The organism is Castellaniella denitrificans, from assembly GCF_027214045.1.
Taxonomy (GTDB): domain Bacteria; phylum Pseudomonadota; class Gammaproteobacteria; order Burkholderiales; family Burkholderiaceae_B; genus Castellaniella; species Castellaniella denitrificans_A.
In genome coordinates, this window is record NZ_JAPWHE010000002.1 from 281,871 (window position 1) to 337,791 (window position 55,921).

General features: G+C 64.5%; 55 protein-coding genes, 1 tRNA gene and 1 other RNA gene (2 of these 57 only partly in view). 23 read left to right on the top strand and 34 right to left on the bottom strand.

The window, feature by feature from the left end:
- The 4 genes from glmM to O4H32_RS05465 form a co-directional block, all read right to left on the bottom strand.
- Positions 1 to 1,267, bottom strand: partial view of a phosphoglucosamine mutase gene (gene glmM, locus O4H32_RS05450; RefSeq protein WP_269357412.1) — the 5' portion only. Its footprint begins 74 nt before the window's first position; 1,267 of the gene's 1,341 nt are visible here — the first part of the coding sequence; the start codon lies at positions 1,265 to 1,267; its stop codon lies beyond the left edge, outside the window.
- Entirely contained in the window at positions 1,264 to 2,103 is an 840-nt protein-coding gene (gene folP, locus O4H32_RS05455) for a dihydropteroate synthase (RefSeq protein ID WP_269357414.1), read from the bottom strand. The genes glmM and folP overlap by 4 nt, the downstream gene beginning before the upstream one ends.
- 17 nt (positions 2,104 to 2,120) lie before the next feature.
- A complete protein-coding gene (gene ftsH, locus O4H32_RS05460) occupies positions 2,121 to 4,025 on the bottom strand; it encodes an ATP-dependent zinc metalloprotease FtsH (protein WP_269357416.1) in 1,905 nt (634 codons plus the stop codon).
- A gap of 96 nt (positions 4,026 to 4,121) precedes the next feature.
- A complete protein-coding gene (locus tag O4H32_RS05465) occupies positions 4,122 to 4,823 on the bottom strand; it encodes an RlmE family RNA methyltransferase (RefSeq protein ID WP_269357418.1) in 702 nt (233 codons plus the stop codon).
- A 17-nt stretch (positions 4,824 to 4,840) separates the two neighbouring features.
- On the opposite strand from O4H32_RS05465, the gene O4H32_RS05470 reads away from it, so the two are divergent.
- Entirely contained in the window at positions 4,841 to 5,416 is a 576-nt protein-coding gene (locus tag O4H32_RS05470) for a YhbY family RNA-binding protein (RefSeq protein WP_269357420.1), read from the top strand.
- Between the two features lie 123 nt (positions 5,417 to 5,539).
- Here O4H32_RS05470 and greA read toward each other — a convergent pair whose 3' ends face one another.
- Positions 5,540 to 6,016 carry a transcription elongation factor GreA gene (greA, locus tag O4H32_RS05475; RefSeq protein WP_269357422.1) on the bottom strand — a complete coding sequence of 159 codons (477 nt, stop codon included), beginning with the start codon at positions 6,014 to 6,016 and terminating at the stop codon, positions 5,540 to 5,542.
- A 366-nt stretch (positions 6,017 to 6,382) separates the two neighbouring features.
- Between greA and O4H32_RS05480 the strand changes: the two genes are divergently transcribed.
- On the top strand, positions 6,383 to 9,259 hold the full coding sequence (locus tag O4H32_RS05480) for an HD domain-containing phosphohydrolase (protein WP_269357424.1): 2,877 nt from the start codon (positions 6,383 to 6,385) through the stop codon (positions 9,257 to 9,259).
- 60 nt (positions 9,260 to 9,319) lie between these two features.
- Here the strand turns inward: O4H32_RS05480 and O4H32_RS05485 are convergent, their stop codons facing one another.
- Both O4H32_RS05485 and O4H32_RS05490 read right to left on the bottom strand, forming a co-directional pair.
- Positions 9,320 to 9,958 (bottom strand): hypothetical protein, encoded by a 639-nt coding sequence (locus O4H32_RS05485; RefSeq protein WP_269357426.1) that lies wholly within the window; start codon positions 9,956 to 9,958, stop codon positions 9,320 to 9,322.
- A gap of 178 nt (positions 9,959 to 10,136) precedes the next feature.
- Entirely contained in the window at positions 10,137 to 11,459 is a 1,323-nt protein-coding gene (locus O4H32_RS05490) for a solute carrier family 23 protein (RefSeq protein WP_269357428.1), read from the bottom strand.
- A 148-nt stretch (positions 11,460 to 11,607) separates the two neighbouring features.
- On the opposite strand from O4H32_RS05490, the gene ffs reads away from it, so the two are divergent.
- The 7 genes from ffs to O4H32_RS05525 all read left to right on the top strand — a co-directional run bounded on the left by ffs (position 11,608) and on the right by O4H32_RS05525 (position 17,585).
- Positions 11,608 to 11,705: signal recognition particle sRNA small type (ffs, locus tag O4H32_RS05495), an RNA gene on the top strand.
- Between the two features lie 24 nt (positions 11,706 to 11,729).
- The gene (gene dnaX, locus O4H32_RS05500; protein ID WP_269357430.1) at positions 11,730 to 13,769 is read left to right on the top strand and encodes a DNA polymerase III subunit gamma/tau; all 2,040 of its coding nucleotides are present in this window, start codon (positions 11,730 to 11,732) and stop codon (positions 13,767 to 13,769) included.
- A gap of 40 nt (positions 13,770 to 13,809) precedes the next feature.
- Positions 13,810 to 14,136: a YbaB/EbfC family nucleoid-associated protein gene (locus tag O4H32_RS05505; RefSeq protein WP_269357432.1), complete on the top strand. Its 327-nt coding sequence runs from the start codon at positions 13,810 to 13,812 to the stop codon at positions 14,134 to 14,136.
- 14 nt (positions 14,137 to 14,150) lie between these two features.
- Positions 14,151 to 14,759, top strand: coding sequence for a recombination mediator RecR (recR, locus tag O4H32_RS05510; RefSeq protein WP_269357434.1), 609 nt, complete (start codon positions 14,151 to 14,153; stop codon positions 14,757 to 14,759).
- A gap of 97 nt (positions 14,760 to 14,856) precedes the next feature.
- Entirely contained in the window at positions 14,857 to 15,909 is a 1,053-nt protein-coding gene (locus tag O4H32_RS05515) for an ABC transporter substrate-binding protein (protein ID WP_269357436.1), read from the top strand.
- Positions 15,902 to 16,738, top strand: a complete 837-nt coding sequence (locus O4H32_RS05520) for an ABC transporter ATP-binding protein (protein ID WP_269357438.1) — start codon at positions 15,902 to 15,904, stop codon at positions 16,736 to 16,738. The genes O4H32_RS05515 and O4H32_RS05520 overlap by 8 nt, the downstream gene beginning before the upstream one ends.
- 58 nt (positions 16,739 to 16,796) lie before the next feature.
- Positions 16,797 to 17,585, top strand: a complete 789-nt coding sequence (locus O4H32_RS05525) for an ABC transporter permease (RefSeq protein ID WP_269357440.1) — start codon at positions 16,797 to 16,799, stop codon at positions 17,583 to 17,585.
- An 18-nt stretch (positions 17,586 to 17,603) separates the two neighbouring features.
- Here O4H32_RS05525 and tal read toward each other — a convergent pair whose 3' ends face one another.
- Positions 17,604 to 18,548, bottom strand: a complete 945-nt coding sequence (gene tal / locus O4H32_RS05530) for a transaldolase (RefSeq protein ID WP_269357442.1) — start codon at positions 18,546 to 18,548, stop codon at positions 17,604 to 17,606.
- Between the two features lie 181 nt (positions 18,549 to 18,729).
- Between tal and carA the strand changes: the two genes are divergently transcribed.
- Positions 18,730 to 19,905 (top strand): glutamine-hydrolyzing carbamoyl-phosphate synthase small subunit, encoded by a 1,176-nt coding sequence (carA, locus tag O4H32_RS05535; protein WP_407932617.1) that lies wholly within the window; start codon positions 18,730 to 18,732, stop codon positions 19,903 to 19,905.
- Positions 19,906 to 19,921: 16 nt separating this feature from the next.
- The gene (gene carB / locus O4H32_RS05540) at positions 19,922 to 23,152 is read left to right on the top strand and encodes a carbamoyl-phosphate synthase large subunit (protein ID WP_269357446.1); all 3,231 of its coding nucleotides are present in this window, start codon (positions 19,922 to 19,924) and stop codon (positions 23,150 to 23,152) included.
- A gap of 45 nt (positions 23,153 to 23,197) precedes the next feature.
- Here the strand turns inward: carB and O4H32_RS05545 are convergent, their stop codons facing one another.
- Positions 23,198 to 24,619 (bottom strand): hypothetical protein, encoded by a 1,422-nt coding sequence (locus O4H32_RS05545; RefSeq protein ID WP_269357447.1) that lies wholly within the window; start codon positions 24,617 to 24,619, stop codon positions 23,198 to 23,200.
- Positions 24,620 to 24,994: 375 nt separating this feature from the next.
- Between O4H32_RS05545 and O4H32_RS05550 the strand changes: the two genes are divergently transcribed.
- The 3 genes from O4H32_RS05550 (at position 24,995) to O4H32_RS05560 (ending at position 27,163) form a co-directional block, all read left to right on the top strand.
- Positions 24,995 to 25,402 (top strand): hypothetical protein, encoded by a 408-nt coding sequence (locus O4H32_RS05550; RefSeq protein ID WP_269357449.1) that lies wholly within the window; start codon positions 24,995 to 24,997, stop codon positions 25,400 to 25,402.
- 536 nt (positions 25,403 to 25,938) lie between these two features.
- Positions 25,939 to 26,352 carry a hypothetical protein gene (locus O4H32_RS05555; protein WP_269357451.1) on the top strand — a complete coding sequence of 138 codons (414 nt, stop codon included), beginning with the start codon at positions 25,939 to 25,941 and terminating at the stop codon, positions 26,350 to 26,352.
- The gene (locus O4H32_RS05560; protein WP_269357453.1) at positions 26,336 to 27,163 is read left to right on the top strand and encodes an SDR family oxidoreductase; all 828 of its coding nucleotides are present in this window, start codon (positions 26,336 to 26,338) and stop codon (positions 27,161 to 27,163) included. Before O4H32_RS05555 ends, O4H32_RS05560 begins: the two co-directional genes overlap by 17 nt.
- Before the next feature lie 84 nt (positions 27,164 to 27,247).
- Here the strand turns inward: O4H32_RS05560 and O4H32_RS05565 are convergent, their stop codons facing one another.
- Together O4H32_RS05565 and O4H32_RS05570 are read right to left on the bottom strand one after the other, a co-directional pair.
- Positions 27,248 to 27,643, bottom strand: coding sequence for a DoxX family protein (locus O4H32_RS05565; RefSeq protein ID WP_269357454.1), 396 nt, complete (start codon positions 27,641 to 27,643; stop codon positions 27,248 to 27,250).
- Between the two features lie 71 nt (positions 27,644 to 27,714).
- Positions 27,715 to 28,416 (bottom strand): pirin family protein, encoded by a 702-nt coding sequence (locus O4H32_RS05570; protein ID WP_269357455.1) that lies wholly within the window; start codon positions 28,414 to 28,416, stop codon positions 27,715 to 27,717.
- Between the two features lie 111 nt (positions 28,417 to 28,527).
- Between O4H32_RS05570 and O4H32_RS05575 the strand changes: the two genes are divergently transcribed.
- From O4H32_RS05575 to O4H32_RS05600, 6 genes are all read left to right on the top strand, one after another.
- Complete coding sequence (locus tag O4H32_RS05575; protein WP_269357457.1) at positions 28,528 to 29,457, top strand: LysR family transcriptional regulator; 930 nt, start codon at positions 28,528 to 28,530, stop codon at positions 29,455 to 29,457.
- A gap of 161 nt (positions 29,458 to 29,618) precedes the next feature.
- Positions 29,619 to 30,032, top strand: coding sequence for a type III secretion system chaperone (locus O4H32_RS05580; RefSeq protein ID WP_269357459.1), 414 nt, complete (start codon positions 29,619 to 29,621; stop codon positions 30,030 to 30,032).
- A gap of 16 nt (positions 30,033 to 30,048) precedes the next feature.
- A complete protein-coding gene (locus tag O4H32_RS05585; protein ID WP_269357461.1) occupies positions 30,049 to 30,462 on the top strand; it encodes a CesT family type III secretion system chaperone in 414 nt (137 codons plus the stop codon).
- A gap of 47 nt (positions 30,463 to 30,509) precedes the next feature.
- Positions 30,510 to 30,935 (top strand): CesT family type III secretion system chaperone, encoded by a 426-nt coding sequence (locus O4H32_RS05590; RefSeq protein WP_269357462.1) that lies wholly within the window; start codon positions 30,510 to 30,512, stop codon positions 30,933 to 30,935.
- Positions 30,936 to 30,958: 23 nt separating this feature from the next.
- Positions 30,959 to 33,487 (top strand): hypothetical protein, encoded by a 2,529-nt coding sequence (locus O4H32_RS05595; RefSeq protein WP_269357464.1) that lies wholly within the window; start codon positions 30,959 to 30,961, stop codon positions 33,485 to 33,487.
- A gap of 112 nt (positions 33,488 to 33,599) precedes the next feature.
- Complete coding sequence (locus O4H32_RS05600; protein ID WP_269357466.1) at positions 33,600 to 34,988, top strand: HD-GYP domain-containing protein; 1,389 nt, start codon at positions 33,600 to 33,602, stop codon at positions 34,986 to 34,988.
- Positions 34,989 to 35,207: 219 nt separating this feature from the next.
- On the opposite strand, the gene O4H32_RS05605 is transcribed toward O4H32_RS05600, so the two are convergent.
- The 8 genes from O4H32_RS05605 to O4H32_RS05640 all read right to left on the bottom strand — a co-directional run bounded on the left by O4H32_RS05605 (position 35,208) and on the right by O4H32_RS05640 (position 41,228).
- The gene (locus O4H32_RS05605) at positions 35,208 to 35,981 is read right to left on the bottom strand and encodes a hypothetical protein (RefSeq protein ID WP_269357468.1); all 774 of its coding nucleotides are present in this window, start codon (positions 35,979 to 35,981) and stop codon (positions 35,208 to 35,210) included.
- Between the two features lie 105 nt (positions 35,982 to 36,086).
- On the bottom strand, positions 36,087 to 37,517 hold the full coding sequence (locus tag O4H32_RS05610; protein ID WP_269357470.1) for a hypothetical protein: 1,431 nt from the start codon (positions 37,515 to 37,517) through the stop codon (positions 36,087 to 36,089).
- A 219-nt stretch (positions 37,518 to 37,736) separates the two neighbouring features.
- Positions 37,737 to 37,961 (bottom strand): antitoxin VbhA family protein, encoded by a 225-nt coding sequence (locus O4H32_RS05615; protein ID WP_331284275.1) that lies wholly within the window; start codon positions 37,959 to 37,961, stop codon positions 37,737 to 37,739.
- 160 nt (positions 37,962 to 38,121) lie between these two features.
- A protein-coding gene (locus tag O4H32_RS05620) for an IS3 family transposase (protein WP_269357571.1) occupies positions 38,122 to 39,269 on the bottom strand; the annotation gives its coding sequence in 2 pieces (ribosomal slippage) (positions 38,122 to 39,026 and positions 39,026 to 39,269; 1,149 coding nt in all).
- Between the two features lie 35 nt (positions 39,270 to 39,304).
- A complete protein-coding gene (locus tag O4H32_RS05625; protein ID WP_269357573.1) occupies positions 39,305 to 39,565 on the bottom strand; it encodes an NADPH-dependent FMN reductase in 261 nt (86 codons plus the stop codon).
- Positions 39,517 to 39,777, bottom strand: coding sequence for an NADPH-dependent FMN reductase (locus O4H32_RS05630; protein WP_269357575.1), 261 nt, complete (start codon positions 39,775 to 39,777; stop codon positions 39,517 to 39,519). The genes O4H32_RS05625 and O4H32_RS05630 overlap by 49 nt, the downstream gene beginning before the upstream one ends.
- A gap of 334 nt (positions 39,778 to 40,111) precedes the next feature.
- Positions 40,112 to 40,196: transfer RNA gene (locus O4H32_RS05635), tRNA-Leu, on the bottom strand.
- A gap of 42 nt (positions 40,197 to 40,238) precedes the next feature.
- On the bottom strand, positions 40,239 to 41,228 hold the full coding sequence (locus tag O4H32_RS05640; RefSeq protein WP_269357472.1) for a GlxA family transcriptional regulator: 990 nt from the start codon (positions 41,226 to 41,228) through the stop codon (positions 40,239 to 40,241).
- A 184-nt stretch (positions 41,229 to 41,412) separates the two neighbouring features.
- Between O4H32_RS05640 and O4H32_RS05645 the strand changes: the two genes are divergently transcribed.
- Entirely contained in the window at positions 41,413 to 42,801 is a 1,389-nt protein-coding gene (locus O4H32_RS05645; protein ID WP_269357474.1) for an L-serine ammonia-lyase, read from the top strand.
- A gap of 57 nt (positions 42,802 to 42,858) precedes the next feature.
- On the opposite strand, the gene O4H32_RS05650 is transcribed toward O4H32_RS05645, so the two are convergent.
- On the bottom strand, positions 42,859 to 43,194 hold the full coding sequence (locus O4H32_RS05650) for an STAS domain-containing protein (RefSeq protein WP_269357476.1): 336 nt from the start codon (positions 43,192 to 43,194) through the stop codon (positions 42,859 to 42,861).
- 233 nt (positions 43,195 to 43,427) lie between these two features.
- On the opposite strand from O4H32_RS05650, the gene O4H32_RS05655 reads away from it, so the two are divergent.
- Both O4H32_RS05655 and O4H32_RS05660 read left to right on the top strand, forming a co-directional pair.
- Complete coding sequence (locus tag O4H32_RS05655) at positions 43,428 to 44,006, top strand: BspR family type III secretion system anti-sigma factor (RefSeq protein ID WP_269357478.1); 579 nt, start codon at positions 43,428 to 43,430, stop codon at positions 44,004 to 44,006.
- A gap of 202 nt (positions 44,007 to 44,208) precedes the next feature.
- Complete coding sequence (locus O4H32_RS05660) at positions 44,209 to 44,799, top strand: RNA polymerase sigma factor (protein WP_269357479.1); 591 nt, start codon at positions 44,209 to 44,211, stop codon at positions 44,797 to 44,799.
- Positions 44,800 to 44,865: 66 nt separating this feature from the next.
- Here O4H32_RS05660 and sctC read toward each other — a convergent pair whose 3' ends face one another.
- The 14 genes in view from sctC to sctI are tightly spaced (at most 22 nt apart) and all read right to left on the bottom strand, a layout consistent with a single transcriptional unit that may run on beyond the window.
- Positions 44,866 to 46,821, bottom strand: coding sequence for a type III secretion system outer membrane ring subunit SctC (sctC, locus tag O4H32_RS05665; protein ID WP_331284276.1), 1,956 nt, complete (start codon positions 46,819 to 46,821; stop codon positions 44,866 to 44,868).
- On the bottom strand, positions 46,818 to 47,216 hold the full coding sequence (locus O4H32_RS05670; RefSeq protein ID WP_269357483.1) for a CesT family type III secretion system chaperone: 399 nt from the start codon (positions 47,214 to 47,216) through the stop codon (positions 46,818 to 46,820). The genes sctC and O4H32_RS05670 overlap by 4 nt, the downstream gene beginning before the upstream one ends.
- 7 nt (positions 47,217 to 47,223) lie before the next feature.
- Entirely contained in the window at positions 47,224 to 48,276 is a 1,053-nt protein-coding gene (gene sctU / locus O4H32_RS05675; RefSeq protein ID WP_269357485.1) for a type III secretion system export apparatus subunit SctU, read from the bottom strand.
- Positions 48,273 to 49,073: a type III secretion system export apparatus subunit SctT gene (gene sctT, locus O4H32_RS05680; protein ID WP_269357487.1), complete on the bottom strand. Its 801-nt coding sequence runs from the start codon at positions 49,071 to 49,073 to the stop codon at positions 48,273 to 48,275. Before sctT ends, sctU begins: the two co-directional genes overlap by 4 nt.
- Before the next feature lie 13 nt (positions 49,074 to 49,086).
- Entirely contained in the window at positions 49,087 to 49,353 is a 267-nt protein-coding gene (gene sctS, locus O4H32_RS05685; RefSeq protein ID WP_269357489.1) for a type III secretion system export apparatus subunit SctS, read from the bottom strand.
- A 7-nt stretch (positions 49,354 to 49,360) separates the two neighbouring features.
- On the bottom strand, positions 49,361 to 50,041 hold the full coding sequence (gene sctR / locus O4H32_RS05690; protein WP_269357491.1) for a type III secretion system export apparatus subunit SctR: 681 nt from the start codon (positions 50,039 to 50,041) through the stop codon (positions 49,361 to 49,363).
- Positions 50,031 to 51,104 carry a type III secretion system cytoplasmic ring protein SctQ gene (sctQ, locus tag O4H32_RS05695; RefSeq protein ID WP_269357493.1) on the bottom strand — a complete coding sequence of 358 codons (1,074 nt, stop codon included), beginning with the start codon at positions 51,102 to 51,104 and terminating at the stop codon, positions 50,031 to 50,033. Before sctQ ends, sctR begins: the two co-directional genes overlap by 11 nt.
- Positions 51,105 to 51,126: 22 nt before the next feature.
- Complete coding sequence (locus O4H32_RS05700) at positions 51,127 to 51,696, bottom strand: type III secretion HpaP family protein (RefSeq protein ID WP_269357495.1); 570 nt, start codon at positions 51,694 to 51,696, stop codon at positions 51,127 to 51,129.
- A complete protein-coding gene (locus O4H32_RS05705; protein ID WP_269357497.1) occupies positions 51,693 to 52,199 on the bottom strand; it encodes a type III secretion protein in 507 nt (168 codons plus the stop codon). The genes O4H32_RS05700 and O4H32_RS05705 overlap by 4 nt, the downstream gene beginning before the upstream one ends.
- The gene (gene sctN, locus O4H32_RS05710) at positions 52,196 to 53,533 is read right to left on the bottom strand and encodes a type III secretion system ATPase SctN (protein WP_269357499.1); all 1,338 of its coding nucleotides are present in this window, start codon (positions 53,531 to 53,533) and stop codon (positions 52,196 to 52,198) included. Before sctN ends, O4H32_RS05705 begins: the two co-directional genes overlap by 4 nt.
- Positions 53,534 to 53,548: 15 nt before the next feature.
- Positions 53,549 to 54,187 carry an HrpE/YscL family type III secretion apparatus protein gene (locus tag O4H32_RS05715; RefSeq protein WP_269357500.1) on the bottom strand — a complete coding sequence of 213 codons (639 nt, stop codon included), beginning with the start codon at positions 54,185 to 54,187 and terminating at the stop codon, positions 53,549 to 53,551.
- On the bottom strand, positions 54,157 to 54,795 hold the full coding sequence (locus O4H32_RS05720; protein WP_269357502.1) for a SctK family type III secretion system sorting platform protein: 639 nt from the start codon (positions 54,793 to 54,795) through the stop codon (positions 54,157 to 54,159). Before O4H32_RS05720 ends, O4H32_RS05715 begins: the two co-directional genes overlap by 31 nt.
- Positions 54,792 to 55,643, bottom strand: coding sequence for a type III secretion system inner membrane ring lipoprotein SctJ (gene sctJ / locus O4H32_RS05725; protein ID WP_269357504.1), 852 nt, complete (start codon positions 55,641 to 55,643; stop codon positions 54,792 to 54,794). Before sctJ ends, O4H32_RS05720 begins: the two co-directional genes overlap by 4 nt.
- A protein-coding gene (gene sctI / locus O4H32_RS05730) for a type III secretion system inner rod subunit SctI (protein ID WP_269357505.1) crosses the window boundary here: on the bottom strand, positions 55,643 to 55,921 show its 3' portion. The gene runs 147 nt beyond the window's last position; the window shows 279 of its 426 coding nt (coding positions 148–426); its start codon lies off the right edge, out of view — the gene reads right to left on this strand; its stop codon occupies positions 55,643 to 55,645. The genes sctJ and sctI overlap by 1 nt, the downstream gene beginning before the upstream one ends.

The window sequence follows — 55,921 nt, forward strand, 5'->3', positions numbered from 1 at the left end:
GGCGCAGCTTCGGTTCGGTCCCCGAGGCCCGGATCAGCACCCTGCCCCGGTCGCCCAGCGAAGCGCGCACCGCGTCGGAAGCTTCTTTCAGGCCCGCATGCGTCTGCCAGTCCAGCCCGGGCGCGAGCGGAACGTTGACCATTTTCTGGGCGTACATGGACAAGTCGGCCACCAGCTCCGCCAGGGACGCGCCCGCGTGCCGCATGGCCGCCAGCACCTGCAGGGCGGCCACGATGCCGTCACCCGTCGTGTGACGGTCCAGACACAGCAAGTGGCCGGAACTTTCGCCACCATACAGCCAACCGCGCTGGCGCAGGACTTCCAGCACATAGCGATCGCCGACCTTGGCGCGTTCGAACGGGATGCCCAGCTCGCGCATGCGGCGCTCGAAGCCGAAATTCGTCATCAGCGTGCCGACCACCCCCTGGATGGGCTGCGCGCGGGCGCGGTCGCGCACGATAGCGTAGAGCAGTTCGTCGCCATTGAAGAGGCGCCCGGCGGCGTCCACCATCTGCAAGCGGTCGGCGTCGCCGTCCAGGGCGACGCCCAGGTCCGCCCCCTGGGCCGCCACGGCGGCGACCAGGGTCTCGGGGTGGGTGGCACCGACGTTTTCATTGATGTTGAAGCCATCGGGTTCGCAGCCGATCACGGAAACTTCGGCCCCCAGCTCGCGGAACACGTGCGGCGCGATGTGATAGGCGGCGCCGTTGGCCGCGTCCACCACGATCTTCAGGCCTTGCAGGTCCAGTTCATTGGGAAAAGTGCTCTTGCAGAATTCGATATAGCGGCCCGCAGCGTCACTGATGCGACGCGCGCGGCCCAGCCCGGCGGAATCGGCGCAACCCAGCGGTTCGTCCAGCATGGCTTCGATGGCGGCCTCGGTCTCGTCGGGCAGCTTGGTGCCGGCCCCGGAAAAGAACTTGATCCCGTTGTCGTAGTGCGGATTATGGGACGCGCTGATGACGATCCCGGCCGCCAGGCGCCAGGCCCGGGTCAGGTAGGCGACTGCGGGGGTCGGGATCGGACCGGCCAGCATCACGTCCACCCCGGCGGCCGACAGGCCGGCCTCGAGGGCGGATTCCAGCATGTAGCCGGAAATGCGGGTGTCCTTGCCGATGACCACGGTCGGCCGCCCGGCCGATACGGCGCCGCGCGCCAGCACGCGGCCCGCCGCGTAGCCCAGCCGCAAGGCGAATTCCGCGTTGATCCGATCGCCGCCGACGATGCCGCGCACCCCGTCGGTCCCGAAATATTTGCGTGCGCTCATGCGCGGACTCCTTGTTCGACGGCCGACCACACGCGCAAGGCATCCACGGTGTCGGCCACATCATGGACGCGCAGGATGTGCGCGCCCCGCATCGCGCCGGCCAGGGCCGCCGCCACGCTGCCGCCCAGGCGGCGTGACGCGGGGCGGCCTGTGACGGCGCCGATCATGGACTTGCGCGACAGGCCCAGCAGGCTGGGGTAATCCCGTCCCACCGCCTGCGGCAACCGCCGCAGCAGGGTGTAATTGTGCTCCGCAGTCTTGCCGAATCCAAACCCGGGATCGAGCACGATGCGGTCGGCCGCGACGCCTGCCTGGCGCAGGCGCCGCGCGCCCTGATCCAGATAATCATGGACCTCCGCGACCACATCCTGGTAGAACGGCGCGTCCTGCATGGTCCGCGGTTCGCCGCGCATGTGCATCAGGCACAGCGCGCAGCCGGTATCCGCCACGGCCTCCACCGCGCCGGACGCCGAAAAGCCGCCGATGTCGTTGATCATGTCGGCGCCCGCCTCCAGGACCGCCCGCATCACGACCGGCTTGCAGGTGTCCACCGACAGCGGCACGCCGCAGTCGCGCAGGGACTCGATCACGGGCAGGATGCGGCGCAGTTCCTCGTCGGCGGGCACCGCCTGGGCGCCGGGACGGGTGGACTCACCCCCGATATCGAGCAGGTCGGCGCCTTCCTCGACCAGCAGCCGCGCGTGGGCGACGGCCTCGCCGGCCTGGAAATGGGCGTTGCCGTCAGAAAAGGAGTCCGGCGTGACGTTCACGATCCCCATGACCAGGGGACGCTCCAAGGACAGACGGAAACGCCCGCACTGAAGATAGTCAGGCATAGAAAGTCGCGGTCGGATCAGACCGGCGTCGCGGCGGGGCCTTTGTCGTTGCCGGCGGCCGGCAGGCCGGCCGAGGGGGACTGCGGCGTATCGCCTCCCCCCGAGGACGGCGGCTGCGGCGCACGAGGCGGACGCCCGGCCATGATGTCATTGATCTGCTCGGCGTCGATGGTTTCCCATTCGAGCAATGCCTTGGCCATGGCGTGCATCTTGTCCTGGTTGGACTCGATCAGGTTGCGCGCCACGCCGTACTGCTCGTCGATGATGCTGCGGATCTCGGAATCGACCTTCTGCATGGTGGCTTCGGACACATGCGTGGTCTTGGTCACGCTGCGACCCAGGAAGACCTCGCCCTCGTTCTCGGCATACACCACGGGGCCCAGCGAATCGGTCATGCCGTAGCGCGTGACGATGTCTCGGGCGATGGCGGTGGCGCGCTCGAAGTCATTGGATGCGCCGGTGGTCATCTGGCCCATGAAGACTTCTTCGGCGATGCGGCCGCCGAACAGCACCGCGATGGTGTTCAGCAGGCGTTCCTTGTCCATGCTGTAACGGTCGCCCTCGGGCAACTGCATCGTCACCCCCAGCGCGCGGCCACGCGGGATGATGGTGACTTTGTGCACAGGATCGGTCTTGGGCAGCAGGCGGGCCACCAGCGCATGGCCGGACTCGTGATAGGCCGTGTTGCGGCGTTCTTCCTCGGGCATGATCATGGAGCGGCGCTCCGCGCCCATGATGATCTTGTCCTTGGCCTTTTCCAGGTCGGACATGTCCACCGTACGGCCATTGCGGCGCGCGGCGAACAGCGCGGCCTCGTTGATGAGGTTGGCCAGATCGGCGCCGGAAAACCCGGGGGTGCCGCGCGCCAGCACGCTCGCATCCACGTTCTGGGCGATGGGCACCTTGCGCATGTGGACCTTGAGGATCTGTTCGCGGCCGCGGATGTCCGGCAGCGACACGACCACCTGACGGTCGAAACGGCCCGGACGCAACAGCGCCGGATCCAGCACGTCGGGCCGGTTGGTGGCGGCGATCACCAGCACGCCCTGGCCGGTCTCGAAGCCGTCCATTTCGACCAGCAACTGGTTCAGGGTCTGTTCGCGCTCGTCGTTGCCCCCGCCCAGGCCGGCGCCACGCTGGCGGCCCACGGCGTCGATTTCATCGATGAAAATGATGCAGGGGGATTGCTTTTTGGCGTTCTCGAACATGTCGCGCACGCGGGCCGCGCCCACGCCGACGAACATTTCGACGAAATCCGAACCGGAGATGCTGAAGAACGGGACCTTGGCCTCGCCGGCGATGGCCTTGGCGAGCAGGGTCTTGCCCGTGCCCGGAGGACCGACCATCAGCACGCCGCGCGGGATGCGGCCGCCCAGGCGCTGGAATTTGGTGGGATCGCGCAGGAAATCGACCAGTTCCTGGACGTCTTCCTTGGCCTCGTCGCAGCCGGCGACGTCCGCGAACGTGATGTTGTTGTTGTTTTCGTCCATCATGCGTGCACGCGACTTGCCGAAGCTGAAGGCCCCGCCCTTGCCGCCGCCCTGCATCTGGCGCATGAAGAAAATCCACACCCCGATCAGCAGCAGCATCGGGAACCAGGAGATGAACAGGCTGGTCAGGAAGGAGGGTTCTTCGCGGGCCTTGCCGGAAACCTGAACGCCGTTCTTGACCAGTTCGGGCACCATCCACAGGTCCCCGGGCGAGGTCAGGCTGTAGGAACGGCCGGATTCCGGGGTCACGTAGATCGTGTCGCCCTGGATGTCGACCTTGTTGATGCGACCGGCGCGCGCGTCGTTCATGAATTGCGTATAGGTGACGGAATCCCCGCTCGTGACCGGGCGCCCGTCGAACTGCTTGAACACCGTGAAGAGCACGAGCGCGATCACCAGCCAGACCGCAACCTTGGAAAACGAGTTGTTCAAAGCCAACCTCCTGGGTATATACCGCTGCCCGCCCGCCACCCGCGCGCCGCACCCGGCGTCACGCAATTACAACAAGCTGACAAATACGTCAATGCTTCATTCTACCTGAATCCGCTGCGCGGACGCAGCGCCCACGTCATCGGCCGGCGCCTGTCCCGGAGTCGGATTTTTCAACCCGCGGCCGAGCAGGAAAGTCTCGGAGGATTCGCCCCGGGATGCCTTGGGCTTGCGCTCGACCACCCGGACGAAATGCCGCTTGAACATCTGTACGATCTGCGAAAACCCGCTGCCGTGGAAAGCCTTGACGATCAGGGCTCCGTCCGGCTTCAGGTGGCCGCAGGCGAATTCCAGCGCCAATTCGCAGACGTGGGCGATGCGGGCGGAATCCGCCGAAGCCACACCCGATAGATTGGGGGCCATGTCGGAAATCACAAGGTCCACGGCCCGCCCTTCCAGGCGTTCGTGCAGTTGGGCCAGGACGGCGTCCTCGCGGAAATCGCCCTGGATGAACTCGACCCCGGCGATGGGTTCCATGGGCAGCAGGTCCAGCGCCAGCACGCGGCCGTCGATCGCGCCGCCCGGCGCCAGCAGGCGCTCGCGCACGATCTGCGACCAACTGCCCGGGGCCGAACCCAGGTCCACCACCACATCGCCGCGCCGCAGCAGTTTTTCCGTGTCCAGAATCTCGGTCAGCTTGAAGGCGGCACGGGCACGGTAGCCCTTCTGTTGCGCCATTTTGACGTAAGGGTCGTGAATATGTCGCTGGACCCAGGCTTTGGAGAATTTTTTCTTGGCCATTCTCGTACAATTCCATTATGCCGAAACTCGAACTGACCTCTCAGCAGCGCAGCGCCCTGCGCGCAGCCGCTCATCCCTTGCATCCCGTCGTCCTGATCGGCGACCGCGGCCTGACCACCGCCGTGCTGGAAGAAATCGACCGCACCCTGGCGGCCCACGAACTGATCAAGATCCGCGTGGCCGGCGCCGAACGCGCCGAGCGCGATGCGATGCTGGCGCAAATCTGCGAAACGCTGTCTTGCGCCGCAGTGCACCATCTCGGCAAAACGCTGATTATCTATCGGCCCGATCCGCTTGCGCAACAAGCGGCCCAGACTGCGGAAAATGCCACCCGGGCCGTCCGCCGGAAATCCGAACCTTACGTCCCGAAAAAACAGGCGGCGCAACCGCGCGCCGCGCGGCCGGATCGAGACGGCCCGAAAGACCGTGCCGCGCCGGAAACGGACCGCAAGGCCCGCCCGGCCGATACCCGGGGCACAAGCGCCAAACCAGCGCGCCGCAATCGCGCCGATGCCGGCAGTCATGGCATTCCGCGCCGCAACAGCGGCGGCAGCGCGCTGTCGCTGCGCCCCGGCGCGCGGCGCGGCCGCTGATCATTCCCGGCGCGCGCCGGGCTGCGGGATTGTGGCTTTTCCACGCGTGACCGCGTGCAAGCGGCCACGGTCCGGCAGGCGCTGAAAGGACCACAGGGTCTATTCGGCGCCCAAGCCCATGTTTCACTGATAGCTGACGGAACAGACTTCGTATTCGCGCACGCCGGCCGGCGCACGCACTTCGACCACGTCGCCTTCGCTTTTGCCGATCAGCGCGCGGGCCACGGGACTGGACACCGAAATCATGTTGGCGCGGATGTCGGCTTCCAGGTCGCCGACGATCTGGTAGGTCAGGCGTTCGCCCGATTCCAGGTCCTCGATTTCGACGGTTGCGCCGAACACGGCCTGTCCGGATACGTCCAGATCGGCCGGATTGATGATCTGGGCATTGGACAAGGTGCCTTCCAGTTCCTGGATGCGGCCCTCGATGAAGCCCTGGCGCTCGCGCGCGGCGTCGTATTCGGCGTTTTCGGACAGATCGCCCTGGGCGCGAGCCTCGGCGATGGCGTTGATGACTTCGGGGCGCTCGACCGTCTTCAGACGGTGCAATTCAGCCTGTAAGCGCTCTGCCCCGCGAGCTGTCAAAGGGATCGCAGACATAGTTCCTGACTCAAAAGTAAAAGACGCCCCATGCGCGGGGCGCCTGACAACGAAAGAAGATGGGCGAAATGTGGTGGTTCCGGCCCGCTGGGGGCTGCCTGGTCATGCGCGCCCGACTGGGCTTAGGGGAATGTCTGTGGCGATGGCGCCACCCGCATCCCGACCAGGTGGCCTGCCGGCTCGCCCGTGAAAAACCCCGGCCTGAACCGGGGTGCTTGCGAGGTATTGTGGTCAATCCGGACGGAAAAAGCAAGCCCCGGCCGCGGGATGCGACGCGACATCGGCGCCGTCCGGCAAACCGGCGACACGCCATGGAACGTTCGGGCTGCCGCTGTGACTCACAGCCAAACAAGACGACCGACTCTCATGCCACATTTCCCCTGCTTCACACGCGCCTGGCCCATCCGATACATCATCGCCGGGACCACGGTCGTCGCCATGTCGCTCGTCGCCATCATGCTGATCTCGCTGAGCTGGTTCGGCTCCAAGCAGGCTTTCCTGGACATGGCGCACATCACCGCGCTCAACGCCAGTCAGCTGACCGCCGAGCGGACGCGCCGGATCATCGCCCCCGGCGAGGCCATGCTGCATGCGCTCGCCTTCAACCCCCTCATCCAGACCACGCAGGACGGCGAGAACCTGGCGTTGCGCTCCACGCTGACGGCGGCCCTGACGGCCAATCCGCTGGTCTCCGCACTTTATGTCGGACACGGATCCGGGGATTTCATGTCGCTGAGGCCGCTGCGGGATCAGAAAACCCGGCAGTTCTTCCAGGCGCCGCCCCAGGCCGACTACCTCGTCAGCATCATGACGCGGCTCGAAGACGGCTCGACACGCACTCACCTGTACTTCTACGATGCGCAACACGCCCTGGTGACGCAAAGGTTCCAGCATGAAGCCGCGTTCGATCCCCGCACTCGCCCCTGGTACGCCCAGGCGGCCGCAAGCGAAGGAACCGTCACTTCCGGCCCCTACGTCTTCTTCACGACCGGCCAGGTCGGGATCACCCTGTCCCAACGCGCCCTATCGGGACAAACTATCGTCGGCGCGGACATCACCCTGGCGGATCTGGGCAAAGGACTCGCCAGCCTGCGGCTGACCCCCAGCGGCGAGCTGGCCCTGGTCACCCGGGACGGATCGATCCTCGCCTACAGCGGCACGATGCCGCCGCCCGCTGTCTCGTCCGACGGCACGCCAAGGCTGCCCTCTCTGAGCGATCTGGACGTCAAGGCGCTGTCCCGCCTGCGGCAAACGGTCCCGGACGACCCGATCATTTCGTATGAGGCCGGCGGCGAGGACTGGCTGGGAACCGCGCTCCCTTTCGATGGCATCCAGGGGCTCGACCTGCAATTGCTGTCGACCGCGCCCACGGATGAATTGCTCGGCAACCTGTCGCGCAACCGGACGTTCATGGTCCTCATGTCATCCGCACTGATCCTGCTGCTCCTGCCCCTCGGGTGGCGCACAGGCGGCGCCGTGGGGCAGGCGCTGGAACGCCTGGCGGAACGGGCCAGGAAAATGTCCTTGTTCAACTTCATCCGCCCCGGATCCCGGCCCACGCGCCTGCGCGAGGTCGGTGAACTCGACCTCGTCATGGATCACATCGGCGGCACGGTCAAGGCATTCCTGGAAATCAGCCGGATCATGGGCACGGAACCGAGCATCGAAGCCATGCTCGACCAAGTGCTGGAAAAACTCGTCAAGGCCACGCGCTGTTCGGACGGCGCGGTGTATCTCTCGGAAACAGAAGGGGGCGCTCCGTCACTGGCCGCCACATTCAGCGATGTGGACAGCGCATCGGAAAGCGGCGCATGGCCGGGCCACTGGCCAGCGCCGGATACGGAATCCGGCCACGGCGCCGGCGGCGCTCTCGAGCGGACCACGTTCGAACTGCGCAGCCGCCGCGGCCATCTCGAAGGACTGCTTGTGCTGACGCACGAACGGGATCCCGATCACGCGTCGCCCGAATTCCTCTCGTTCGCCCACCAATTGACCGGCATGCTGGCCATGGCCATCGAGGCGCGCCAGTTCGCCCAGGCCCAGAAAGCGCTGCTGGATGCCTTCATCCGCGTCCTGGCCGACGCCATCGATGCAAAAAGCCCCTACACGGGCGGTCATTGCGAACGCGTACCCCGGCTGGCCATCATGCTGGCCGATCAGATCGCGGCGGAGACCAGCGGCCCGTATGCCGACTTCTCGCTCAGCGAGGACGAGCGCTACGAATTCCGCCTCGCGGCCTGGCTGCATGACTGCGGCAAGGTCACCAGCCCCGAACACATCATCGACAAGGCCACGAAACTGGAAGTCATCCACAACCGGATCCATGAAATCCGCATGCGTTTCGAAGTGCTGTGGCGCGATGCCGAGATCGGCCACCTGCGGGCCAGGCTCACGGGGGAAGACGCCGACCGCGCCGACGCCGACCTGGATGCGCGACGCGCGCAGTTGCAAGAGGATTTCCGGTTCATCGCCCAGTGCAATATCGGCGGGGAATTTCTCCCGGACGAGGCGATCGAGCGCCTGCGCCGGATCGCGCAGACGACCTGGCTGCGCCATTTCGACGACAGTCTCGGCCTGTCCGCGGCCGAACTGCACAAGCTGACGCTCCGTCGACCCCACCCCCCCGAACTGCCGGCGATAGAGCAACTGCTGGCCGACAAGCCCGAACATATCGTGCCCTGGGACGAAGCGCGCAGGCCGGCGGTGGAACGCGATGATCCACGCAATACGCTCGGTTTCGACATGAAGCTGCCGGCATGCCGGCAGAATGCCGGCGAATTGCACAATCTCACCATTCGCCGCGGCACCCTGACGGAAGAAGACCGTTTCGCGATCAACGATCACATGGTGCAGACCCTGACCATGCTGAATCAACTCCCCTGGCCGCGCCATCTCGCGCGGGTGCCCGACATCGCCTCCAACCACCATGAAAGAATGGACGGCACCGGCTATCCTCGCCGCATCCCCGGCGAAAAACTCCAGCTCACCGAACGCGTCATGGCCCTGGTCGACGTCTTCGAAGCGCTGACGGCCGCCGACCGGCCCTACAAGCCGGCCAAGACACTGTCCGAATCACTGCGCATCATGGCGTTCATGTGCAAGGACGGGCATCTCGACACCCAGTTGTACTTGTACTTTCTGCGCAGTCCCGTCTGGATGGACTACGCACGCGACTTCATGAAAGCGGAACAATTCGACACGGTGGATATCGAGGCGCTGGCGCGCATCGCCGCCGGCGCATGAAAAAACCCGTGGGGCATCGCCATGCGCGACGCCCCACGGGCCGGATGAACGCCGGATGGATCAGGCGTGGGTGTTGATGGTGTTTTTCCGGGGTTCGAGCAGATCCATGAACCGGTTGGACGCGCTGGTGACGTCACGCGCCGCCAGGATCGCATCGGTATCCACCTTGCCGGGTTCCTGCGCCTTGTAGACAGCGACCATCGAGTCCGTGATGTCTTCCGGATACAGCGTCGAGACGTCCTTGATGGCCTTCCAGACGTCGAGCTTGTCGCCAAAGCCGTTATTCTGCAGGCCCAGGTCGCCGCCGCCGGTCTTGAACGCGGAATAAGCGATTTCCTCGGGATTCTTGGTCTTGCTCAGGCCTTCGTACGAGGCATTGCCGCCGCCATAAGTCACCATGTTGCGCAGCCAGATCGCCGCGCGCCCCAGGTACGAAGTCTGCTCCTGATGCTCTTCCTTGATCTTGCTGCGCGCCTCATAGGCTTCCCGCGCCAGATCTTCGCCAAAACACTGTTCCCGGTCATGGAATTCCTGGAACTTCGTCTTGAACTCCTGGTAGGCCTCGCTGATTTTCACGTTGTAGCTTTCCCGGACCTGCTGGTCGCCACGGGGCTGCGCGGCGCGCTCGGCGGCCGGCGCGCTGGTGGGGGTCTGGGCGCCCCAGGAAAGGTAGGAACTCACGGCACTGATGGCAGTCATTTCTGTTTTCTCACAAGTTACATATAAGGGTCCGGGCCGGACGGTTTCCATCACCGCCCCAAGGCCTCTTGCCCTTTAAGTAACCATTCAGAAACCCGTGGTTCCATACTTCATGCACGGAATCCGCAACCGTTTCCAATCCCGGGGTCCGGCGCGCCGGACCCCGGGCGCGGGAAGATCACGCCTGCGCCCGGCGCCGGCCGCGCAGCAGCGCATGCAGCAGGATGGCGCCGAACGTCGCGGTGCCGATGCCGTCGAGCTTGAAGCTGCCGATGGCAATGGAAAAATTGCCCGCACCCAGGATCAGCGTCACGGCGGCGACGATCAGATTGCGGTTGTCGCTGAAGTCGACCTGGTTGGCCACCCAGATACGTGCGCCGGCAATGGCGATCAGTCCGAACACCACGACCGACATGCCGCCCAGCACAGGCGCGGGGATGGCCTGGATAACCGCGCCGAACTTGGGCGAGAAGCCCAGCACCAGGGCGACCAGGGCGGCCACCACGAACACCAGCGTGGAATAGATTTTCGTCGCGGTCATCACGCCGATGTTTTCCGCATAAGTGGTCACGCCGGTGCCGCCCAGCGCCCCGGACACCATCGTCGCCACCCCGTCGCCCATGAAGGCGCGGCCCAGGTAGCGATCCAGGTTCCGTCCCGTCATGGCGCCGACCGCCTTGATGTGGCCCAGATTCTCGGCAACCAGAATGACGGCCACCGGCGCGATCACGCTGATGGCGTGGGCCTCGAAGACCGGCGCCGTCAATGTGGGCAACCCCAGCCAGGGCGCGGCGGCGATGGTGGAAAAATCGATCGGTTTGCCCAGCCCCAGGCCGTTGGCCAGGATCACATAGCACACGCAGGCGGCGAGCAGGCCCACCAGGATCAGCAATCGCTGCACCAGCCCGCGCGTATAGACAGCCACGCCACCGACGCACAAGACCGTCATGAGGGCCATGGAGGACTCGAACAACGAACCGCCCATCGCGCCCTTGGCCGCGATCGGCGCCAGGTTCAGCCCGATCACGGCCACGACGGCGCCGGTGACCACGGGCGGCATCCAATGGTCGATCCAGTCGGCGCCTCCGCCCTGCCGGGCATTGAGCACCATGGTCAACAGGCCGATGCCGGTATAGATCAGGCCGCAGACGACGATGGCGCCCAGCGCCACCCCCATGTTCGGGTTCGGCCCGCTGCCCGAATAGCCGCTGACCGCGATCACGCCGCCGATGAAGGCGAAACTCGAACCCAGGTAACTGGGCACCCGGCCGCCGACGAACAGGAAAAAGATCAGGGTGCCCACCCCCGACATGAGGATGGCCGTGTTGGGATCGAAGCCCATGATGAGCGGCGCCAGAATGGTCGAGCCGAACATGGCCACCACGTGCTGGGCGCCCATGGCCACGGTCTGCGGCCACGCCATGGTTTCGTCGGGCTGGACGACGGCGCCATCGGCGGTGCCGGAAACACGGCGCCACTGCGGAAAATAGGAAGTTTTCATGAAGGGAGCACGGCCGTGGGGACCGCCCTGAAGAGGATGGTGGAAGAGTGAAATTTCGTCGCAAGTGTAAGGCGGCCTCTTGCGCGCCGGCAAGACCGGCCGGTCGGGGCGGCGCGACAGGCGGCCGACACACTGTTAAAATTGAAAAGGCGGGCCCCTTCGCATGGTTCGGCGGTGAACCTGGTCAGGTCGGGAACGAAGCAGCCACAGCCGCGCGGAACCAGTGCCGAAGTCAGGCTCGCCTTTCCTTTTCCCCCTCCAGGGCGGCCTATGAGCTATCTCGTCTTGGCGCGCAAATGGCGCCCCCGTTCATTCGATACGCTGATTGGCCAGGATCACGTGGTGCGTGCCCTGACCCATGCGCTGTCGTCCGGTCGGCTGCACCACGCCTGGCTGTTCACCGGCACGCGCGGCGTGGGCAAGACCACCCTGTCACGCATCCTCGCCAAATCCCTGAATTGCGCCCAGGGCGTCACCGCCACCCCGTGCGGCCATTGCCAGGCCTGCACGGAAATCGACGCGGGCCGCTATGTGGATTACATCGAACTCGACGCCGCCTCCAACCGGGGCGTCGACGAAATGACCCAGTTGCTGGAACAGGCGGTCTACGCGCCGTCGTCCGGCCGCTTCAAGGTCTACATGATCGACGAAGTCCACATGCTGACCGGGCATGCGTTCAACGCCATGCTGAAGACGCTGGAAGAGCCGCCCGAACACGTCAAATTCATTCTCGCGACCACCGATCCGCAGAAAATCCCGGTCACGGTGCTGTCGCGCTGCCTGCAATTCAATCTGAAACAGATGACGGTGCCCGCCATCGTCGACCACCTCCGGGACATCCTGGCACAGGAATCCGTGCCGGCGGATCCCCAGGGGCTGCGACTGATCGCCCAGGCGGCGGCGGGGTCGATGCGCGACGCCCTGTCCCTGACGGATCAGGCCATCTCTTTTTCGGCGGGCGACCTGACCGCCGCCGCCGTCGGCGAAATGCTCGGCACCCTGGACCAGCGCCACCTGCTCGACCTGCTGCGCGCCCTGGCGGCCGCGGACACGCCCGGCATCCTGGCCGTGGCCGACGACCTGGCCGTGCGCGGCCTGTCGTTCCAGTCGGCGCTGGGGGATCTGGCCCTGCTGCTTTCACGGGTGGCCATCGCCCAACGCCTGGGCCACGCCCAGGCCGACGACCCCCAGGCGGAGGACATCACCGCCCTGGCGGGCGCCCTGACACCGGACGACGTGCAGCTGTTCTACGCCGTGGCCGTCCACAGCCGCCAGGAACTCGCCCTGGCGCCCGACGAACAGGCGGGCTTCGTCATGGCCTGCCTGCGCATGCTGGCCCTGTTGCCGGAAGGCCGCGTACCACCCGTATCCATGGGGTCGCCGCCCATCGCACGGCCGTCCGACGCCTCCGCCGTGGCGGCGGCGCCCACGGCCGTCGAGACCGCGGCGACTGTCACTGCGGCACCGCCCCCGGCGGTCGCGTCCGCGTCACGGCCCCCGGCCGAGGCAGCCGCTCCGCACGCCGAGCCGCCCGCCTGGGAATCCACGCCCGACGACCCGCCGGCGACGGGAGCGGCCGCGCCCGAAACGGTCCGGCCCGCCGAGGCGCCCGCGCTTTCGGCCGCCGAACCTCCGCACCGGCAGACCGTCCCTCCCCGCCCCCCCGCCCCGACGCCCGATCCCGATCCCGCGCCCGCGCCCGACCGCGACCCGATCCCGGACCCCGATCCGGCGCCGCCCGCCCCCCCCGACGAAGCCGCGGCCGCGTCGGACGACTGGACGGATGCCGTGCCCGCCGATCTGGCCGGCGCCTTCGACGTCGCCGCGTCCCTGGATGACCTGGGGATGGATCCCGACGCGGCCGGAGCGATCGCCGGTCTGGCCGCCGAGCCGCCCGCGGCCCGGCCCGCCCCCCCCGATCCCGGCCGGATGACGGCCCAGGCCTGGCCGGCGGTGGCGGCCGGCCTGCCGGTCGGCGGCGCCGCCCGGGCACTGGCGATGAACAGCGAATGGCTGTCGGGGGACGATCACCAGATCCGCCTGCGGGTGGCCATCCACACCTATGCGGACGGCGGCGGCCACGACCGGCTGCGCACGGTCCTGTCCGAATATTTCGGCCGTGTCGTACGACTGGAGGTCGAATACGGCGCGACAGGCGACGACACGGCCCATGCCATCGACCAGGCCGAGCGCGGCCGGCGCCAGCAGGCCGCCGAGCAGGCCGCCGAACAGGACGAACTGGTCCGCACGCTGGCGCAGCGCTTCGCCGCCCGCGTCGTCCCGGGCTCGGTCCGCCCGCCTGCGTTATAGTCCCAGCTTTTGCTTGAATCCACCGAACCAGGACACCGCCATGATGAAAGGTCAGATCGCCGGGCTGATGCGCCAGGCCCAGCAAATGCAGGAAAACATGAAAAAGGCCCAGGACGCCCTGGCCGACCTGACGGTCGAGGGCGCGGCGGGCGGCGGCCTGGTCAAGGTCACCATGAGCTGCAAGTACGACGTCAAGCGCGTCGCCATCGATCCGTCGCTGTTCGACGATGACCGCGACATGATCGAGGATCTGGTCGCGGCGGCCTTCAACGACGCCCAGCGCAAGGCCGAGGCCACCGCCCAGGAAAAGATGTCCGCCGTGACGTCCGGCCTGTCCCTGCCGCCCGGCATGAAACTGCCGTTCTGACGGAATCAGGCCCGATGGCCACCGGACTGCCCGAACCGGAACCTCTGCGTATCCTGATCGATGCCTTGCGGGGGCTGCCGGGCGTAGGTGTACGCACCGCCAGGCGCATGGCCTATCATCTGCTGCAACACGACCCGGATGGCGCGTTGCGCCTGGGCGATGCGCTGCGCGACGCGGTCGGCGGCCTGTGCCATTGTGAACGCTGCAACTCCTTTTCCCAGACACCGGTGTGCGCCACCTGCGAGAACCCGGACCGGGATCCGTCCGTGCTGTGCGTCGTCGAGACGCCCGCCGACCAGAACATGATCGAGGCCAGCCACGGGTACCAGGGCCTTTACTACGTGCTGATGGGCCGGCTGGCGCCCCTGGAGGGCGTGGGGCCGGACCAGGTCCGGTTCGCCCCGCTGCGGGACCGGGTCCGGGACGGCAGGGTCGTGGAAGTCATTCTGGCCACCAATTTCACCGCCGAGGGCGAGACCACGGCCTATTATCTGGCCGAGATGCTGCATGAATGCGGCGTCAAGGTCACCCGTCTGGCGCGCGGCGTGCCCAGCGGAAGCGAACTGGAATACGTCGATGCCGGCACGATCGCCTGGGCCCTGATGGAACGCCGCCCCGGCTGACCGCCCCCCCTGCCCGGGAGCCCCGTAGGCCCGGATGCTCCGCTGCGTTATCATCGGACCTTGAAAAGCAGCATCACCCACAGGGAGACAAGCCATCATGCCGATTTCACGCCGTGAACTGCTCAAGACCGCCGGCGCCACGGGACTGCTGGGCGCTGTGCCCGGACTGTCCTTCGCGCAGGACGCGGCCAGCATGCCCGAAAAAAAGGCCCTGACCATCGCCGTCGGCGGCCAGCCGCTGATCTACTATCTGCCGTTGTCGGTCGCGCACCTGAAGGGTTATTTCAAGGACGAGGGCCTGGACGTCACCATCGCCGATTTCGCGGGCGGATCGAAGGCCCTGCAGGCCGTGGTGGGCGGCAGCGCCGACGTGGTGTCCGGCGCATTCGAGCACACCATCAACCTGCAGTCCAAGGGCCAGTACTATCGCTGCTTCGTCCTGCAGGGGCGGGCGCCCATGATCGTGCTGGGCGTCTCGAAAAAGACCATGGCCGATTACAAGACCCCCGCCGACCTGAAGGGCAAAAAAGTCGGCGTCACGGCGCCGGGATCATCGACCAACATGATGGTCAGTTTCTTCCTGGCGCAGCACGGACTCAAGCCCACCGACGTGTCCTTCATCGGCGTGGGCGCGGGCGCCGGGGCGGTCACGGCCCTGCGTTCCGGCCAGATCGACGCCATCGCCAACCTGGACCCGGTGATCAGCACCCTGGTCAAGGAAGACGCCCTTCATCTGATCGCGGACACCCGCACACTGCAAGACGCGCAGAAGATCTTCGGCGGCAACATGCCGTCGGGCTGCCTGTACACCGCCCAGGCCTTCATCGACGCGAATCCCAACACCACCCAGGCACTGGCCAACGCCATGGTCCGGGCCGACAAATGGATCCGGGCCTCGTCCGTCGACGACATCGCCAAGCTGGTGCCGCAATCCTATCTGCTGGGCGATCCGGACCTGTACAAGCTGGCGCTCAAGGGCAACCGCGAAGGATTGTCGCCCGATGGGCTGGTGCCCGAAGACGGCCCGCAGACGGCGCTCAATGCGCTGGCCGGGTTCGTGCCGAACTTCGACCGCACGGCCATCGACATTTCCCGCATCTGGACCAACCAGTTCGCCGCCAAGGCCAACCAGAAATATCCCCATGCCTGAGCGCGAGCGCCGATCCGGGGCCGGGGCGGACCATCCCGCCCTGCTGCTGGATCAGGTCACCTGCACCTTCAACTCGCCCGACGGCTCGCCCTACACGGCCATGCGCGGCGCCACCCTGGAGGTGGCGCCCGGCGAATTCGTCTCGGTCGTGGGCCCCACGGGCTGCGGCAAGTCCACCCTGTTGAACATGGCGGCGGGGCTGCTGCGCCCCACGTCCGGTCAGGTCCGGGTGTTCGGCCAGCCGCTGCATGGCGTCAACGCGCGGGCGGGCTACATGTTCCAGGGCGAGGCGCTGATGCCCTGGCGCAACGCCCAGGCCAACGTCGCCGCCGGGCTGGAATTCGCCGGAACGCCCGCCGCCGAGACCGCCGAACGCAGCCGCAAGTGGCTGCGCCGGGTCGGGCTGGGCGGTTTCGAGAACCGCTACCCGCACCAGATGTCGGGCGGCATGCGCAAGCGCGTCATGCTGGCCCAGACCCTGATCCGCGATCCCGACATCATCCTGATGGACGAGCCGTTCTCGGCCCTGGACATCCAGACCCGTCAGTTGATGGAAAACGAGGTGCTGGACCTGTGGATGGACCGGCGCAAGGCCGTGCTGTTCATCACCCACGATCTGGACGAGGCCATCGCCATGAGCGACCGCGTGGTGGTGCTGTCGGCGGGGCCGGAAACCCGCCCGATCGGGGAGTTCGTCATCGACATTCCCCGGCCGCGCGACGTGGCCGAAGTGCGCATGCAGCCCCGCTTCGTCGAACTGCACCAGGCCATCTGGGCGGTGCTGCGCGACGAAGTGCTGAAGGGCTACGAACGGCAGCGCCGCGCCTGATGGCCGTCCTCCGCCCCCCATCCTCCGATCCGAGCCACTCACCGGAGCACCCGCGACGATGAAATCCGATCTGACCAAACCCGTGCTGCGCGGCCTGCAACTGGCGTTGCTGGCCGCCATCCTGCTGGTCTGGCACTGGGCCTCGCTGAACCGCAACGTGGCGTTCTTCTTCGGCCGGCCTCTGGAAGTCGCCCAGGTCGTCTGGGCCTGGTTCGTCACCGACGCCGGGATCTACCGCCACCTGTGGATCACCCTGTCAGAAACCGTGCTGGCCTTCGTCATCGGGACGATTGGCGGGCTGGGCTTCGGCCTTTGGCTGGGCCTGTCGCGCGGCGCCAGCGCCCTGCTCGAGCCCTACGTCACGGCGGCCAACTCCATGCCCCGTGTCATCCTGGCCCCGATTTTCGGCATGTGGTTCGGCCTGGGCATCTGGTCCAAGGTCGCCCTGGCCGTGACGCTCGTGTTTTTCATCGTCTTCTTCAACGTCTACCGGGGAGTGCGCGAGGTCAGCCCGACCCTGCTGGACAATGCCCGCATGCTGGGGGCCGGACGCCGGCAGCTGCTGCGTCACGTCTATATCCCCTCGGCCACCAGCTGGGTATTTTCCAGCCTGCATACGTCCGTGGGGCTGGCCTTCGTCGGTGCGGTGGTGGGCGAATACCTGGGTTCCGCGGCCGGGGTCGGCTACCTGATCCTGCAGGCCGAAGGCACGCTGGACGTGAACACCGTGTTCGCCGGCATCGTCGTGCTGACCGTGTTCGCGCTGTTGCTGGACGGGGTCGTGTCGCTGGTGGAGCGCCGCCTGCTGGTCTGGCAGCCCGGTCCCGGGGAATCAGGCAAGACCTGAAATCCGTCCTGCACGGGGTCATTCCAACAGCGCGTCGAGTTTGATCGCATCGGCCGTGAAAATGCGGATGCCCTCGGCCAGCTTTTCCGTCGCCATGGCATCCTCGTTCAGATGCGTGCGGAAGACGACCTCGTTGCTGGCGACCCATTCCGGCGCGTCCGCCTTGGCGGCGGCGACGGACAGCCGGGGTTCCAGGGGCGCATCCGAAGCCGCCAGTTCGCCCAGCAGCGCGGGGCTGATCGTCAACAGATCGCAGCCCGCCAATGCGCGGATCTGGCCGACGTTGCGGAAGCTGGCCCCCATCACCTGGGTGGGGATGTCATAAGCCTTGAAATAGCGATAGATGCGCGCCACGGACCGCACGCCCGGGTCGTCGGACCCGGCGTTCGCCGTCTCGTCCCAATCGGCGCCCGCCGCTTTTTTGTACCAGTCGTAGATACGGCCCACGAAGGGCGAAATGAGCGTCACTTTAGCCTGGGCGCAGGCGATGGCCTGGGTCAGGGAGAACAGCAGCGTCAAGTTGCAGTGGATGCCTTCCGCTTCGAGGATACGGGCGGCCTGGATGCCCTCCCAGGTCGAGGCCAGCTTGATCAGGACGCGCTCGCGCGGAATGCCATCCGCTTCGTACAGGGCGATGATCTGCCGGGCGCGCTCGATGCTGGCCTGGGTGTCGAAGGACAGGCGGGCATCGACTTCGGTCGACACGCGGCCGGGCACGATGGCCAGGATTTCGCGACCGAAGGCCACCAGCAGGCGATCGACCTGCTCGGCCAGCGGGGCGGCGGGGTGATCGCGCAGCACCCGGTCCAGCAGGGGCCGGTAGGCCGCCTGGCCCACGGCCTTGAGGATCAACGAGGGGTTCGTGGTGGCGTCGGTCGGCCGGTAGGCCCGCATGGTTTCGAAATCCCCGGTGTCGGCCACGACGGTCGTCAGCGTGCGCAGGGCGTCCAGTTGATTGCTCATGAGGGCGGTGATCCAGTGAATGCAGGGTTGCGAAAGCCTTACTGTAGACCATTTCCCGATGGGGGCGGGCGTCCGGCCGCCGCGACATCCGCGGCGCCCCGGATGCGGTCCCTGGGAGCCGCCCTGGTCCGGTTGTATAATAGGAAGGTTTGAATATCGACTTTATAACCGGGGTTCCATTTTGCTGCCGTCAATCTTTCCCGAGGGGTCCGCAGGACTCGCACCAGCAATTCTCGCCTTGGCTGACGGTACCGTATTCAGGGGCGTCTCGATCGGCGCCGACGGGACCAGCGTGGCCGAAATCGTCTTCAATACCTCCATGACCGGCTACCAGGAGATCCTCACCGATCCCAGCTACAGCGGCCAGATCGTCACCCTGACCTATCCCCACATCGGCAACACCGGCGTCAACCCCGAGGACGTCGAGTCCGGGCGGGTGCACGCCGCCGGCCTGGTGGTGCGCGACTGCCCGGCGCTGATGTCCAATTTCCGCGCCACCCAGTCGCTGCCCGACTACCTGAAGTCCCAGGGCATCGTGGCGATCTCGGGCGTGGACACCCGCAAGCTGACCCGGATCCTGCGCGAACGCGGCGCCCAGGGCGCCTGCATCCTGGTGGGCGAGGATGCCGACCGCGCCGTCGAACTGGCGCGCGGCTTCGGCGGCATGGAAGGCCAGGACCTGGCCCTGGAAGTCTCCACCAAGCAGCCCGGCGACTGGGTACAGGGCACCTGGCGGCTGGGACGCGGCTACAGCCGCCAGGACCAGGCGCAGTCGCAATACCACGTCGTCGCCTATGACTACGGCATCAAGTCCAACATCCTGCGACTGCTGGCCGACCGCGGCTGCCGCATCACCCTGGTGCCGGCGCTCACGCCGGTGGCCGACGTCCTGGCCCAGTCGCCCGACGGGGTCTTCCTGTCCAACGGCCCCGGCGACCCCGGGGCCTGCGATTATGCCGCCGAGACCTGCCGCGCCGTGCTGGATCGCGGCATCCCCCTGTTCGGCATCTGCCTGGGCCAGCAGGTCCTGGGCCTGACGCTGGGCGGGCGCACGGTCAAGATGAAGACCGGCCACCACGGCGCCAACCACCCGGTGCAGGACCTGGACACCGGCCGGGTGTTCATCACCAGCCAGAACCACGGCTTCACCGTGGACGGCGACAGCCTGCCGGCCAACGCCCGCATCACGCACGTGTCGCTGTTCGACGGCACGCTGCAGGGCTTCGAGCTGACCGACCGGCCGGCCTTCTGCTTCCAGGGCCACCCCGAAGCCAGTCCCGGCCCGCACGACATCCTGGTGCTGTTCGACAAATTCATCGACCTGATGGCGCAGCACAAAGCCCGGTCGTCCAAGTAAAAAGATCCCGCCTCCCATGCCCAAGCGTTCAGACATCCACAGCATCCTCATCATCGGGGCCGGCCCGATCATCATCGGCCAGGCCTGCGAATTCGACTATTCCGGCGCCCAGGCCTGCAAGGCCCTGAAGGCCGACGGGTTCCGCACCATCCTGGTCAACAGCAACCCGGCCACCATCATGACGGACCCGGAAACGGCCGACGTCACCTACATCGAGCCCATCACCTGGCAGGCCCTGGAAAAGATCATCGAGGTCGAAAAACCCGACGCCGTCCTGCCCACCATGGGCGGCCAGACCGCGCTGAACTGCGCGCTCGACCTGGACCGACACGGCGTGCTGGCCAAGCACGGCGTGGAACTGATCGGCGCCAACGCCCACGCCATCGAAAAGGCCGAAGACCGCCTCAAATTCAAGGACGCGATGACGTCCATCGGCCTGGAGTCGGCCAAGTCCGGCATCGCCCACAGCATGGACGAGGCCTGGGCCGTGCAGAAACGCATCGCGGCCGAACTGGGCACGTCCGGCTTCCCCGCGGTCATCCGCCCCAGCTTCACGCTGGGCGGCACGGGCGGCGGCATCGCCTACAACGCCGAGGAATTCGAGACCATCTGCCGCCGCGGCCTGGAAGCCTCCCCGACCAACGAGCTCCTGATCGAGGAGTCGCTGCTGGGCTGGAAGGAATTCGAGATGGAAGTCGTGCGCGACAGCGCCGACAACTGCATCATCGTGTGCGCCATCGAAAACCTGGACCCCATGGGCGTGCACACCGGCGATTCGATCACCGTCGCGCCCGCGCAGACGCTGACCGACAAGGAATACCAGATCATGCGCGACGCGTCGATCGCGGTGCTGCGCGAAATCGGCGTGGACACGGGCGGCTCGAACGTGCAGTTCGCGGTCAATCCGGCCAACGGCCGCATGATCGTCATCGAAATGAACCCGCGCGTGTCGCGCTCCTCCGCGCTGGCGTCCAAGGCCACGGGCTTCCCCATCGCAAAAGTCGCGGCCCGCCTGGCCGTGGGCTACACGCTGGACGAACTGCGCAACGAAATCACCGGCGGCGCCACGCCGGCCTCGTTCGAACCGACCATCGACTACGTAGTCACCAAGGTCCCGCGCTTCGCCTTCGAGAAATTCCCCCAGGCCGATTCCCGCCTGACGACCCAGATGAAGGCGGTGGGCGAGGTCATGGCCATCGGCCGCACCTTCCAGGAGTCCTTCCAGAAAGCCCTGCGCGGTCTGGAAGTCGGCGTCGACGGCTTGAACCAGAAGACCACCGACCGCGAGCGCCTGCAGATCGAACTCGGCGAGCCCGGCCCGGAACGCATCTGGTACGTGGGTGATGCCTTCGCCCAGGGCTTCTCCCTGGAGGAAGTCCACAACCTGACGAAGATCGACCCCTGGTTCCTGGCGCAGATCAAGGAAATCGTCGACATCGAGCTGGCGCTCGAACAGCGCACCCTGTCCGAACTGGACGACGGCACCATGCGTGAACTCAAGCGGCGCGGCTTCTCCGACCGCCGCCTGGCGTTCCTGCTGGACACCACCGAAGCCGAGGTCCGCAAGCTGCGCCACCAGATGAACGTGCGCCCGGTATACAAGCGCGTCGACACCTGCGCGGCCGAATTCGCCACCACCACGGCCTATATGTATTCGACCTACGAGGACGAGGACGAGGCCGCGCCGACCGACCGCAAAAAGATCATCGTCCTGGGCGGCGGCCCCAACCGGATCGGCCAGGGGATCGAGTTCGACTACTGCTGCGTGCACGCGGCCCTGGCCCTGCGCGAGGACGGCTTCGAGACCATCATGGTCAACTGCAATCCCGAAACCGTCTCCACCGACTACGACACCTCCGACCGCCTGTACTTCGAACCGCTGACGCTCGAGGATGTGCTGGAAATCGTCCACAAGGAAAACCCGGCCGGCGTCATCGTCCAGTACGGCGGCCAGACCCCGCTGAAACTGGCCCGCGCCCTGGAAGCCAACGGCGTGCCCATCATCGGCACCAGCCCCGACTCCATCGACGTGGCCGAGGACCGCGAACGCTTCCAGAAACTGCTGACCAAGCTGGGCCTGCGCCAGCCGGCCAACCGCACCGCCCGCACCGAAAGCGAGGCCCTGGCCCTGGCGGGCGAAATCGGGTATCCCCTGGTGGTGCGCCCCAGCTACGTGCTGGGCGGGCGCGCCATGGAAATCGTGCACGAGCCCCAGGATCTGGAGCGCTACATGCGCGAGGCCGTCAAGGTCAGCAATGATTCCCCGGTGCTGCTCGATCACTTCCTGAACAACGCCACCGAAGTCGACGTGGACTGCCTGGCCGACGGCGAACAGGTCATCATCGGCGGCGTGATGGAACACATCGAGCAGGCCGGTGTGCACTCGGGCGATTCCGCCTGCAGCCTGCCGCCCTACTCGCTGCCCCCGGAGATCGTGGCCGAGATCGAACGCCAGACGGCCCTGATGGCCCGCGCCCTGAACGTCAAGGGCCTGATGAACGTGCAGTTCGCCATCCAGGACGGCGACGTCTACGTGCTCGAAGTCAATCCCCGCGCCTCGCGCACCGTGCCCTACGTGTCCAAGGCCACCGGCCGGCAACTGGCCAAGATCGCCGCGCGCGTCATGGCCGGCCGTTCGCTGGCCGCCCAGGGAATCGCCTCGATCCCGGCGCCGACCCGCTATTGCGTCAAGGAGGCCGTGTTCCCCTTCGTCAAATTCCCCGGCGTGGACACCATTCTGGGACCCGAAATGAAGTCCACCGGCGAAGTCATGGGCGTGGGCGAGACCTTCGGCGAGGCGTTCGTCAAATCCCAGATCGCCGCGGGCGCCTGGCTGCCCGAATCCGGTCGCGTGTTCATCAGCGTGCGCGACCAGGACAAGCCTCGCGCCGTGGAAGTCGCCCGAGGCCTGGCCGCGATGGGCTTCCAGCTGATCGCCACGCGCGGCACGGCCGCCGTGATCGAGGCCGCCGGCCTGGCGGTCCAGGTCGTCAACAAGGTCACCGAAGGCCGCCCGAACATTCTCGACATGATCAAGAACGGCGAGATCGCCCTGGTCATCAACACGGTCGAGGAACGTCGCAACGCCATCGCCGATTCGCGCACGATCCGCACGCAATCACTGACCAACCGCGTGACGTTCTTCACCACCATCGCGGGTGCGCGCGCCGCCGTCGAGGGCTTGCAGTACCTGCGCCACGGTGACGGACTGAAGGTCTATTCGCTGCAGGCCATGCACGCGGCCTGAGCGGCCGATGCGCAGGCCCCGGGCCGGGCCTGCGCATCCCTTTCATCAGGCCATTTTATCGAGCGGGACGCTCAGTGGCGAAGACAGCGTGTCGATGGTGGAAACGGTCGATTCGCCACCGGTTTCCCATAACGGCCATTCGCAGCGAGCCGCCACCTCTGCATAATGAGTCTTGGCGATGGGCAAGGAGCCCAGGTGTTGGGTATTCAGATTGCGGATAAAGTCGTCGACCTCCGCTTCGTCCTTGAACAATGCCCCATCGCCGGTCGCTTCACCCTTGAGGTTCATGGCGGTGGCGCTCAACATCTGCCTGGCGCCGTTGGTGGCGTAAATGATCTGCGCGTCTTCCGCAGTGCCATGAACCTGGCTGATCAGTCCGGCCAGGCTGCCATAAGGCCCGTTTGACAGCATGTCCTGGAGCCGCGCACCGCGCAATTCGCCGTTGCTGCCCGGACGATTCGAAAACTCCAGGATCCGATCCTGTCCGGGATGGGCCGGATCGCGGAATGTGGCATGGAAGATGTTCTTCCCGGAGGTTTCCGGGTCAGGGATCGTGATGCCGACGAAATTCGCGTGACTGAATATGGGATCATCCAGCCGGTTCCTCATGGCCTCTTGCAGTTCCGGCCCGTCGACCATGTCTTGCACGGCATCCCGGATGGCCTGATGCGGGTCTTTTTCCGAGAGCGTCAGGTCCAACCCACGCAGGATCATGCTCTGATTCAAGATCAGCGCATCGGTGAGGTCTTCGCGATTAGTCAAGGGAATCGTGCTGATGTTCTGCGAGCCGATGCCAAACGAAGCCTGCAGGCCTGCCTGCGCATGGGAGACATCCAGGTTGCATGTGACCGAAGTGCCATATTCCTTCAGGATCGCGTTGCCGATGGTGGCCAGTTTCTCCAGGCGGGCACTGTTCTGACCAATGGCGCCCTGGGGGCCACTGTGCATGGCATTCATCTCGGTCAACTGCTCTTGCAGACGATCCAGCAGCGACTGAGGATCCGTCTGGGTCTGGCCATGCAAAGCCGCGCCAAGCTGCATGAGCATCTGGGCATCCCTGAATGCCTCCAGGGTATAGCCATTGCCGACCGGCAGATCCTGGCACTGAATGATCGTTTTTTCATCGATCCGCATGCTGTAGGACCAGGTCTGTGCGCTTTCATCCACGTCCACCTGCAGCGCGTAGCGGTCGCTGAAGGGCGCCTGGGTGGCGCCGCGCAACAGGGTGAAATGCTGCAGCAGGGATTCCTGCTTGGCCAGGTTGGCGGAATCCCCCAAGTCGATATTGGGCTGCTTGAGCAGGTCGAATGCCTCCTTGATCGCCGCTTTCTCGACCCCGCCCCGGAACCAGTCCTTGATCTTGTCGAAGAGCCCCATGCGCTGCTGGGCCTCCTCGGCGGTATTGGATTGCATGATTGCATCAATACGGGATTGATTGAGTGTCTGTCCGTTGAATGAGATCGCCATGCTTTACTCGCTCTTGAAAGAAGGTGGGTGTTTCTGAGCCGGCCGATGCCGAATAGTCTCAGCGACTTAGGATCTGTCGGCAACAATGCCTTCTAAATAAGTGCCAATCAGGCGGGTAAGGTTCCCTCGCCACCGTCTCCGTCTGTCCGATCGCCGGCCAGGTATCATGATGCGGTGCGCTCGCTGGCAAAACAGTGCCCGCTTGAAGTGGACGGCGCAAGGATGGTACCGTGCCGCTGCATGCCGGGAGTGCCGCATGACGAAAGGTGAAGGGTCGCTGTCACGCAGGTGATCGCTTTGGTTTCAACAAGCTGGATGAATTTTATGGATCTGGGTGACGTTTTTCAGACAGTGACGCTGACAGCCTGCAATCGCATGCTGCCAAATGGAACGCCGATGAAAGGCGCCCTGTGCGGCGGCCTCGCCATCGCCGGCCACGTGGCGGGCGACCTGGCGCAGCCGGCGCTCGTGCGGGCTGCGGGCAGCACGCTGGTCAACATCAGTCAGCGCGGCCAGGAGCTGGCCAAGGCGGATGACGCGGCTCCAGAGCCGGAAACGTCCGGAGAAGGCCTGTCCGACGTGCTGGTGGAGATTGGCAGCGGCTGGGTGGGCCAGGAGCTGGCCAAGGCGCCGTGCGGCATCGCGGCGGCCACCCTCCCGCCCCCGTTCTCGACGGCGGCCAGTCTGGCCTGCGAGGCGGTCGCCAGCTATACGGCGGGCAAAGTGCTGCCCGGCGTCGTCGCGGCCTATCTGGATCATTTCCATCCGCCGCTGCAGGCCTGACCATCCGTGCCGGCACCGTTCGCATGGAACCCCTGGCACGTACCGGTCACTTATTTGAAGATGTCGGGACGAAGCGCCGCTTCACTCGATCCAGGTGAATGCTTATGACAAGGGCAACGCAATGACCATCGATATTTCCGCAGGCCGCTTCGGCCCGGTTTCCTTGGCTACACAGGACGTGCAGAACGTCCGGCAGGCCACCGACCGGAACCACATCGGCAGCATCTTTTCCCGTGCCTAGGACAAGGTCGCGGACTGGTTCTGCAACACGAACCGGACGGAAGCCAAGAAATGCCTGTTCGACCTGTATTCCGAGACGACGCCGCATCATCAAAAAAAATCAATGCCCGGGTTTCTCCCTGAGTTTCAAAAAGCTGTCGGTGGATCGGGAGGCATTGGGCCGGGAACTGAATCGGGACGACTACTGGAACAATGGAGAAGTCAGCTCCGCCCGGAAGCAGGTTGAGAAGGATCTCTGTCGCTCCAGCTACTCCGTGTCGGGGAGCCCATTGCAGAAAGGAAGCCCGGACGAAAGAATGGGGCATTTCGACGAGGCATTGACCGCGCTCGGGGTCACTCCAAGCCAACGGACGGCCATCATGGAAGTCTGCAATCAATCGACGATAGCCGCGTTCCTGCAATCAGCAGATAACATCACGGCGCCGGGTGGGCAGCACGTGCTTTACGATGTGCGCACTGTCGAAGGAGAGCTGCGTGTCCAGGCCGTCTGCATCAAGGATATCGATATACCTTTGATCGCTGGCAAGATGGATGATCCAGAGCTTCGCCAAACGAAGATGGACATGATTATTGCGGAGGGGGATCACCCCCTCTACAAATCCCAGTACATAGAACTGGACCTGCGGATCGTGGACGGCGACCCGCGCGCCAAGATCGAAATCGTCGGGGCACAGCACCTGGCCAGCCGGGACAATGACACGATCCAGTAAGGCTGCGTGTCTTGCATGGGACGGGGCCTCTCGCCCCGCGTCCCGGCAACGCGTCTTCATCACGGGGGCCAGCAGCGGCATCGGCGCCGCCCTGGCGCGCCGCTACGCGGCGCGGGGCGACGAGCTGGGGCTGGTCGGCCGACGCCGCGACGCCTTGCAGGCATTGGTCGACGGCCTGCCGGGACAAGGCCACCGCGTCTACGCGCTGGACGTACGTGACCGCGCGGCGCTGCATGCCGCGGCGCAGGATTTTCTCGCCGGCGGACCGGTGGATCTGGTCATCGCCAGCGCCGGAATCAGCGCGGGCACCCTGACGGACGCCCCCGAGGACTACGCAGTCTTCGAAGCCATTCTCGACACCAACGTCCTGGCCATGGTGGCGACTTTCGAGCCCTTCATCGCGCCGATGCGCACGCGGGGGTCCGGCACCCTGGCGGGCATCGGCAGCGTCGCGGGCGTGCGCGGCCTGCCGGGCGCGGGCGCCTACAGCGCGTCGAAGGCCGCCGTGCGCGCCTATTGCGAAAGCCTGCGGGTCGAGCTGCATGGCACCGGGGTGCGCGTGGTGACCCTGGCGCCCGGCTTCATCGCCACGCCCATGACGGCGCGCAATCCTTACCGCATGCCTTTCCTGATGCCGGTCGAGCGGTTTGCCGAAAAGGCGCAGCGGGCCATCGACGCCGGCGTGTCCTATCGCGTCATCCCCTGGCCCATGGGCTGGGTGGCCCGGCTGCTGCGGCTGGTGCCCGACGCCCTGTACGATCGGGCCGCCTCCCGGCGCAAGCGCAAACCGCGGCAGGGCGAGCACGCCTGAATGCGGAACGCCGGGCGGCATGTGCCGGCCCGGCGAAGCAGTCCTGGAGACCTGCATCCAGCGACACAGGTCGGCCGTGTAGGCTCAGCGTGCCCGCCGCGCGTCCAGGCTCAGCGCCCCGCCACCGAAAGCCGCAAGTTGCAGCAGTCCACCGGCGATCGCCAGGTTCTTGAAGAAATGGATCGACTGGTTCATGTCGCCCAGCTGGCTGTGGAAGAACAGGGCGGCCACGATGCTGAACAGCGCCAGAACGGCGGCGCTGAGCCGCGTGCGCCAGCCCAGCACCAGCAGGATCGGCAGCACCAGTTCGACGAATACGGAAACGGCATACGCCAGGGTGGGCAATGGCATGCCGCTGGATGCGATATAGCCGATGGTGCCCGCCGGCGCGGCGATCTTGCCCGAAACGCCGACCAGGAACAGGACGGCGATCAGGATGCGGCCGATGAGAGAGAGGATGGCGAGATGGCGATTTTCCATGATGTTCAGTGAAAGTTGAAAAGATCGGTTGAAGAACAGGGGTTGGGAAGCGGAGAGGCCAGCGTCCGGGCTCAGGCCGAAGCGTCGACCAGGACCAGTTCGGCGTCCTCTAGGGCGGTGATGCGCAGTGCGGTCTCGTCGCGGATCGCCGCGCCATCGCGGGTATACAGCCTGACGCCGTTGACCTCGACCTGCCCCAGGGCGGGCACCAGGTAGCCCACACGCCCGCCGTCGAAACGATATTCCAGCGTCTCGCCGGCCTTGACCGTGGCGCCCAGCACACGCGCCCGGGCACGGATCGGCAGCGCCTCGTCATCGCCATCGAGGCCGCTGGCCAGGGTCACGAAACGCCCGGAACGGTCGCCCTTGGGAAAAGGCCGCGAGCCCCAACCGGGCGCCCCGCCCTTGTGGTCGGGGAAGATCCAGATCTGGAAGATCCGCGTGACGCCGGGCTCCAGGTTGTATTCCGAATGGACGATGCCGCTGCCCGCGCTCATCACCTGCACATCGCCCGCCTGGGTGCGGCCTTTGTTGCCCTGGTTGTCCTGATGGGTGATGGCGCCTTCGCGCACATAAGTGATGATTTCCATATCCGCGTGCGGGTGCGGTGGAAAACCCGTGCCCGGCTGGATCGTGTCGTCATTCCAGACGCGCAGCGCGCCCCAGTGGACCCGGGCGGGGTCGTGGTATTCGGCAAAGGAAAAATGATGGCGGGCATCGAGCCAGCCGTGTTGGGCGGCGCCGAGGCTGGCATAGGGGCGGTGTTCAATCATGACGATCTCCCGTGGGTTCCGGATAACGATGAGGCAGTGTAGGGTCTGCGGATCATGACGAGAAGATCAAGAATAGAATCTCATCATTTCTATTTTTGATACGATATGCGCATGAAGAAACTGCCTGACCTGGAAGCCTGGGCCCTGTTCGCCAAAGTGGCGGAAACGGGTTCGTTCGCGCGCGCGGCGGCGGCCTGCGAACTGTCGCAGGCCACGGTGTCCAAGGCCGTCACCCGCCTCGAAACCCGGATGAAGACCGTGCTGTTCCATCGCACCTCGCGCCGCCTGTCACTGACCGAAAGCGGCCGCGTGGCGCTGGAACGCGCCGCGCGCATCCTCGAAGAAGGCGAGGCGGTCGAGGCCGAAGTCGCGGAGCAGTCCAAGAGTCTGCGCGGCCTGGTCCGGGTATCCGCCCCGATGTCCTTCGGCATCGCGCGCCTGGCGCCTCTGCTGCCGGATTTCATGGCCGCCCACCCGGACGTCGAACTGGATGTGCGTTTCGACGACGCGCAGGCGGACCTGGTGGCCGAGCGCTTCGATCTGGCGCTGCGCATCGCCCGGCTGGCGGACTCCAGCCTGCTGGCCCGCCGCCTGTGCCGCGTCCGCGTCCTGCTGGTGGGGACCCCCGCCTATTTCGAACGCCATGGCAAGCCGCGCCACCCGCGCGACCTGGCGGGCCACCGGGCGCTGCAGTACGCCTACGCGCGCGGCGGTTCGACCTGGCATTTCCGCCACCCCGAGCACGGCGAGTTCTCCCAGGTCATGCCGACCCTGATGCGGACCAACAATGCCGACGCGCTGATGCCGGCGTTGCGGGCCGGTCTGGGGCTGGCACTGCAGCCGGAATTCCTCGTCTGGCCCGAGCTGCGGTCCGGCGCGCTGGAAACCGCCATGGAACCCTGGGAAACCGAACCGCTGGCGCTGCACGTCGTCACCCCGCCGGGACGCAACCGGCCTGCCCGCGTCCAGGCGCTGATCGAATACCTTGCCCAATCCTTCATCCGGGAGCCCTGGGCAATCGAGGCCGCAACCGGCCGTTGAGCGGGCCGCCGCGGCCGGGCTCTGCCCTCCCGGCACACCATCGTGACCGGAGCCGTGCGCCACCTTTTTCTTCTATTGGGAACCTGCCGCCCGTTTCCGGCACTCAGGTAAGAGCAGGCCGACGGGGCCTGACGGATCTGCCCTACACGATTGGAGGAAAGATGGCTCGAAACGAACACCATGCGGCCGAACTGGAGCGCTTCCTGGCGCTCGGCGTGGCTGAAGTGCCCAGGCTGCGGGAATTCATCATCGATGGTTGCCCCACGGGGTTGACCCGGATACGGACGACCGAAGGAGAAGACTGGATCATCGCCTGCGTCGACGTCGGCGTGGTGCCGACCGCGCACGCGGAAGCCCTTCACCGTCTGTTCCTGCAGGCCAACAATCTCTGGGCTGGAACCCGGGGCAATACGCTGGGCCTGTACGGCGACGACGATGCCGTCGTCCTGAGCCGGTCCGTCCGGGCGGCCGAGGTCTCACCGCAGGGACTCGAAAGGATCCTGCGCGCGCTGGTTGCCGATGCCCGCCGCTGGCTGGCGCATCTGGACCGTGAACTGTCGCCCGCCCTGGACTGAAAAGGAGGCCACGAAGATGTCTTCAGCAACGAAAACCTATGAGAATGCCCTGATGAATCTGGCCGCGCATATCGGCGTGGACGGCGCGGCATTGCTGCGCTCGGGCGAACTGACGATCGACGGCGTGCCGGTCGGCCTGATCCTGGAACCGGAGACGGAGACGGAGGCCGATCCCGTGATCCAGGTGTTCTGCCCGGTCGGGACGGTCCCGGAAGACGGCGCCGGCCACGTGCGCCGGGAATTGCTGCGCGCCAATGCGTTCGGCCTGGGCACCGAAGGCGCGACATTCGGCATGCAACAAAACACAGGCAAGGTGGTGCTGGCCCAACGACTGGGCGCCGAGGCCGGTGCGCAGGCACTGGCCAGAACGATGCGCCATCTTGCCGTCCTCGCACTGATCTGGCGGCAGCAACTGAACCTGCAAGCCTAGTACCGGCGTCTTTTCACCTCACTGAATGAATTGAATTGGAGAACCCTATGTCGAACTACACCGAACTGCTGGAACGCTACGCGCAATTCGTGGGCCTGTCCCCGGCCGACACGCTGCTGACGACCGAAGAGGTCGTCGTGGGCGATGTGACCATCGGACTGCTGAACGAGGGCGGAGACGCCGGAGAAGTCGTGTTCTTTGCCCGCCTGGGGCGGCCTGACGCCGCCGCCGGGCTCGAGGCGGTCTATCGCCTCATGCTGCAGGCCAATGCCCTGTGGAGCGGCACGGGCGGCAACACGATCGGTCTGCATGAGCCTTCCGGCGAAGTCTTGCTGTGCGGCCGGATTCCCCTGGCCCTGTGTTCGGCCCAGGCGCTGTCCGCCCTGCTGGATGCGTTTTCCGAAACCGCCCGGGTCTGGCGCGAAATCGTCCAGGGCCGTGCGCCGGCCATGCTGCCGCCCCTGGCGGCCTGAGTGAACGCTTGAGGGAGATGACCATGGGTGGTGTGCAAAATGGCGTTGGGCACGTGCCGGTGCACGTGCATCACGACGAATCGCTGGTGCAAGACAAGGGCCTGTCGCAACAGACGGGGATCAAGTCGGGCAGCGGTGAACTGGAAGGGCACGATATCAAGGTTTCGGACGGCACGGTCCGTCAGGAAGTGCTGAGCGGCGGGCAGGAATCCCGGGGGTTCTTCGCCACGCTGTGGAACGCGGGCGCGAACCTGCTCGGGGCCGCCAACGAGTTCGTGGGACAGATGAATCCCGGCCTGTATGACGACGAAGAGTCGGTTGTCGATGAGGACGAGTTCGAGGTCGTCGATCAGCGACAGATCGTCGACGAGGACGAGGACGAGATCGAATCCTCGTCGGTGAAGCCGCGGTATGTCGACATCGGGGAAATCGATGAGAACGGGGATGTCTGGTACGACGCACTGGACGGGACCGAAGAGGATCCTCTGTTCCTGGAGCCGGTTCCCATTTCCAGGCAGGACAACCTGCGGATGGACAAGGACAGCGCCTTGCTGCGCGAGGGTTTCCGCGTCGGCAAGAAAGAGTCCGACCCGATCGAAGAACAGGCGCCCAAGGAAGAAATCCAGCAGATGAATCAGGGTTTCATGAAGAATACCCTGGGCGTCGCCTATTCCGCGTGGAACTGGCTGATGGGCGGCAACACCAAGTCCGAGTCCGTGTCCGTGCAGGAAGACACCCGCAGCGTGAGCGAAAAGAATCTCGGCCAGATCGAAAAGTTGCAGATCGATACGGCGAAATGCCTGCAGAAACTCAACGAGCAGGTCGAGAAGGTCACGGGCAAGAGCATCATGGACAAGGATCAGGATCCTTCCAAGATCAAGCCGGATGTGTCTTCGCTGGAACTGCGGGACCACGCATGGCGCTGGAGCAAGACGGCGCAGGCCGCGTTCGGACAGGCCGTCTCGACCCTGGGCTGGTGCGCGGCGGGGGCGGGAATCGCGTATGGCGGTTCCACCTTGTCTTCGCTGACCGGCGGCGGCATCTCGGGCAATCTGGTCTCGGTTCTGGGGGGCTCCTACCTGGCGCTCAGCGCGCTGCGTGATCTGCCCAGCAACGTGACGGACCAGACCGCGATAAAAGTCATCGAGGAAAGCCTCGTCGAAATCAACACGCTGCTCGAGCAGGTCAAGCAGTTGTCCATGCAGGAAACGCAGCGTCAGGAGCTTTCCGGAAAACTGATGATGGTGTCCCAGGGCCGCATGGAAAAGATCGAGCGGCTGGAGCTGGAACTGGAAGTGATCGACCGGCAGGTCGTGGGACGCAAGGACGTGGAATCGGAATCCCGGATCGAGCAAAGCACGCCGCGCCTGCCCGTGAAGGTTGGCGACGGATCCGCGCGCAACGAGACGCTGTCGGGCTTTGGCCGCGTCAAGCAGGCGTTCTCTTCCTTCTTCGCGCCGGTCGTGCAGGGCCTGACGCGCGCCGGCCAGTTCCTGGGTGATGCCCTGGGTCTGACGCGCATGAGCCTGATCCAGAAGATGGATCGCGCCGACGAGCAGGCCTACGAAAAGACTTTCTCGCAGGGCCTGGGCCTGCTGCAGCAGCCCGTGAACGACAGCATCGTCAAGACCGACCTGCTGGACAAGACCTCCCGGCGCCTGCTGGGCCTGTCCCAGGAACGGCCGACCGATCCGCGGGAAGTGCAGCAACGGGTCCAGCAGCTCGATCGCCAGAGCGAGTCGATCAAGCCCGTGCTGCGTCTGGGCGAGAACGTCGTACGCCATATCCAGGATGGCTCCGGCGGCTCGTTCGGCACGTTGGTCGTGACCGACAAGGACGACAGCCGCTATGTCGTCAACAGCGGCCAGCCGACCACGCGGGCCCTGTGCCACTACTTCGACGTGCTGGCCCGCGATGTGGGCGAGGACAACGCGCATGGCGTCAGAATCGACGATTCCGGCGGCCTGGTGCTGAACGATCCCGACAGGCGCTTCTTCCAGTTCCTGGCCGGCGCATCGAACTCCATGACGTCCTTGTTCATGAGCCCGGTCGGTGCGGGGAACGAATGGCGCGAGGCGACCAACCATGCCGGCCAGATGTGGATCAACGATTCCTCGGGCAAGTTGCCTGGCGGCGCCAACCGCGTCGTGTTCGAGACCAGTGTGGAAGACGGCAAGGATGTCCTGAAGCTGCGCTTCGAAAAACTCGACCGCGATGAGCTGGTGTCCTCCGTGTTCGACGCGCCCGAGCATTCCATGATCGCGCAACTGCGGATGATGAGCACCGCCTACCGCGATGCCTACGGATCCGGCCAGGTGGCGCTTGACGAACTGGATGACGAGGCGCTGGTGCAGCGTTACGAGAACTCGAACAAGACACTGGGTGTCGCGGGAGAGGACTACGGACGCTGGTCTCTGGAAAGCCTGCGCGGCCGTCGCGAGCAACTCCTGAAAGACCTGGCTCAGGAACAGGTGCTGCTCCAGCGGGACAACGATAGCTATCAGCTGTTGCAAAACGACAGCGAATTGCGCGTCATCTCGCAGCGCGTCTGATCTGCGCACCAGGAAAAAGGCCGTCCCCGCATACTGTGGGGACGGCCTTTGACCGTCTGGCGCCGGGTTTCGACCCGATCGCTTCAAGGCCCGCGCTCACGGAGATCATCCTATGCAGATTCCCCCGTTGCCAGAACGTATCCGGCTGTCCGAGTTGATCGGGGCGTTCAGTCACGCGCTCGACATCACCGAAGGCCAGCCCCCCGGTCATTGCGTGCGCTGTTGCTGGATCGGCATGCACATCGGGCAGGTCATCGGACTCGATGAGTCCTCGATGTGGGAACTGTATTACACACTGCTGCTGAAGGATCTGGGTTGCAGCAGCAATGCCGCCAGAATCTGCGAGCTGTATCTCACCGATGATCTGCAGTTCAAGCGAGATTACAAAAAGGTGGGCGACAGCCTGCCCAGCGCCTTGTCGTTCGTGCTCACGCACACCGGCCTGAAGGCCGGGCTGGCGGAGCGCTTCCGCCGGATTTTTTCCGTGGTCCGGGACGCCGATGCCGTCGCGCGGGAACTGATCGCCACCCGGTGTCACCGGGGCGCGGAGATCGCCCTGATGCTGCGCTTTCCGCACGCGGTGGCCGACGGCATCCTCAGCCTGGATGAACATTTCAACGGCCAGGGCCGGCCCGAGGGTCTGGCCGGGTCCGCCATCCCGCTGTATGCCCGCACCGCCCTGCTGTCACAGGTCATCGATGTGTTCCACACCCAAGGCGGGCCGCAGGCCGCCCTGGACGAGGTCAGGTTGCGTGCGGGCCGCTGGTTCGACCCGGATCTGGTCAAAGCCTTTGAAACAGTGGCCACCGATCCCGCATTCTGGCAGGCGCTGGCGGCCGACGATCTGCCCGCCCGGGTGCATGGCATCGAACCGCAGGGGCGCCAGGTGCTGATCGACGATGATTATCTGGACGATATCGCCGCGGCGTTTGGCCAGGTCGTCGATGCCAAAAGCCCCTACACAAGCGGCCACAGCAGTCGTGTGGCCCGGTATGCCGACGCCATCGCGGTCAAGCTGGGCATGGATTCCGCCTTGAGACGCTGGCTGTATCGCGGGGCATTGCTGCACGATGTGGGCAAGCTGGGGGTCAGCAACAGCGTGCTCGACAAGGCGGGCAGCCTGGATGCCGCGGAATGGGCGGCGGTGAGACGGCATGCCGAATACACGGAATCCATCCTGGGGCGTTTCAGCGGGTTTGCCGAACTGGCCCGCATTGCCGGCGCACACCACGAGCGCCTGGATGGGGCGGGATACCCGCGCGGCATCGCCGCCGACAGCATCGCGCTCGAAACGCGCATCATCACCACCGCCGATATTTTCGATGCCATCACGGCCGAGCGTCCGTACCGGGGCGCAATCCCCGTGGACCAGACGCTCGACATGATGCGGAAAACCGTGGGAACCGCTCTGGATCCCACCTGCTTCGATGCCCTGTGCGCCAGCGTGGGGACAGAGGGCGATTTGCCGTCGACGGGATCTGAGTGTGTGGAAGATTCTTGATGGTGCCCGGGGCCGGAATCGAACCGGCACGCCTTGCGGCGGGGGATTTTGAGTTGGCGATTTACAGTGTTTCTACAGGGAAATGGGGCGAATTCTAGCGAAGGTTGAAATAGGTAAAACTAGTTTCAAATCAGTAGGTTAGCGTATTTTACCTGAATTGATGGAAACTGGTCACTGTACCTGTACTGTACCGAAGTTCGGTGCAGTACAGGTACAGCGTCAGGCATTCTTTTTGATGAACTCAGCAACCTCCACCTCTTTGGACTTCGAGAAAACCCAACCGCCAAGCGTGGAGTTCCAGCGGCCACCAAGTTCTTTGAGTTGCTCTTTAATGGATTTGGTGTCGCCTTTGACTATGAATGATTTGATTGCACCATCTTTCTCGTAATCTTCCATGAAAATGCGTCCTTCCTTGACGATTTTCTTAAGCGATGCCGCCTTCTCTTTAACTTCCTTAGCTGTAGGTGGAATGGCCGGTGTGCCAGAAAGCAAAAGACGTACGTTCACGGAAATCTGATTCAATAACTGTTCCTTAAAATCAGTGATGCTTGTATAAGAACCAGTTAGACCAAGTTTTTGCATTTTCTTTTCGAAGTCTTTTAGAGCCTTGTACTGATCTATATCGAGCTTGGTAGGATCTATGTTTCTTGATGAAAAATAGACCATGACAGGCTTTTGGTTTTGTATAAACCACTCGATCTCTTCGGCCGTTCCGCTTTCACTGACGCCAGTAGGCGACCCGAGTCTCGTCCAGAAAACTCCGATAGCCATATCGCACGAAGTGACAATTTGATTGTTTATCACTCCTTGTGCTCGATCACCAAGAAGTGGCGCAGAGTGTGTCTCCCATTTTACTGGCAGCAATACTACCGAGTTCGATTCTGCGTTTGCTATATTCCATCTCGAGATAACCTCGGGTATTGCCTGCCGCTCTTCATCAACATCGCCTGGGCTAGCTATTAGTATTTTAAATACCTTTGCGTCGAACGACATGAAAACTCCTCAAGATTGATTTGATAAGATAAGAAAAAATACCGAGTGGGTTAGGGGGGGATTCTTATGGGTTGGTGCATGAATTAACTGTTGCCTTCGGTGGGCCTACAATTCTTTGGCCTTGCTGGCGGAGGGTTTAGGAGTTCCATCGACCCAAAAAACCTCAAGGGTGTGATCTTTGGTTTTTCCTACGGCCTCTCTAAAAGTTAGTAGCCGTTGTTCCGTTGCTCCGCCGTTGTCTAAGACAAGGTAGATCCCGTACTGGCTTTTTTCCGACTTCTGATATATCGGAAGTTGGGTTTGGAAACCTTTAAGGAGATTCTTGTTACTGGTGAGCTTGATCTCGACGAGAACCTTGCCTTTAAACCCTGAGCTTAGCTTGAAATCTACGGGGCCTCTGCCGGAGTCGCTTTCAGGAGAGAGGTCAAGAGAATTTGCCTCGCAGTATGCTGACGCCACACCAAAGAAGAGAAGCTGTGCGGCGGATTCATGCTTCGGTTTCCCATCTTGGTCGTAAAGCAACCTGCATAGTTGCCCATCTTCAATCAGGTGTCTGAACTGCTCACAGATTGATTTAACAACTCCAAGAACGTCTTTTGCTGTGGGTTTCTTTGGGAGACTTAAAGGAAGAGCATGTTCATTAGGAAGGTTTCTTGTTCTTGTATACCAAAGAACTTGTCCTGATGGATCGTCTGAAAAATTGTAGGGACTGATGTCGAATTTCAGATATGCTGCGACAACATCTTTAAGCGTTTGAGGATTCTCTATAAAAGACTTCCTCAACCCATATTTTTTTTCCGAAGTTGTTCTGCTTCGCCAGGAATCTCCAATGTATTTATTCAGCTCACGCCTGAGTTCTTCATTTTGCTCCGCAATGTAGAACACATCTTGCATGTTCTCTGCTACCGGAAGCTCCCTTAATACATCCTTCGGAACTAATACCAGAGGCGAATCTGAATATGGATTTTTTGGTAGCCTTACTTTCTGGTGGTCTCGAGAAAGTCTTTGCTCTTCCGTAGGAATGCCTGTTTCATCGCAAACTCGCTGAGTGAAGCGGATTAAATCAGGCATGATGATTGTGGCAATCATGTCGCTTATGAAGTCAGGGCCAATTCCATCCTCAAAGACGCCAACAAGCTCAAAAATTGCAGGATCGTTGTTCCCCGCAGAAATAATCTCTTGGATAGTCTCTAGAAGTTTCGCCCGTGTCTTCTTGCCCATGCCTCGGCCGTCGACTCCTGCCCCCGTATAGCCGATAGATAGCCCTTTGACTTCAGGAAACTGAAGTTTCTTATCAGCTGCTCGCCAAAACACGTCACCGGTCTTCCGAATCTTTTCTACGATGGTTAGCACATCACAGAAATGAGTCGAAACGTTCGCCGCGCTTCCTGATAGTTCAGGCGCAGTCGTTGTATCTAATAGACGAGGGTCAATGAATAAGCGTGTGTCAATCCCCAAGATGGGATCGAGTGCTCCTGATTTATCAAAAATTGCAGGATCAATGCCATAGTAATCAGATAGGCTCTTTACGGACACTACGACCTCCTTGGCGTCTACGCCTTGATTGTTTTGCTTTTTGCCGGAATCTCATTTAGGAACCGGAGGCTCTACATCTTCTGGAAGTTTCTTGTCTGAGGACACACCAGAAGCTACGACGAAATCAAAATTGTTAGCGCACTGTCGAAACTGAGTGACAAAAACCGGCGATAGCCTATCCTGCACTAGCTTCAACCACCTATATTTTCTTCGTCATGACTAAGCTTTTGGGCTTGCCAAGGCACTACGCGGTTGCACAAATTCCTCGAGGTCAATGTCCCCGTTGATGAACCGTTGAGCATGTTCTTCATCTTGTGCACTGAGCGAGAATCCCTCCAAGCCGACTGATACGCGTGCGTAATTGACGGCCGCTATACGTCGGTCGCGCTCGGCACCGGATATCGTTTTAGTTAGTTCCGTTTCGTGCGAACCCATCTCAGCCATGGTTGTCCCCGTGCTTTAGGTAACGCTATTTTACAAGGTGTGGGATTTTTTTGGTGATTTGTAGAGGAAACAGGCAAAAAGGTTTCACGCAGAAATTGTCTTGTTTTTGTGGCTATCAATAGGTTTTCCCGATTGACGGCAGTGAATCGCCCCGGGTTTTCTAGACAGTCCCGGTTTTCAAAAAATGGCGTCTCTCAAATTCTACCGGGGACACCTCTCCTGCGTGGCCGTGTCGCCTCTTCGGGTTGTAGAACATCTCGATGTAATCGAAGATATCGGCCCTGGCTTGCTCCCGGGTGGTATAGACGCGGCGCCGGATTCGCTCTCGTTTGAGCAACTGGAAGAAGCTCTCGGCCACGGCGTTGTCGTGGCAGTTACCGCGCCGACTCATGCTGGGCTTGAGTTTGTGGGTCTTCAGGAAGTCACGCCAGTCGTGGCTGCCGAACTGACTGCCCTGGTCGCTGTGGATGATGACCTCATTCTTGGGGCGCCTGCGCCAGACGGCGGCAAGCAAGGCGTTGAGCACCAGATCGCTGTCGATGCGACTGCTCATGGACCAACCCACCACGGTGCGGGCGAAGAGATCCAGCACCACGGCCAGATACAGCCATCCCTCGTGCGTGCGGATGTAGGTGATGTCGGTGACCCACGCCTGATCCGGCGCCGCCACATCAAACTGCTGCTGCAGGAGATTGTCAGCCACCAAGCTGGGACGTCCATACCGATTGCCTGGGCGTCGTTTGTATCCGGTCTGCGAGCGCAGGCGATTCTCGCGCATGAGCCGCGCCACTCGATGCCTGCCACAGCGCTCACCAAGATCCCGCAGATCGTGAGTGACCTTGCGATAGCCGTAGAGGCGATCGCTGTCCTGCCAGCTCTGACGAATGAGCTCCATCAGCCGCCGATCCTCCAGGATTCGGGCGCTGTGTGGAGAGCGACGCCAGGCGTAGTAGCCGCTGGGATGAACATCAAGCACAGCACACATACGCCGCACCGGGAAGATGGCTGCATGATCCCGGACAAAGGCGTACTTCACTGGGACTGCTTCGCGAAGTACGCCGCGGCTTTTTTTAAGATGTCACGCTCCTCGGTGACCCGTCGTAGCTCCGCCTTCAGGCGCCGCACCTCCTGGGACTGCTCGTTCACATCACGGCGTGCGCCCTCGTCGCCTGCATACTGCTTGCGCCACTGGTACAAGCTCCAGGTGCTCACCCCCAGGCGGGCCGCAACGTCAGCAACCTTGTGGCCACGCTCAGTCGTCTGGCGCACCGCTTCGATCTTGAATTCCTCGGAAAATCGCTTCTGCATGGCATTCGTACTCATGACAACTCCTCAACGCCTCATTATGAGGCACGTGGGTGTCTAGTGATTCCGGGCCGATTCAAGGCCTCTGGCGCGTTCATCTGAGGCGCGTTGCAAAAGACAAGTACGCTGCGCAAGCTCTGCTGGGCCACCGCTGTGCCGATGGCCCCGGGCGATGTGCCAATTACGGCGCAGGGCTTGCGCGTGAAGGAGTTCTGTCCCCATGGACGACCGGCCCAGTCAATCGCGTTTTTCAGGCCGCCTGAGATCGAACGGTTGTATTCTGGCGTGACGAAGAGCAGCCATCGACACTGGCGATGGTTTGCTTGAAGGCTCGTGCCACCGGTGGGTAGTCGGCGGCATAATCGTAATTGTAGAGCGGCAGGCCCTTGATCGGGCTCTCGGTACACACCAACTCGGGCGGTGCCAGTTTCACTAATGCCTTGGCAAACTGACGATTGATTGAAGCCTTGGCAAGGCTACCAAACAGGCAGCCGACATTGTGGGTCGTCATGTGAATCCCCCTTCAACAATGCATGAGAAGATGCCATCGTTCGTCCGCCGACCCGCATTCCAATTCAGTGAAGGTTCTTGAATAACCGATCCGGCCAAGACCATTAATTCATGATACGCCGCAGTTTGTTTCTGCGCTATGACTGTTGATTCTCATCCGGCGTGGTGGATGTCACCCGCCCCCCAGAAATCGTAGCCATGCGCACTTCGGTATGAGGCTAGCGCCGCATCACTGTACCGAATCCGTACCTGACCACAACTTTAGGAAAATCCCCCGGTGCGGGGCTTGTACTGAGAAATCTTCCAATGGCTTGAATTAGCAGAAGATTTGGGGGTGGTGCCCGGGGCCGGAATCGAACCGGCACGCCTTGCGGCGGGGGATTTTGAGTCCCCTGCGTCTACCAATTTCACCACCCGGGCAGGGTCGGGCAGGCGGATCGCCTTCCCGGAAAAGGATCGTCATTATACGGTGTTTTCCGCATGGGTTCGCCGCCAGGCGCCCGGCGCCATGCCATACCCGGCGCGAAAGGCCCGCCCCATGTGGGCCGCATCGGCAAAACCGCAATCGGAGGCGATGGCGGCGATGGCCTTGTCGGTATGGCGCAGCATCCAGGCGGCCTGGCGCAGGCGTACGCCGCGCGCATAGGCCTGGGGCGTGGTGCCCAGATGCTGGCGGAACAGGCGCTGCAACTGGCGCAGGGACAGGCCCAGGCGATCCGCCAGGCCGTCCAGGCCGGGAATCTGGCCCGCATATTGTTCGATGACCAGCGTGGCGCGGCGCAACGCGGGCGGGCTGTCGGCCGGCACGCCGGACGGCGGCGGCTGGATCTGTCCGCCCTGCGCGCCGTCGACGTCGAACTGCAGGCAACGCAGCGCGCGCCGGATGTCGGCCTCGGGCAAGTGGCGGCGCAGGATGCGCGCGGCGACATCGATGACGGCCGCCCCGCCGGCGCATGTGATGCGGCGCCGGTCGAACACTGCGGGCCGGTCGGTCACGATCCGTTCCGGCGCGACGGCCGGAAAACGGTCGACGAAATCCCGGTACTGGCCGCCGCCCACGCATAGCCGGTGGCCGGTCAGCAGGCCGGTGCGCGCCAACAGATACACCGCGTTGCCCAGCCCGACCAGATGACGGCCGCCCCCGGCCGCCTGTCGCAGCCAGGCCGCCAGCACCGGCCCCGCTTCGACCGCCGGAGCCAGCGGACCGCCCACCAGCACGACATAGTCGAACCGCAAGGGGTCGCCCAGCAAGTCGGTCGGAACGACCTGGATGCCGCTGGCCGAGCGCACGGGAATCAGCGTGTCCGCCACCACTTCCCAGGCGCAGGGGCCCGCCGTGTCGGTCTGCGCATCCAGCAGCCCCAGCAGATCGGCGAACGCGGCGAACGCGCCCATGGCGAACTGCGGCAGCAGAACGAAACCGATGCGGACAGAAATGTCGCTTTCATTCATGAAAAACCTGATGTATGTCGTATTTGTTCTACCAAAGAAATGGATTGCCTGTCGCAGATCTCTCATGAGAAGCCGACAGACGGATTTTCTCATGATTCATTCATCTTTTATGTCGTTTATGTTCAATCCAGAATCAGCCAAATCACTAGAATGAAGCCAAAACCGCGCACACAGGAGAAAGCATATGGCGCTGTCGGTCTTCGACATTTTCAAAATCGGCATCGGGCCCTCCAGTTCGCATACGGTGGGACCGATGCGGGCAGCCCGCAACTTCGCCCGCAATCTGCATGACCGCGGTCTGCTGTCGCGGACCGCAGGCCTGCGGATCCATCTCTACGGATCCCTCGCGGAAACAGGCGCCGGCCACCGCACCGACGTGGGAATCATGCTGGGCCTCATGGGCGAGGCCCCGGACACCGTCGACCCCGCCGCCATCGGCGGACTGGTCGGCGCGGTGGTGCGCGAACACCGGCTGACGATCTGGCGCAGCCACACGATCGACTTCGACCCTGAAACCGCCTTCTCCGGACGGGTCAAGCCCATGCCGGAACACCCTAATGGCATGCGCTTCATCGCGCTGGATGCCGGTGGCGGAACGCTGCTGGACGAACGCTATGTCTCGATCGGCGGCGGCTTCATCCGCGCGCTGGACAGCATCGAGACGGACGAGACGGTGCCCGAGCACGCGCCGATGCCCTACCCGTTTGCCACCGGTGCCGAACTCATGGACACCTGCCGCCGACACGGGCTGACGATCGCGCAATTGATGATGGGCAACGAATCCGTCCTGCGCCCGCCCGAGGAAGTCCGCGCCGGCGTGCTGCGCATCGCCCGCGTCATGGACGAGTCGATCGACCGGGGCTGTGGCCTGAACGGCCCGGTCACCGACGAAATCCTGCCTGGCGGCCTGAAGGTGCGCCGTCGCGCCCCGGCGCTGTACGCCCAGTTGAAGGCGGGTCCGAAGAAAAAGGACGATGTGATGTTCGCCATGGACTGGGTAAACCTGTACGCCATGGCCGTGAACGAGGAAAACGCCGCCAGCGGGCGCGTGGTGACGGCGCCGACCAACGGGGCCTCCGGCCTGCTGCCGGCCGTGCTGCGCTATTACCGGGACTTCATTCCGGGCTGGTCGGAGGACGGCGTCGTGGACTTCCTGCTGACGGCGGCGGCCATCGGCTTTCTTTACAAGGAAAACGCCTCGATCTCGGGGGCCGAGGTCGGCTGCCAGGGTGAGGTGGGCGTGGCCTGTTCAATGGCGGCGGCGGGGCTGACGGCGGTCCAGGGCGGGACGGTGGAACAGATCGAGAACGCGGCTGAAATCGGCATGGAACACAACCTGGGCCTGACCTGCGACCCCGTGGGCGGCCTGGTGCAGATCCCGTGCATCGAACGCAACGCGATGGGCGGGAACAAGGCCATCAACGCCTCGCGCCTGGCGCTGCATGGCGATGGCAAGCACCATGTCTCGTTGGACACGGTCATCGAGACCATGCGCCAGACCGGTGCCGACATGCAGTCGAAATACAAGGAAACCTCGCGCGGCGGACTGGCCGTGAACGTGGTGGAATGCTGAAAGCCGCCATCAGGCGGCTCATCATCGTCTTCGGCCCGCTGCCCGCGGGCATGGCCGTCAGTTAAAGGCGGCAATGGCCTCGGCGCGGGTCTCGCAGACTTTCAGGATGGCAAGAAAGCCGCTGATCTCGAAGACTTCACGCACATTGGGCTGGATATCGCACAGGATCAGCGCACCGTCGGCCTGCTTGAGCTTTTTAGCCAGCAGCAACACGACCCGCAGGCCGGCGCTGGAAATGTAGTTCAGCCGCGCCAGATCGAGCACGATGTGGCGCTCGCCCTTTTCGACCTGCGCCATCAGGTCCGCCTCGAAGACAGCGGCATTGGCGCTGTTGACCAGCCCTTCGGGCTGGCAAATGAGCGCAGATCCTGACTTCTCGATGACAAAAGGCATGGCAAATTTGATTGGACACAAAATCGTCCCTCATCATACGCCAAACGACCGTTCGATGACACATCGTCGGGCGCGCCGTTTTCCCCGCGCGGCAGGTAAGCAAAAGATACACTGGAAAGGTCGGGGTACAGTACGACTGGAACCTTTTCGCTATCCTAGCCACCTAGTAAGCGGCGCCGGTACTATCGTCCGGCGTGCGGTTCAACATCCCGCCCGCACTACATGGCTTTTTTATGAATATCAATCCATCCGTTCCGCTTGCTTCGCAGGGTAGCCCGAGTCTAGCGCACTTCGAGGCCGCCGCGCATGACTCCGAGGCCGTCTACATTTCCGTTTCGGGGCAATCCATGCAAGTGCTGGGCACTGGCGCGACGCCGGGCGGGCGCAACGTGGCATGGGTCGCGCCCGACATCGATACGACGCGCCTGTTCACCGATGCCCTCGCCAACAGCTACGGAAACGGCATTACCCAGACCATCGTCCGCGAACTGGGACTGGAGCCCACCCCGGGCAAACCCTTGTCCTCGCGCACGGTTTCCCAGGCCCTGGACATGGCACAGACGTCCAGCCAGGCGCTGTCCGGCGTGGACTTCGCCACCCAGTTGGACCACTCCGCCAGCGCGCGGGGTGCCGGTTTCCTGACCGCCTGCCGCGCGCTGACCATCGATCCCGCTTCCCTGAGCACGCAGCGCCGCCAGGAAATCGACGCCGCCATGCAGCTCCGGTTCGAGCAGGCGTCCGCCCAGGGACAAAGCCCGGTGATGGCCGACACGGCCCAGTCCTGGCTGCGCGACCTGCTGCAACAAGGCTGAAACCCAGGAACGATGCCGCCGTCGGCGCGCGGCCTGTTCCCCGAGAGACTCAAAGGCACACCCATACCGGGTGATCCGGGTGTAGATCCAGTGATTAACCTTACTGGATTCAATGTTATAAACATCACATCCGTTTGTTGCAAAGCTTCATGGCATCTGCTTGAAGTGTCAGCAACTGCGTCAGCCGCTGAGTCTCCTCACCATGAGCCCTTCTCTCGATTCTGACAACGCCCAACCGGCATCCGCGATTCCGGCGGATCGGGCCGACCCCGCCGAGGAAAGACTGTTCCGCGAACTGGTCCAGGAACATAGCAGCCGGCTTCAGCGCTTCATCATCCGGCACATCGGCAACTCCACCGAGGCCGAAGACCTTGCCCAGCAGGCCTTCACCGAGGCGGCCCGTTCGTACCGGACCTTCCGCGGCGAATCGCAACTGTCGACCTGGCTGTACGGCATCGCGCTGAACCTGATCCGCAATCATCTGTCCCGGGCGCCTGAGCGCCGCTATGATTTCGTCGGCGACAGCAGCCTCGCGGATCTCGCCACGGACGCACTCACCCCCGAGGAAGCCGTCGAGCAATCCCAATCCATGCGCCTGCTGCAGGAATCTCTGGACGAACTGCCCGAAAGCATGCGCAGCATCCTGTTGCTGGTGGGGATGGACAATCTGTCCTACGAGGAAGCGGCCGCCCTGCTGTCGGTGCCCATCGGCACCGTGCGCAGCCGTCTGTCGCGGGCGCGCACCGCGCTGCGCGACAGGTTGCAGCAAAAGGGCATGACGCTGCATTTCTAGCGGCCCGCCCGCCACCGCACGGCATTCCGCGAGCGGGCCGTGGACGTTGTCCACGGCCCGCTGCCTTTATGGCCGGGCCGGCGGCAACTCCACATGCACGGCCGTGCCGGCCACGGCGGCGGCGCCCCCGCGCGGCATGTCCGCGTCTCCCAGCGCCTTGGATTCGACATAGGCGGGGCCGACCCGCACCGGACCCGACACGGAGGCTTCGCGCACCGCATCGAAACGCACCCGCGTCTGCTGCCCCTGGATCAGGTCGAGATACTCGCCCGCGCTCATGGGCTTTCCATTGTCAGGCCAGGTCGCGCTCAGGGCCGGACCCGTATCGCCCGACTGCAGGCGCGGCGGGGCCACGGCATGGCCCTGGATCGACACCACGCGCGGGCGCAGCAGGAACAGCCGCTCGCGGCGCTGCGTGGTCTTGCTCTTGCTGGAAAACAGCGCGCCCAGCAGGGGGATATCCCCCAGGCCCGGAACCTTGTCGACCTGCTGGCTGTCCTGGCTGCTGTTGTAGCCGCCGACCAGCAGGGTCTGTCCATCACCCACGATGGCCAAGGTGCTGATGCTGCTCTTGCGCACGGTCGGCAGCGTGCCGATCTTGCGTTCGTCCTGGATGCGGCCATCTTCGATGTCCACCGTGAGCTCGACCCGGCGCTGGTCGCCGCTGCCCTCGATGTAGCGCGGCGTGACACGCAGCGACGTGCCGACCGTGACGGGCGTGACGGTCGCCACGCGCTCGCCCGTGGTCTGGATGTAGAACGTGTCCGACAGGTCGATCAGGGCGCCCATGTTGTCTGCCGTCAGGATGGACGGCTGCGACAGGATGTTGGCCGCCCCCTTGGTTTCCAGCGCGTGCAGGCGGGCCGCCAGCACATTGGTGACGGACAGTCCCAGGGTGCCCGGCGCCAGCGACGCCGCGCTGTCCAGCGGCAGGCCGTTGCTGGGGGTGAGGCCGAAATCGCTGTACCCGAAGGTCGCGTTCCCGGCCTTGGCGCCCCAGGTGACACCCAGTTCGCTGACGTTGTCGGAATTCACGTCGACGATCATCGCCTCGATTTCGATCAGCGTGCTCGGCACGTCGAGCTGTTCGATGAGCTGCCGGTAGATGGGGATGCGGTCCGGGATGTCCTGCACGATGATGGCGTTCAGGCGGGGATCCGCCTGCACCGTCGGCTCGCGGAACCGCAATCCCGGGCCCGCGCCCGCCCGCCGTTTGGTCTCCGGAGCCGCCGATCCGGTCGCGCCGGATGCGCCGCCAGCCGGCGCACCGCCGGCGTCCGCTTCCGGGCTGGCGAACACCGGCGGGTTATCGCGCAGGGGCGCGGCCACCGCCGCCAGCGTCTCGTTGTTGGCGCCCGAGCCCGAGCCCAGGATCAGGTTGCGCAACACGGTCGACAAACCAGGCGTCACGACGCTTTCCGAGCGATAGCTGACGGTGCGGTCGTTGACCGAAGCATACTTGAGGCGGAACACCGCCACTTGCTGTCCGCCCGCGCCCAGGGGCAATGCGGCCACCATTTTCTGCACCAGCTTGACGTAGGCGGGGGGGCCCGAGACCAGGGCGATGCCCTGATCGGCCAGTTCTCCCCAGCCAAAGCGCGGGTCGAGCACGCCCAATTCCAGCAGGGCGTCGCGCAGCGCCGTGATCGAACTGCCCATGGCGCTGACCGAACGCGTGACCATGGCGCTGGCGGGACTGACGAACAAGGTGCCCGAATAGACGAACCAGTTGAACCCGTACACCCCGCCCAGCTTGTCGATGAACTCGGTGGGCGTCGCGGTGTTGAACTTGCCGTTGACCGTCCCCTTGACGCCGGGCGCCATCTCCAGGGCCAGACTGAAACCGCCCGCGAACTGCCGCAGGACGCTCTGCAGACTTTCATCCTGGGCGTAGTAGCTGTAGGCCGCCAGGGGCCAACTGGGCGCGGCGCGGGCGGTCGTGCCCACCAGGCACAAGGCCAGCGCGCAGGCTGGAATCCAACGTTTCAACAAAATACCTCCTGCATTGCGTGTCATCATCATGCCGCCCGCCGCACCGCGCTGATCCAGAACGATAGGGCATTGGCGAAATCGCCCACGGCCTCGTCCAGCCCGACGGCATCCGTGTCGGGCCGCACCATCTGCTGCAGCCACAGCGCGTCTTGCGCCGGATCGACGACGCAGGTCGAAGGGTGACTGCTCAGCATGCCAGTGGCGTGTCGGCCGATCTCCGCGAAAAACCGCTCACGGCCCGGGCCGTCGGGCGGCAGGGAACACAGCCGCGCGTTGATCGCCAGCCAGCCGTTGCGGGCGCCCAGCAGGTGCACCCGATATTTTTCGTCGATCCGGATCGTGAGGCGGCCATCGGCGCGCACACCGTCGGAAATGTCGTGACGGGCGGCGTAGTCCGCGATCAAGGGATGGGATGGGACGGTCATCGTTCTTCTACTCCGGTGATTCCGCCGCCAGCTTGCGCACCAGGCGCAGCACTTCGGCAACAGGTTCGATGAGTTCGCTCGGGACGTATTGATCCAGCTGCGCGTCGGCCATCAAGGCACGCGCCAGGGGGATGTTCTGCATGACGGGCACGCCGGCTTCACGCGCGGCGCGCATCATTTCCTCCGCCAGGGCGCCCTCGCCCTTGGCGAGCACCACGGGAAGCGGCGTTTCGTCTTCGTCATAGTAAAGCGCGATCGCCAGGTGCGTCGGGTTGGTCACCACCACCGTGGCCTTGCGCGCGCTCTGGACGGCACCCTGCATGACCATTTCCTGGTGCAGGTGCTTGCGCTTGCCCTTGATGTGGGGGTCGCCTTCCATTTCCTTGTATTCCTGCTTGACTTCTTCCTTGCTCATCATCAGCTGCTTGCGGTGCTGCATGCGCTGCCAGACGAAATCGGCCAGGGAGATGATGACGTAGGCGACCGCCACATTGACGATCAGCGTGCGCAGCATGCCGCCCACGCCGATCTGCAAGCCGGCCAGCCCGCTGTGCGGCACCGACATCAGTTGGGGCAGCGCATCGCGCACCACCATCGTGACCAGGACCGAGAGAAAAGCGATCTTGAAAGCCGATTTGAGGAATTCGACCAGATTCTTCTTGGAGAAGATGTTCTTCAGATTGCTGGCGGGGTTGAGCTTTTTCCCCGAAGGGATCAGTTTTTTGAAGGCCAGCACGATGCCGACCTGCAGGAACTCGCTGAACATGCCGATGCCCAGCACGATCAGGAAAAAAGGCAGCAACAGCAGCAAGGCCTCGCGCAAGACGGTGTCCAGCGCGGCCTTGAGCGCTATTTCAAAGGGCATGCCCGTCAGGCCCGCCGGTGTCAGCAGGATCCGGCCCAGCGACTCGATCAGGTTCGTGGCATTGGCCAGCATGTAGCCGAACAAGGCCAGGATCAGCAAGGTCTGGGTGAAGTCCTTGCTGTGCGCGACGTCCCCTTTCTCGCGGGATTCGCGCAGCCGCTTGGCGCTCGGCTGTTCGGTCTTTTCTCCGCTCATGGAAGCCTCCATTGATCATCGAGGAAAGGCAGGATGCCGGGAATGTCGCGCACCGTGTCGCCGGCATATTCGAACAGCGGGCTCATGTAGAGCACCAGCACCAGCAACGCCAGGCCGCTCTTGATGGGCATGGCCAGGAAGAACACCTGCAGTTGCGGCGCAAAGCGGCTGACGAGGGCGAGGCCCAGCTCGGCCAGAAACATGGCCACGATGGCAGGCGCGGCGAACAGCAGCACCAACCGCATGAAGCGGCTGAGCTGGTCCAGCATCAGCGGGATGCTGTCGGCGCGCAGCGTCGGCGACCAGGACCACAGATCCCACAGGCGGAAACTGTCGTACAGCAGCGTCAGCATCAGCGTGAAGCCGCCGCCGACCAGGAAAAACACCATGAACGCCTGATTGAAGAGGATGCCCATGGGCGAGGAATCGTTGCCCGTGGCCGGGTTGATGGTGGCCCCCAGACTGGCGCCGCGCTGGTTGTCGATGACGAAACCGACCGCTTCGAAAATCCAGAACGGCAACGCCACCAGGTAGCCCATCACCAGGCCGATGAAGACTTCCTTGGCGATCAGCAGCAGCAAGGCCGCCGTGCCCAGGTCCAGTTCCGCGTAGCGCGGCATCACCATGGGCACCAGCACCAGCCCGAGCGCGGCGCAGATGCCGTAACGCAGCAGGCCCGGCAGCAGTTGCCGGTTGAACAGGGGCAGCATGGCGCACATGGCCAGGAGCCTGGGCTGTGTCAGCGCCCAGGCCCCCAGGAACACATTGACTTCCGCATAGGCCGCACCGTTGAGCATGTCCCGTCCGTCCTCAGCGTATCTTGTGGAACAGGTCGAACACGGACACGGCGTAGTTGTAGAGCTCGCCGCTGAGCCAGCGCGCCGTGAACAGCAGGGTCACGAACACGGCGATCAGCTTGATCGCGAAGGACAGGGTCTGCTCCTGGATCTGCGTCAACGCCTGGAACAACGAAAACAGCGTCCCCACGATGGCCGCCACGGCGATTGGCGGCAGCGACAGCCACAACGTCAGGTAAAGCGCCTGGGTCATGTAGGAGACGATATCGACGGTTCCCATGCGCGCCTCAGGAGTAGGACAGGACCAGGCCCTGGATCAGCCGCGTCCAGCCGTCGATCATGACGAACAGGAAGAGCTTGAGCGGCATGGAGATCGTGACCGGCGACACCATCATCATGCCCATCGCCAGCAGGATGTTGGACACGATCAGGTCGATGATGACGAAGGGCAGGTAGAGCAGGAAACCGATCTGGAACGCCGCCGTGAGCTCCGATACCAGAAAAGCCGGGATCAGCACGATCATGTCGTCCTGTCGCAGCTCGCGCGCCTGGGCCTCGCCCCACAGATGGCGCGCGGTGCGCACGAAGAAATCCCGCTGCTCGGGTCGACTGTTCTTCAGCATGAAACCGCGCAGCGGCTCGATGCCCCGCGCCACGGCGGTCAGCATCGAGCCGACCGGATCGTTGCGTGGCTCGGCGGCGGCGGACTGGCTGACCGGCGCACTCACGGCGCGCAACTCTTGTCCGACCTGCATGACCACCGGCCCCATCACATAGACCGACAGGATCACGGCCAGGCCATAGAGCGCCATGTTGGGCGGCACTTGCTGCACACCCAGGGCATTGCGCACCAATGCGAACACCACGGCCAGCTTCAGAAAGGAGGTGGTCATCACGGCGGCCAGCGGCAACAGCGCCAGCAGCGCCAGTGCGATGGCCAGGCTGATGGGATCGAAATTACCGCTCATGGGATTTCTGGCCCAGTGTGCCGACGCGCACGCCGATCCGGCCTTCCACCTCGACCAGGTCGCCGGTGCCGATCAGCGCACCGTTGGCGCGGATCATGACCGGCCCGTCGGCCAGCGGTCTTTGGAGGTCGAATATGGCGCCCGGCTGCAACGCGCGCAGTTCGGCCAGCGGCAGGGCACGGTCGCCCAGGTCGAAAGTCAGCCGCACCGGCACGGCGTCCAGGTCCAGCGGCTCGGCGGGCGGTGCGTCTTCAGCGGGAGGGGCGGTTTGAGTCATGAGTGAAGTCCAGCCTTGAGTCACGAGATAAGAGGAGTGTTCGGCACGCACGCGCAGGCCCTGGCCCTGGGGAATGCCCAGCCAGAGTTCGCCCTCGGGGCCGACCAGATACTGGTCCAGCAGGATGACATCGCCCGCGCCCAGGGCGCGCAGTTCGGCGGTCGGCAGATCGGCACACCCGATCTCCGCGCGCAGACGGACCGGCAGGGCCGATTCATCGCAGACCTCCGACCCGCCCGGCGGCACCCGGCCCAGCAGGCCGGCCAGCAGCATCAGCCCCAGGTCATCGGCCTCCAGCACCATCAGCGCCGTTTCGCCGCGCGTCTCCGCCCGGGCGGCCAGGGTCCAGACATGGGGCAACGACACCTCGCGGGGCTCGGCCAGGACGTGCACCGGGCCGCCCGTCGAAACCGACGTCAGCGCCGTCGCCGCCTCGGCCAGCAGCGTCTCCAGGGCGGCCGCCCGCAACGCCTCGGGCAGTTCCCCCGCCCCCAGTTCCGGCAGCCGGGCATCGACCCAGGCCGTGAGGGCGGCCGGCGGCATGCTCAAGCGCAAGGCGGCGCCCGCCCATTCCAGATCGGCCCGATAAGAGGCCGCCTGGCGCAGGGCATCCGGCACGCCCGGCGTCAGCCCCAGGTGCCAGTTGTCTGCGGGCGCGTCGGCGCCGTCGGGCACCGGGAGCGCGACCCGCAGATCCGCGCCGTGGATCGCGACGAGTGTCAGCGCCTGGGCCTGATTGGCGGTCAAGCGCGGCAGGGTGGCGATCCGTGGGGACAATGTGTTCATCGCATCCATGAAACCATCTTCATCATGCGGCCGCGGCCGCTTCCAACAGGCAGGGGTCTTCCGGGTCATCGGTGCTCACCCGCACCAGCACGGCGCGCGCGAGCGATTGCGCAAGCTCGTCGGCCAGGGACTGCGCGCAACGGTTCAGCGTTTCGCGCGAAGCCTCGCTGGCGCAGGTGAAAGCGGCCACCAGGCGGCCTTCTTCCTCGTAGACGGACAAGGTCACACCCGGCAGGACCTCGGCCTTCAGATCCAGGCGCACCTCGCGTCGGCCGCTGCCGCCATCGCCCACCAGCATGCGGTCGGCCGCCTCGCTCAACGCTTTCGCCAGACCTTCCGGGGCGGCCCCGGGCTCCGGCACCCCGGGAGGCATGATCGTACCGGGAAAAACGAACGGTTTGGGCGTCTCGACCGACGAATCGGCGGTTTCCTGCGACGATGCGCCGCCATCCTGCGCCAGCGCCTGTTCGAAAGCGCGGCGATCCGCGTCGGACGCGTCGCGGCGCGGCGTGCCTGCGCCCTGCTGCCCCAGGTCCGGCATGCTTCGGGCCAGACCGATGTCCAGATCAATGCGGCGCTCAGTCATGTTCATGCGGGCTCATATTCGTCATGCTGTGTCCAGTCGTCATGGTCGCGCGTCACGGACGCGGCCTCTTCCATTTCCAGATCTTCCTTGCGTTCCATTTCGCGCAATTCCTCGGCTGCGTGCAAGCTGGCCAACTGGACGAATTTCTCGACCATGCGCGAGGCCTCGCGATGCGCCTCGCGAAACTGGGCCAACTGCTCCGCCTCGCGGCGCGCCTGCTCCCCGGCTTCTTCGACGCGGTTTTCCCGATCATGCTCGCCTTCACGCAAGCCGGCCACGTCGTCCAGGACGTCCTCGATTTCGCTCGGGCGCACCAGGCGGCTGCACAGGTCCTGGTACATGTCCAGTTCCCTTTGCTGCGACCAGCGTCGGTATTCCTCGAGCTGCTCCAGTGCCTGTACCCTCAGTCTTTCGGCCTCGGCCAGCGCCAGGCGCTGCCGCGTCACGGCCAGTTCCGCCTGCCCCTCGCGAAAGCGCTTGATGGCCATCAGTTCGCGGAACACATTCATGTGGCGGCCTCTCCGACAATGGCGGCCATGGCCTCGATCGCCTCGGGCAGGGTCGAATGCTCGTCGGTCTTTTGACGCAGGAAACGGTTGATGGCATCGATCTTGTCGATGGCTTCATCCGTCACGGCGTCCCCGCCGCGCTTGTACTCGCCGATTTTCACCAGCAGTTCGACTTCCTGGTATTTGGCCATCAGTTCGCGCACCCGGCCGGCGAGCCGCTTGTGCTCGCTCGTCACAACGGCGTTCATGACCCGGCTGGCCGAGGCCAGCACGTCGATGGCCGGATAGTGGTTGGCGGAACCCAGCTTGCGCGACAGCACGATGTGCCCGTCCAGGATGGAGCGCGTTTCGTCGGCGATGGGCTCGGTCATGTCGTCACCCTCGACCAGCACGGTATAGAGTGCGGTGATGGAGCCGTGCTCGTTCATGCCGACCCGTTCCATGAGCTTGGGCAAGGTCGCGAAGACGGACGGCGGATAACCCCGGCGCGTCGGCGGCTCGCCGGCCGCCAGGCCGATCTCGCGCTGCGCGCGGGCGAAACGCGTGACCGAATCCATCAGGAACAGCACGCGTTTGCCCTGGTCGCGGAAGTACTCCGCGATGGCCGTGGCGACATAGGAGGCCTTGGCGCGCTCCATCGAGGATTTGTCGCTGGTGGCGCACACGATGACGCTCTTGCGCCGTCCCTCCGGCCCCAGTTCGTGCTCCAGGAACTCGCGCACTTCGCGCCCCCGCTCGCCGATCAGCGCCACCACGGTCACGTCCACGTCGGCGCCCTTGACCAGCATGCCCATCAACGTGGACTTGCCACCGCCGGCCGCCGCGAAGATGCCCATGCGTTGGCCTTCGCCACAGGTCAGCACGCCGTCCAGCGCCCGCACGCCAAGCTCCAGCGGCTTGTCGATGATGCGGCGCTTGAGCGGATCGGGCGCCTCGGCGAAGACGGGATAGAACTTGCTCGCCTCCAGGGGCCCGCGCTCGACCACGTCCAGGGGCCGTCCCAGGCCGTCGAGCACCCGGCCCAGCAAGCCCGGCCCCACGGGCACCATATGCGCCCGGCCGGTGGGGATGACCTCGGTCGCGGACGAAATGCCGTACATGTCCCCCAGCGGCGTCAGCAAGGCGGCGTCCCGGGCAAAGCCCACGACCTCGCCCTTCATTTCGAAACTCTCGCCTGGATTGCGCAGGATGCAGACTTCGCCGACCTTGACCGTCGGCACGACGGCCTTGATGATGGTCCCGATGACCTGCGTCACCCGCCCCTTGATCCGCAGGGTCGGCGTATCGTGCAACGCCATTTCCATCATTTCGGTGATGTATTCGAACTGACGCATGGCCATGCCCTCGCCCTAGACCCGGCTGCCCAGCGTACGCTGGAAAGCGCCCTGCAGGGCGGAGATCTGGCCCTCCAGACTGGCCTCGACCATGCCGATCTCGCTTTCGAGGATGCAGGCGCCCTGGGCCAGCCGGGCGTCCGCCATCAGATCCAGGTAGCCGATCCCGGGATACTCGGCCAGGATGTCGTTGATCCGCGCACGGACGACTTCGACTTCATCGGGATTCAGCCGCAAGGTCATGTGCTTCTGGTTGCGCACCACGGCCAGCACATTGCGCACCACGATCATGACTTTATCGCGGTCGTCGAAACCGTCGACGACCTTGCGCACGGCCGACATGACCAGATCGACCATCTCGTTTTCGACACCCGCGAAATAATCCACCGTGCGCCCGACGGTCTCGATCATTTTCTCGGCCTGGTCCAGCAAGGCCTCCTGTTTGCCATCCTCGTAGCCGCGGCGGCGCTCGGCCTCGAAGGCTTCCTGGGCGCCCGCCAGGATGGCGTCGGCCTGCGCGCGCGCCTCGTCGAGCAGCGCCTGGGCCTGGACCAGCGCGGTGTAATCGGCCGCGCGCAGGACACGGGCCGAGGGGTCCGGGATCGCCTCAAGTGGGCGCGGACTCAATGCGTTGCGAGAAATGAGGAATGCCATGTCGGTTCTATTTGTTCGAGAACGGCCAAGGTCAGATCCAGCGGCGCCCAGCCCTCTTCCGGCGGCTCGGCATCCGGATCTTCCTCCAGCCTGAGATCGGCGCGCCGGCCGAGTTCCGGACCGGCTGCCTGGAAAACGGCGCGCAGGGCCGCGCGGCCGATCCGGTCCACGCGGCCGGCCAGCGCCATGACGGGGTCGGCATCCTGGTCCGCCGGGCGGGACCAGGGTCCGGTTTTCGCCTGTTGGGCAAAGGCCAGCACATCGGCCCCCAGCACGGCCGACAACTCGCGCACCTGGTCGCCCGCCACGACCCGGCGCAAGCGCGGCGCGCAGCGCACGGCGCCCACGTGGCGCGCGAGCCTGGCCAGACGGTCCGGGGGCAGCAGAGCCAGAGGGAGTTCGGGCCGGTCCGCGTCGAGCACCGGGCGATCATGCAGATCCAGCCGGCGCAGGATCGCGCCCGACCAGTGCCGGTGCCAGGCGGCCGCGCAGGCGGCGGGCACCGGCCGGGACGGCGCCCCGAAGGCGGCGTGCCGGCTGGGGTGAAGCGTAAGGCTGGGCAGAAGATTGAACGCCAGCAGCCGCGCGCCGAACAGCATGGCGCTCATTCGGAGCCCTCGCGCACAGGCTGCTGACGGATCGCCGGTTCACGACGATCTTTGGGCACGACACCCAGCAGCGACCAGCCTCCGCGCCAAAGCAGGTAGCCCAGGCCGCCGGCCAGCCCCAGGATCAGCAGCACCAGCACGCCCAGCAGCACACCAAGCCCCCCTGCCGACGTCTGCGCCACCTGGAACCCCAGGAGCGAGACCTGCACGGGAGTCTCACGGTCCACGCTCGTGCCGGGCTGGGCGGATACGAGCACGATCGAGACCCTGTCTTCGGTCAAGCCGGGGATGGAATGCGTCACCAACTGGCGGATCTGGGGCTTGAGCGCGTCGAAGGAATAGCCGACCCGGTGCTTGATGAACACGGCCGCCGTCGAGGGGGTGGCGGCTTCGCCGATTTCGCCCCGCTCGGGCAGCACCACGTGCACGCGCGCCGCCAGCACGCCATCCATCTGCGACAGGGTATTGGTCAGTTCCTGAGACAGGGCATAGATGTACCGGGCGCGCTCTTCCAGGGGAGAAGACACCAGGCCTTCCTTGCGGAAGATCTGACCCATGCCGTCGAAGCGCTCGCGCGGGAGACCCCGGGAACGCAGAATGTCCAGGGCCCGGGCTACCTGGGAACCGTCGACGGAGACCGCCACCCCTTCCTTGCCGGAGATCTTTTCGGCATGGATGCCCGCATCCAGCAGCACCGACAGCAGTTCGTTGGCCTCGCCTTCGCTGGCCGACGAATACAGGGTCACATTGGACCCGCAGGCCGCCAAGGCCGACAGCACCACGGCGGCCAAGGCCAGTCGCAGCGTCCGAGCGAAGAAGTACGTTGAAAACACGTTTGAAAGAGCCATCAAGACATCCTGACCAGCGTATCGACATTCTGGGTGGAGCGAGACACCGCCTTGCCCACCAGTTCGTACTGCACCGAAACCTGCAGCAGTTCGGTCTGCAGGCGCAGCATGTCGCTGACCGCCGGCTGCCCCCCCATGCCGTCCAGGCTGTGCGCGACGTCCTTCCATTTGTCCGAAAAGTCGGTCGCCACGCCACGCAGGCCTGAAAGAATCTGGCCGCCCAGCGTGGGCGAGGCATCCGGTGGCGCCGCGGCAAAAGCCGACTGCAGCGCCGCCGG

Excerpts from the sequence above, each read along its gene's own strand:
- folP (WP_269357414.1), bottom strand. The coding sequence starts at position 2,103 with ATGCCTGACTATCTTCAGTGCGGGCGTTTCCGTCTGTCCTTGGAGCGT.
- O4H32_RS05465 (WP_269357418.1), bottom strand. The coding sequence starts at position 4,823 with ATGGCCAAGAAAAAATTCTCCAAAGCCTGGGTCCAGCGACATATTCAC.
- O4H32_RS05470 (WP_269357420.1), top strand. The coding sequence starts at position 4,841 with ATGCCGAAACTCGAACTGACCTCTCAGCAGCGCAGCGCCCTGCGCGCA.
- greA (WP_269357422.1), bottom strand. The coding sequence starts at position 6,016 with ATGTCTGCGATCCCTTTGACAGCTCGCGGGGCAGAGCGCTTACAGGCT.
- O4H32_RS05480 (WP_269357424.1), top strand. The coding sequence starts at position 6,383 with ATGCCACATTTCCCCTGCTTCACACGCGCCTGGCCCATCCGATACATC.
- O4H32_RS05485 (WP_269357426.1), bottom strand. The coding sequence starts at position 9,958 with ATGACTGCCATCAGTGCCGTGAGTTCCTACCTTTCCTGGGGCGCCCAG.
- O4H32_RS05490 (WP_269357428.1), bottom strand. The coding sequence starts at position 11,459 with ATGAAAACTTCCTATTTTCCGCAGTGGCGCCGTGTTTCCGGCACCGCC.
- dnaX (WP_269357430.1), top strand. The coding sequence starts at position 11,730 with ATGAGCTATCTCGTCTTGGCGCGCAAATGGCGCCCCCGTTCATTCGAT.
- O4H32_RS05505 (WP_269357432.1), top strand. The coding sequence starts at position 13,810 with ATGATGAAAGGTCAGATCGCCGGGCTGATGCGCCAGGCCCAGCAAATG.
- recR (WP_269357434.1), top strand. The coding sequence starts at position 14,151 with ATGGCCACCGGACTGCCCGAACCGGAACCTCTGCGTATCCTGATCGAT.
- O4H32_RS05515 (WP_269357436.1), top strand. The coding sequence starts at position 14,857 with ATGCCGATTTCACGCCGTGAACTGCTCAAGACCGCCGGCGCCACGGGA.
- O4H32_RS05520 (WP_269357438.1), top strand. The coding sequence starts at position 15,902 with ATGCCTGAGCGCGAGCGCCGATCCGGGGCCGGGGCGGACCATCCCGCC.
- O4H32_RS05525 (WP_269357440.1), top strand. The coding sequence starts at position 16,797 with ATGAAATCCGATCTGACCAAACCCGTGCTGCGCGGCCTGCAACTGGCG.
- tal (WP_269357442.1), bottom strand. The coding sequence starts at position 18,548 with ATGAGCAATCAACTGGACGCCCTGCGCACGCTGACGACCGTCGTGGCC.
- carB (WP_269357446.1), top strand. The coding sequence starts at position 19,922 with ATGCCCAAGCGTTCAGACATCCACAGCATCCTCATCATCGGGGCCGGC.
- O4H32_RS05545 (WP_269357447.1), bottom strand. The coding sequence starts at position 24,619 with ATGGCGATCTCATTCAACGGACAGACACTCAATCAATCCCGTATTGAT.
- O4H32_RS05550 (WP_269357449.1), top strand. The coding sequence starts at position 24,995 with ATGCTGCCAAATGGAACGCCGATGAAAGGCGCCCTGTGCGGCGGCCTC.
- O4H32_RS05555 (WP_269357451.1), top strand. The coding sequence starts at position 25,939 with ATGGGGCATTTCGACGAGGCATTGACCGCGCTCGGGGTCACTCCAAGC.
- O4H32_RS05560 (WP_269357453.1), top strand. The coding sequence starts at position 26,336 with ATGACACGATCCAGTAAGGCTGCGTGTCTTGCATGGGACGGGGCCTCT.
- O4H32_RS05565 (WP_269357454.1), bottom strand. The coding sequence starts at position 27,643 with ATGGAAAATCGCCATCTCGCCATCCTCTCTCTCATCGGCCGCATCCTG.
- O4H32_RS05570 (WP_269357455.1), bottom strand. The coding sequence starts at position 28,416 with ATGATTGAACACCGCCCCTATGCCAGCCTCGGCGCCGCCCAACACGGC.
- O4H32_RS05575 (WP_269357457.1), top strand. The coding sequence starts at position 28,528 with ATGAAGAAACTGCCTGACCTGGAAGCCTGGGCCCTGTTCGCCAAAGTG.
- O4H32_RS05580 (WP_269357459.1), top strand. The coding sequence starts at position 29,619 with ATGGCTCGAAACGAACACCATGCGGCCGAACTGGAGCGCTTCCTGGCG.
- O4H32_RS05585 (WP_269357461.1), top strand. The coding sequence starts at position 30,049 with ATGTCTTCAGCAACGAAAACCTATGAGAATGCCCTGATGAATCTGGCC.
- O4H32_RS05590 (WP_269357462.1), top strand. The coding sequence starts at position 30,510 with ATGTCGAACTACACCGAACTGCTGGAACGCTACGCGCAATTCGTGGGC.
- O4H32_RS05595 (WP_269357464.1), top strand. The coding sequence starts at position 30,959 with ATGGGTGGTGTGCAAAATGGCGTTGGGCACGTGCCGGTGCACGTGCAT.
- O4H32_RS05600 (WP_269357466.1), top strand. The coding sequence starts at position 33,600 with ATGCAGATTCCCCCGTTGCCAGAACGTATCCGGCTGTCCGAGTTGATC.
- O4H32_RS05605 (WP_269357468.1), bottom strand. The coding sequence starts at position 35,981 with ATGTCGTTCGACGCAAAGGTATTTAAAATACTAATAGCTAGCCCAGGC.
- O4H32_RS05615 (WP_331284275.1), bottom strand. The coding sequence starts at position 37,961 with ATGGCTGAGATGGGTTCGCACGAAACGGAACTAACTAAAACGATATCC.
- O4H32_RS05630 (WP_269357575.1), bottom strand. The coding sequence starts at position 39,777 with ATGACGACCCACAATGTCGGCTGCCTGTTTGGTAGCCTTGCCAAGGCT.
- O4H32_RS05640 (WP_269357472.1), bottom strand. The coding sequence starts at position 41,228 with ATGAATGAAAGCGACATTTCTGTCCGCATCGGTTTCGTTCTGCTGCCG.
- O4H32_RS05645 (WP_269357474.1), top strand. The coding sequence starts at position 41,413 with ATGGCGCTGTCGGTCTTCGACATTTTCAAAATCGGCATCGGGCCCTCC.
- O4H32_RS05650 (WP_269357476.1), bottom strand. The coding sequence starts at position 43,194 with ATGCCTTTTGTCATCGAGAAGTCAGGATCTGCGCTCATTTGCCAGCCC.
- O4H32_RS05655 (WP_269357478.1), top strand. The coding sequence starts at position 43,428 with ATGAATATCAATCCATCCGTTCCGCTTGCTTCGCAGGGTAGCCCGAGT.
- O4H32_RS05660 (WP_269357479.1), top strand. The coding sequence starts at position 44,209 with ATGAGCCCTTCTCTCGATTCTGACAACGCCCAACCGGCATCCGCGATT.
- sctC (WP_331284276.1), bottom strand. The coding sequence starts at position 46,821 with ATGATGATGACACGCAATGCAGGAGGTATTTTGTTGAAACGTTGGATT.
- O4H32_RS05670 (WP_269357483.1), bottom strand. The coding sequence starts at position 47,216 with ATGACCGTCCCATCCCATCCCTTGATCGCGGACTACGCCGCCCGTCAC.
- sctU (WP_269357485.1), bottom strand. The coding sequence starts at position 48,276 with ATGAGCGGAGAAAAGACCGAACAGCCGAGCGCCAAGCGGCTGCGCGAA.
- sctT (WP_269357487.1), bottom strand. The coding sequence starts at position 49,073 with ATGCTCAACGGTGCGGCCTATGCGGAAGTCAATGTGTTCCTGGGGGCC.
- sctS (WP_269357489.1), bottom strand. The coding sequence starts at position 49,353 with ATGGGAACCGTCGATATCGTCTCCTACATGACCCAGGCGCTTTACCTG.
- sctR (WP_269357491.1), bottom strand. The coding sequence starts at position 50,041 with ATGAGCGGTAATTTCGATCCCATCAGCCTGGCCATCGCACTGGCGCTG.
- sctQ (WP_269357493.1), bottom strand. The coding sequence starts at position 51,104 with ATGAACACATTGTCCCCACGGATCGCCACCCTGCCGCGCTTGACCGCC.
- O4H32_RS05700 (WP_269357495.1), bottom strand. The coding sequence starts at position 51,696 with ATGAACATGACTGAGCGCCGCATTGATCTGGACATCGGTCTGGCCCGA.
- O4H32_RS05705 (WP_269357497.1), bottom strand. The coding sequence starts at position 52,199 with ATGAATGTGTTCCGCGAACTGATGGCCATCAAGCGCTTTCGCGAGGGG.
- sctN (WP_269357499.1), bottom strand. The coding sequence starts at position 53,533 with ATGCGTCAGTTCGAATACATCACCGAAATGATGGAAATGGCGTTGCAC.
- O4H32_RS05715 (WP_269357500.1), bottom strand. The coding sequence starts at position 54,187 with ATGGCATTCCTCATTTCTCGCAACGCATTGAGTCCGCGCCCACTTGAG.
- O4H32_RS05720 (WP_269357502.1), bottom strand. The coding sequence starts at position 54,795 with ATGAGCGCCATGCTGTTCGGCGCGCGGCTGCTGGCGTTCAATCTTCTG.
- sctJ (WP_269357504.1), bottom strand. The coding sequence starts at position 55,643 with ATGGCTCTTTCAAACGTGTTTTCAACGTACTTCTTCGCTCGGACGCTG.